At 66.0% G+C, this 55,167-nt stretch carries 58 protein-coding genes, 1 tRNA gene and 1 pseudogene (2 of these 60 running past the window's edge); 33 read left to right on the forward strand and 27 right to left on the reverse strand.

The genetic code is table 11. The features are described from left to right. The 6 genes from NGK62_RS07920 to NGK62_RS07945 all read right to left on the reverse strand — a co-directional run. Positions 1-78: the beginning of a 2-hydroxyacid dehydrogenase gene (locus NGK62_RS07920; protein WP_059373023.1), read on the reverse strand. 852 nt of this gene lie to the left of the window's left edge; only the first 78 of its 930 coding nucleotides appear in the window; it begins with the start codon at positions 76-78; its stop codon lies off the left edge, out of view. A gap of 108 nt (positions 79-186) precedes the next feature. After that, positions 187-1,716, reverse strand: coding sequence for a tripartite tricarboxylate transporter permease (locus NGK62_RS07925; RefSeq protein WP_059373021.1), 1,530 nt, complete (start codon positions 1,714-1,716; stop codon positions 187-189). Positions 1,717-1,722: 6 nt separating this feature from the next. Further along, positions 1,723-2,151: a tripartite tricarboxylate transporter TctB family protein gene (locus NGK62_RS07930; protein ID WP_118932598.1), complete on the reverse strand. Its 429-nt coding sequence runs from the start codon at positions 2,149-2,151 to the stop codon at positions 1,723-1,725. 242 nt (positions 2,152-2,393) lie between these two features. Next, positions 2,394-3,896 (reverse strand): sensor histidine kinase, encoded by a 1,503-nt coding sequence (locus NGK62_RS07935; protein ID WP_118932597.1) that lies wholly within the window; start codon positions 3,894-3,896, stop codon positions 2,394-2,396. A 30-nt stretch (positions 3,897-3,926) separates the two neighbouring features. Further along, entirely contained in the window at positions 3,927-4,613 is a 687-nt protein-coding gene (locus NGK62_RS07940; protein ID WP_008157866.1) for a response regulator, read from the reverse strand. Continuing rightward, entirely contained in the window at positions 4,594-5,166 is a 573-nt protein-coding gene (locus NGK62_RS07945; protein WP_042796390.1) for an RNA pyrophosphohydrolase, read from the reverse strand. The genes NGK62_RS07940 and NGK62_RS07945 overlap by 20 nt, the downstream gene beginning before the upstream one ends. Positions 5,167-5,231: 65 nt before the next feature. Here NGK62_RS07945 and NGK62_RS07950 point away from each other — a divergent pair, with 65 nt between their 5' ends. From NGK62_RS07950 to NGK62_RS07995, 10 genes and pseudogenes are all read left to right on the forward strand, one after another. Next, complete coding sequence (locus NGK62_RS07950; protein WP_054458515.1) at positions 5,232-6,959, forward strand: proline--tRNA ligase; 1,728 nt, start codon at positions 5,232-5,234, stop codon at positions 6,957-6,959. Between the two features lie 53 nt (positions 6,960-7,012). Further along, entirely contained in the window at positions 7,013-7,435 is a 423-nt protein-coding gene (gene ybgC / locus NGK62_RS07955) for a tol-pal system-associated acyl-CoA thioesterase (protein ID WP_059373015.1), read from the forward strand. 2 nt (positions 7,436-7,437) lie between these two features. Next, positions 7,438-8,118 (forward strand): protein TolQ, encoded by a 681-nt coding sequence (tolQ, locus tag NGK62_RS07960; protein ID WP_054458511.1) that lies wholly within the window; start codon positions 7,438-7,440, stop codon positions 8,116-8,118. Beyond that, entirely contained in the window at positions 8,118-8,576 is a 459-nt protein-coding gene (tolR, locus tag NGK62_RS07965) for a protein TolR (RefSeq protein ID WP_059373013.1), read from the forward strand. Before tolQ ends, tolR begins: the two co-directional genes overlap by 1 nt. 39 nt (positions 8,577-8,615) lie before the next feature. Beyond that, positions 8,616-9,726: pseudogene (gene tolA, locus NGK62_RS07970) on the forward strand (cell envelope integrity protein TolA). 16 nt (positions 9,727-9,742) lie between these two features. Continuing rightward, complete coding sequence (gene tolB / locus NGK62_RS07975) at positions 9,743-11,065, forward strand: Tol-Pal system beta propeller repeat protein TolB (RefSeq protein ID WP_059373061.1); 1,323 nt, start codon at positions 9,743-9,745, stop codon at positions 11,063-11,065. Between the two features lie 31 nt (positions 11,066-11,096). After that, complete coding sequence (pal, locus tag NGK62_RS07980) at positions 11,097-11,597, forward strand: peptidoglycan-associated lipoprotein Pal (RefSeq protein ID WP_042796384.1); 501 nt, start codon at positions 11,097-11,099, stop codon at positions 11,595-11,597. Between the two features lie 86 nt (positions 11,598-11,683). After that, on the forward strand, positions 11,684-12,373 hold the full coding sequence (gene ybgF, locus NGK62_RS07985) for a tol-pal system protein YbgF (RefSeq protein ID WP_013391489.1): 690 nt from the start codon (positions 11,684-11,686) through the stop codon (positions 12,371-12,373). After that, a complete protein-coding gene (locus tag NGK62_RS07990; RefSeq protein WP_118932587.1) occupies positions 12,373-13,416 on the forward strand; it encodes a FecCD family ABC transporter permease in 1,044 nt (347 codons plus the stop codon). Before ybgF ends, NGK62_RS07990 begins: the two co-directional genes overlap by 1 nt. After that, a complete protein-coding gene (locus NGK62_RS07995; RefSeq protein ID WP_251877960.1) occupies positions 13,413-14,222 on the forward strand; it encodes an ABC transporter ATP-binding protein in 810 nt (269 codons plus the stop codon). Before NGK62_RS07990 ends, NGK62_RS07995 begins: the two co-directional genes overlap by 4 nt. Positions 14,223-14,240: 18 nt before the next feature. Here NGK62_RS07995 and NGK62_RS08000 read toward each other — a convergent pair whose 3' ends face one another. Then, positions 14,241-14,738 (reverse strand): YbaK/EbsC family protein, encoded by a 498-nt coding sequence (locus tag NGK62_RS08000; RefSeq protein WP_251877962.1) that lies wholly within the window; start codon positions 14,736-14,738, stop codon positions 14,241-14,243. A gap of 128 nt (positions 14,739-14,866) precedes the next feature. Here NGK62_RS08000 and NGK62_RS08005 point away from each other — a divergent pair, with 128 nt between their 5' ends. Continuing rightward, positions 14,867-15,676, forward strand: a complete 810-nt coding sequence (locus NGK62_RS08005) for an alpha/beta fold hydrolase (RefSeq protein ID WP_251877964.1) — start codon at positions 14,867-14,869, stop codon at positions 15,674-15,676. 28 nt (positions 15,677-15,704) lie between these two features. Here the strand turns inward: NGK62_RS08005 and NGK62_RS08010 are convergent, their stop codons facing one another. Beyond that, positions 15,705-16,175 (reverse strand): Lrp/AsnC family transcriptional regulator, encoded by a 471-nt coding sequence (locus NGK62_RS08010; RefSeq protein WP_059372995.1) that lies wholly within the window; start codon positions 16,173-16,175, stop codon positions 15,705-15,707. A gap of 245 nt (positions 16,176-16,420) precedes the next feature. On the opposite strand from NGK62_RS08010, the gene NGK62_RS08015 reads away from it, so the two are divergent. Further along, positions 16,421-17,377, forward strand: a complete 957-nt coding sequence (locus NGK62_RS08015; RefSeq protein ID WP_251877966.1) for a DMT family transporter — start codon at positions 16,421-16,423, stop codon at positions 17,375-17,377. A gap of 10 nt (positions 17,378-17,387) precedes the next feature. On the opposite strand, the gene fusA is transcribed toward NGK62_RS08015, so the two are convergent. The 4 genes from fusA to NGK62_RS08035 form a co-directional block, all read right to left on the reverse strand. Further along, positions 17,388-19,499: an elongation factor G gene (gene fusA, locus NGK62_RS08020; RefSeq protein ID WP_059372992.1), complete on the reverse strand. Its 2,112-nt coding sequence runs from the start codon at positions 19,497-19,499 to the stop codon at positions 17,388-17,390. Between the two features lie 269 nt (positions 19,500-19,768). Next, positions 19,769-20,233, reverse strand: a complete 465-nt coding sequence (locus NGK62_RS08025) for a universal stress protein (protein ID WP_013391481.1) — start codon at positions 20,231-20,233, stop codon at positions 19,769-19,771. A 98-nt stretch (positions 20,234-20,331) separates the two neighbouring features. Then, complete coding sequence (locus NGK62_RS08030) at positions 20,332-20,676, reverse strand: protein tyrosine phosphatase family protein (RefSeq protein ID WP_059372991.1); 345 nt, start codon at positions 20,674-20,676, stop codon at positions 20,332-20,334. 38 nt (positions 20,677-20,714) lie between these two features. After that, positions 20,715-22,130: an aminotransferase-like domain-containing protein gene (locus tag NGK62_RS08035; protein WP_118932596.1), complete on the reverse strand. Its 1,416-nt coding sequence runs from the start codon at positions 22,128-22,130 to the stop codon at positions 20,715-20,717. A gap of 193 nt (positions 22,131-22,323) precedes the next feature. On the opposite strand from NGK62_RS08035, the gene NGK62_RS08040 reads away from it, so the two are divergent. Together NGK62_RS08040 and NGK62_RS08045 are read left to right on the forward strand one after the other, a co-directional pair. Then, positions 22,324-23,247 (forward strand): DMT family transporter, encoded by a 924-nt coding sequence (locus tag NGK62_RS08040; RefSeq protein WP_118932583.1) that lies wholly within the window; start codon positions 22,324-22,326, stop codon positions 23,245-23,247. Further along, positions 23,244-23,888 carry a LysE family translocator gene (locus NGK62_RS08045; RefSeq protein WP_059372984.1) on the forward strand — a complete coding sequence of 215 codons (645 nt, stop codon included), beginning with the start codon at positions 23,244-23,246 and terminating at the stop codon, positions 23,886-23,888. Before NGK62_RS08040 ends, NGK62_RS08045 begins: the two co-directional genes overlap by 4 nt. Before the next feature lie 8 nt (positions 23,889-23,896). Here NGK62_RS08045 and NGK62_RS08050 read toward each other — a convergent pair whose 3' ends face one another. Beyond that, the gene (locus tag NGK62_RS08050; RefSeq protein WP_059372982.1) at positions 23,897-24,589 is read right to left on the reverse strand and encodes an LrgB family protein; all 693 of its coding nucleotides are present in this window, start codon (positions 24,587-24,589) and stop codon (positions 23,897-23,899) included. Then, the gene (locus NGK62_RS08055) at positions 24,579-24,983 is read right to left on the reverse strand and encodes a CidA/LrgA family protein (protein ID WP_059372980.1); all 405 of its coding nucleotides are present in this window, start codon (positions 24,981-24,983) and stop codon (positions 24,579-24,581) included. Before NGK62_RS08055 ends, NGK62_RS08050 begins: the two co-directional genes overlap by 11 nt. A 97-nt stretch (positions 24,984-25,080) precedes the next feature. Between NGK62_RS08055 and NGK62_RS08060 the strand changes: the two genes are divergently transcribed. The 9 genes from NGK62_RS08060 to NGK62_RS08100 all read left to right on the forward strand — a co-directional run bounded on the left by NGK62_RS08060 (position 25,081) and on the right by NGK62_RS08100 (position 33,540). Beyond that, positions 25,081-25,968: a LysR family transcriptional regulator gene (locus tag NGK62_RS08060; protein WP_118932581.1), complete on the forward strand. Its 888-nt coding sequence runs from the start codon at positions 25,081-25,083 to the stop codon at positions 25,966-25,968. Positions 25,969-26,006: 38 nt separating this feature from the next. Then, positions 26,007-26,894 (forward strand): alpha/beta hydrolase, encoded by an 888-nt coding sequence (locus tag NGK62_RS08065; protein ID WP_059372976.1) that lies wholly within the window; start codon positions 26,007-26,009, stop codon positions 26,892-26,894. 285 nt (positions 26,895-27,179) lie between these two features. Beyond that, complete coding sequence (locus NGK62_RS08070; protein ID WP_059372975.1) at positions 27,180-28,091, forward strand: dihydrodipicolinate synthase family protein; 912 nt, start codon at positions 27,180-27,182, stop codon at positions 28,089-28,091. Between the two features lie 89 nt (positions 28,092-28,180). Continuing rightward, positions 28,181-28,936: an ABC transporter ATP-binding protein gene (locus NGK62_RS08075; protein WP_082401334.1), complete on the forward strand. Its 756-nt coding sequence runs from the start codon at positions 28,181-28,183 to the stop codon at positions 28,934-28,936. After that, positions 28,929-29,648 (forward strand): ABC transporter ATP-binding protein, encoded by a 720-nt coding sequence (locus NGK62_RS08080; protein ID WP_118932579.1) that lies wholly within the window; start codon positions 28,929-28,931, stop codon positions 29,646-29,648. Before NGK62_RS08075 ends, NGK62_RS08080 begins: the two co-directional genes overlap by 8 nt. A gap of 57 nt (positions 29,649-29,705) precedes the next feature. Next, complete coding sequence (locus NGK62_RS08085) at positions 29,706-30,911, forward strand: ABC transporter substrate-binding protein (RefSeq protein ID WP_118932578.1); 1,206 nt, start codon at positions 29,706-29,708, stop codon at positions 30,909-30,911. A 109-nt stretch (positions 30,912-31,020) separates the two neighbouring features. Next, positions 31,021-31,923 (forward strand): branched-chain amino acid ABC transporter permease, encoded by a 903-nt coding sequence (locus NGK62_RS08090; RefSeq protein WP_059373059.1) that lies wholly within the window; start codon positions 31,021-31,023, stop codon positions 31,921-31,923. A 1-nt stretch (position 31,924) separates the two neighbouring features. Beyond that, a complete protein-coding gene (locus NGK62_RS08095) occupies positions 31,925-32,890 on the forward strand; it encodes a branched-chain amino acid ABC transporter permease (RefSeq protein ID WP_059372969.1) in 966 nt (321 codons plus the stop codon). After that, positions 32,890-33,540 carry a GntR family transcriptional regulator gene (locus tag NGK62_RS08100; protein ID WP_251877968.1) on the forward strand — a complete coding sequence of 217 codons (651 nt, stop codon included), beginning with the start codon at positions 32,890-32,892 and terminating at the stop codon, positions 33,538-33,540. Before NGK62_RS08095 ends, NGK62_RS08100 begins: the two co-directional genes overlap by 1 nt. On the opposite strand, the gene NGK62_RS08105 is transcribed toward NGK62_RS08100, so the two are convergent. Next, positions 33,515-33,997: a multidrug/biocide efflux PACE transporter gene (locus tag NGK62_RS08105; RefSeq protein WP_059372966.1), complete on the reverse strand. Its 483-nt coding sequence runs from the start codon at positions 33,995-33,997 to the stop codon at positions 33,515-33,517. The two genes, NGK62_RS08100 and NGK62_RS08105, sit on opposite strands and share 26 nt — an antisense overlap. 109 nt (positions 33,998-34,106) lie before the next feature. On the opposite strand from NGK62_RS08105, the gene NGK62_RS08110 reads away from it, so the two are divergent. After that, positions 34,107-34,970 (forward strand): LysR family transcriptional regulator, encoded by an 864-nt coding sequence (locus NGK62_RS08110; RefSeq protein ID WP_059372963.1) that lies wholly within the window; start codon positions 34,107-34,109, stop codon positions 34,968-34,970. A gap of 33 nt (positions 34,971-35,003) precedes the next feature. Here the strand turns inward: NGK62_RS08110 and NGK62_RS08115 are convergent, their stop codons facing one another. Next, positions 35,004-35,819, reverse strand: a complete 816-nt coding sequence (locus NGK62_RS08115) for a ChbG/HpnK family deacetylase (RefSeq protein WP_059372961.1) — start codon at positions 35,817-35,819, stop codon at positions 35,004-35,006. A 36-nt stretch (positions 35,820-35,855) separates the two neighbouring features. Here NGK62_RS08115 and NGK62_RS08120 point away from each other — a divergent pair, with 36 nt between their 5' ends. After that, complete coding sequence (locus NGK62_RS08120) at positions 35,856-36,251, forward strand: GtrA family protein (RefSeq protein ID WP_118932577.1); 396 nt, start codon at positions 35,856-35,858, stop codon at positions 36,249-36,251. Here the strand turns inward: NGK62_RS08120 and NGK62_RS08125 are convergent. Then, complete coding sequence (locus NGK62_RS08125) at positions 36,211-37,791, reverse strand: glycosyltransferase family 39 protein (protein ID WP_251877970.1); 1,581 nt, start codon at positions 37,789-37,791, stop codon at positions 36,211-36,213. The two genes, NGK62_RS08120 and NGK62_RS08125, sit on opposite strands and share 41 nt — an antisense overlap. Before the next feature lies 1 nt (position 37,792). Continuing rightward, a complete protein-coding gene (locus NGK62_RS08130) occupies positions 37,793-38,845 on the reverse strand; it encodes a glycosyltransferase family 2 protein (protein ID WP_059372958.1) in 1,053 nt (350 codons plus the stop codon). 259 nt (positions 38,846-39,104) lie between these two features. On the opposite strand from NGK62_RS08130, the gene NGK62_RS08135 reads away from it, so the two are divergent. The 5 genes from NGK62_RS08135 to NGK62_RS08155 all read left to right on the forward strand — a co-directional run bounded on the left by NGK62_RS08135 (position 39,105) and on the right by NGK62_RS08155 (position 43,290). After that, positions 39,105-39,602, forward strand: coding sequence for a GNAT family N-acetyltransferase (locus tag NGK62_RS08135; RefSeq protein ID WP_059372956.1), 498 nt, complete (start codon positions 39,105-39,107; stop codon positions 39,600-39,602). Between the two features lie 184 nt (positions 39,603-39,786). Next, a complete protein-coding gene (gene gltS, locus NGK62_RS08140) occupies positions 39,787-40,995 on the forward strand; it encodes a sodium/glutamate symporter (protein ID WP_118932575.1) in 1,209 nt (402 codons plus the stop codon). After that, the gene (locus NGK62_RS08145) at positions 40,992-42,497 is read left to right on the forward strand and encodes a TAXI family TRAP transporter solute-binding subunit (protein WP_251877972.1); all 1,506 of its coding nucleotides are present in this window, start codon (positions 40,992-40,994) and stop codon (positions 42,495-42,497) included. Before gltS ends, NGK62_RS08145 begins: the two co-directional genes overlap by 4 nt. Positions 42,498-42,539: 42 nt before the next feature. Beyond that, entirely contained in the window at positions 42,540-42,806 is a 267-nt protein-coding gene (locus tag NGK62_RS08150) for a hypothetical protein (protein ID WP_054458453.1), read from the forward strand. Between the two features lie 4 nt (positions 42,807-42,810). Next, positions 42,811-43,290 (forward strand): YaiI/YqxD family protein, encoded by a 480-nt coding sequence (locus NGK62_RS08155; protein ID WP_059372950.1) that lies wholly within the window; start codon positions 42,811-42,813, stop codon positions 43,288-43,290. Here NGK62_RS08155 and NGK62_RS08160 read toward each other — a convergent pair. The 7 genes from NGK62_RS08160 to NGK62_RS08190 form a co-directional block, all read right to left on the reverse strand. Next, positions 43,284-43,451, reverse strand: coding sequence for a hypothetical protein (locus NGK62_RS08160; protein WP_118932573.1), 168 nt, complete (start codon positions 43,449-43,451; stop codon positions 43,284-43,286). The genes NGK62_RS08155 and NGK62_RS08160 overlap by 7 nt on opposite strands. A gap of 320 nt (positions 43,452-43,771) precedes the next feature. Then, a tRNA-Val gene (locus tag NGK62_RS08165) sits at positions 43,772-43,846 on the reverse strand. A gap of 60 nt (positions 43,847-43,906) precedes the next feature. Further along, the gene (dnaQ, locus tag NGK62_RS08170; RefSeq protein ID WP_118932572.1) at positions 43,907-44,629 is read right to left on the reverse strand and encodes a DNA polymerase III subunit epsilon; all 723 of its coding nucleotides are present in this window, start codon (positions 44,627-44,629) and stop codon (positions 43,907-43,909) included. 3 nt (positions 44,630-44,632) lie between these two features. After that, positions 44,633-47,749: an efflux RND transporter permease subunit gene (locus tag NGK62_RS08175; protein ID WP_118932571.1), complete on the reverse strand. Its 3,117-nt coding sequence runs from the start codon at positions 47,747-47,749 to the stop codon at positions 44,633-44,635. A gap of 33 nt (positions 47,750-47,782) precedes the next feature. After that, on the reverse strand, positions 47,783-48,871 hold the full coding sequence (locus tag NGK62_RS08180; RefSeq protein ID WP_059372944.1) for an efflux RND transporter periplasmic adaptor subunit: 1,089 nt from the start codon (positions 48,869-48,871) through the stop codon (positions 47,783-47,785). Positions 48,872-49,051: 180 nt separating this feature from the next. Next, positions 49,052-49,513 (reverse strand): ribonuclease HI, encoded by a 462-nt coding sequence (gene rnhA, locus NGK62_RS08185; RefSeq protein WP_059372942.1) that lies wholly within the window; start codon positions 49,511-49,513, stop codon positions 49,052-49,054. A 57-nt stretch (positions 49,514-49,570) separates the two neighbouring features. Beyond that, on the reverse strand, positions 49,571-50,344 hold the full coding sequence (locus NGK62_RS08190) for a class I SAM-dependent methyltransferase (protein ID WP_118932570.1): 774 nt from the start codon (positions 50,342-50,344) through the stop codon (positions 49,571-49,573). A gap of 20 nt (positions 50,345-50,364) precedes the next feature. On the opposite strand from NGK62_RS08190, the gene gloB reads away from it, so the two are divergent. The 3 genes from gloB (at position 50,365) to NGK62_RS08205 (ending at position 54,098) form a co-directional block, all read left to right on the forward strand. Next, the gene (gloB, locus tag NGK62_RS08195; protein WP_251877975.1) at positions 50,365-51,186 is read left to right on the forward strand and encodes a hydroxyacylglutathione hydrolase; all 822 of its coding nucleotides are present in this window, start codon (positions 50,365-50,367) and stop codon (positions 51,184-51,186) included. A 7-nt stretch (positions 51,187-51,193) separates the two neighbouring features. Further along, entirely contained in the window at positions 51,194-52,612 is a 1,419-nt protein-coding gene (locus tag NGK62_RS08200; RefSeq protein ID WP_059372931.1) for a transglycosylase SLT domain-containing protein, read from the forward strand. 292 nt (positions 52,613-52,904) lie between these two features. Then, positions 52,905-54,098, forward strand: coding sequence for an ATP-binding protein (locus NGK62_RS08205; RefSeq protein ID WP_251877977.1), 1,194 nt, complete (start codon positions 52,905-52,907; stop codon positions 54,096-54,098). Positions 54,099-54,166: 68 nt separating this feature from the next. Here NGK62_RS08205 and NGK62_RS08210 read toward each other — a convergent pair whose 3' ends face one another. Together NGK62_RS08210 and NGK62_RS08215 are read right to left on the reverse strand one after the other, a co-directional pair. Then, positions 54,167-55,099 (reverse strand): pyridoxal-phosphate dependent enzyme, encoded by a 933-nt coding sequence (locus NGK62_RS08210; RefSeq protein ID WP_251877980.1) that lies wholly within the window; start codon positions 55,097-55,099, stop codon positions 54,167-54,169. A 25-nt stretch (positions 55,100-55,124) separates the two neighbouring features. Next, a protein-coding gene (locus NGK62_RS08215) for a succinylglutamate desuccinylase/aspartoacylase family protein (protein ID WP_251877982.1) crosses the window boundary here: on the reverse strand, positions 55,125-55,167 show its end. 1,031 nt of this gene lie beyond the right edge of the window; only the last 43 of its 1,074 coding nucleotides appear in the window; its start codon lies beyond the right edge, outside the window — the gene reads right to left on this strand; the stop codon is at positions 55,125-55,127.

Raw genomic sequence — 55,167 nt, forward strand, 5'->3', positions numbered from 1 at the left:
GCATCCGGGCATGGCGGCTTCCAGCAGCGGAACCCAGGCGGCGGGATCATGGTGGGGACAGGCAAAGAGTATGTGCATGGTGGCTCTGTGTGCAGGCTCGGGAAGCCTCAAGCATGAGGGATGCCGCCGCACAAATCAAACGGCCCGGCATATGGCCGGGCCGCGTGCAGACAAACGGAAAAGCGCTCAGGCCGCCTGCGGCACCTCGGGCTTGCCTTTGCCCTTGTTCTTGTTGCGGCGCAGGAAGGCCCACACCTGCAGGAACACCAGCAAGGCGCTCGCGCCGATGAACCACGCGCTGATCGGGCGCTCCACGAACACCGCCAGATCGCCGCGGGACAGCAGCAACGCGCGGCGGAAGTTCTCTTCGACCATGGGGCCAAGCACGAAGCCGAGCAGGATGGGCGCGACCGAGAATTCCAGCGTCATGAGGATGGCGCCGATCACACCGAAAGCCAGCACCTCCCAAATCTGGAAGAGACTGTTCTGGGTGCTGAACACCCCCACCGCGATGAAGAACAGCGCCGACGGGAACAGGTAGCGGTACGGCACCTGCAGCAACTTCACCCACACGCCGATCAGCGGCACGTTCAGCACCATGAGCAGCACGTTACCCACCCAGAAGCTGGCGATCAGGCCCCAGAAGATGTCCGGATGCTCGGTGATCAGCTGCGGGCCGGGCTGGATGCCCTGGATCAGCAGCGCGCCCAGGATCAGCGCCATCACGGCGTCGCCGGGGATGCCCAGACTCATCGTGGGGATGAAGTCGACCTGCGTCTTGGAGTGCGAGGACGCTTCCGGCGACGCCACGCCGGCGATCATGCCGGTGCCGAACTTCTCGGGCGTCTTGGAGATCTTGCGCTCCAGCGCATAGGCCACGAAGGTGGTGATGGTGGGGCCGGTGCCGGGCATGGCGCCGAACAGCGTGCCTACCGCCGTGCCGCGCACCATGGGCCAGAACGCGGTCTTGAGTTCCTGCTTGCTGGGCCGCATGTCGCGCAGGCGCAGCTTGGCGCCGCTGCCGATGATGGTCATGCGGTTGACGCTCATGAGGAAGTCGGCCACGCCGAACAGGCCCATGGAAATCGCCACCAGTTCCAGGCCGTCGGACAGGTCCAGCAGCCCGAACGAAAAGCGGATGGTGCCGGTATTCACGTCCGTGCCCACCACGCCGCACATCAGGCCGAACAAGGTCATCGCCACGCCCTTGAGCGGCGAGCCGCGCGACATCGTGGCGCCGGCCAAGAGGCCCAACAGCATGATCGAAAAGATCTCGGTGGGACCGAACTTGAACGCCACTTCAACCAGCAGCGGCGACGCGAAGATCATGACGATGATCCCCACCGACGCGGCGAAGAACGAACAGATCATCGTGATGCCGAGCGCGGTTCCGCCCTTGCCCTGTTTGGTCAGCGGATAGCCGTCCAGGCAGGTGACCGCGTGCGGCGGATGCGAAGGCAGGTTGAGCAGGATCGCGCCGATGGCGCCGCCGTACTGCGAACCGTAGAAGATGCCGGCCAGCATCAGGATGGCGGGCACCGGATGCATTACGTAGGTCAGCGGCAGCAGAATGGAAATGGCCGACAGCGCGCCCATGCCGGGCAGCACGCCGATGAGGTTGCCCACCAGCACGCCGAAGAACGACCACATCAGGTTGTGCCACTGGAAGGCGACGCCGAAGCCGTACCAGAGGTCCATCAAAGATTGAGAAATCATGGCGCTTCAACCCCAGCGAAACAGCGGAAGCTGCAACTGCAACGCCCACCAGAAGACGACGACCGCGATGACGGTCATGGCGATCGACAGCAGCAGAGCCTGCTTGATCGTGTTGTTGCGGTCGCCCAGCGCCGAAATGAACACGATGGCGAACGTGGCGGGCAGCAAGCCGCCGTAGTGGCCCAGCAGCAGGAAGGCCAGGATGCCCAGCAGGATGCAGGCGCCGCCGCGGAAATCGGGCAGGCCGTGGCCATGGCCGTCGCCGGGCGGCGGCGCGGACGACTCGCCCGAACGCGCCGAGATGGCGATCAGCACGCCGGTCAGCGCCAGCAGGCCGCCGAGCGCCGCCGGGAAAAATCCGGGGCCCATGTGGCTCAGGGTGCCGATGTGATAGTCGGTGCCGCCGTAAATCGCCCCCAGCCCAATGAGGACCATCAGCGCTCCGCCGTAATAGTCCTTTCTATTGATTGTCTTTTGCACTTCATCCTCCTTCGTAGTGCGGCCGCACGCCTCGCCGGGACACACGCTCGAACGAGCGCCGCCCGGTGCCTGACGACAGGTCCGGACGCAGATTACGGAAGGAAGCTGCTAATCCGCTTTCTATGCGCTGTCGTGCTCCTGAATCCGGGGGTTATCCCTGAACGGAAGCCGCACATGAATGCGGAAATGCGGAGAAGTTACTGATCGCCCTTGAGCTCGACATCGAGCGGACGAGGATATTGCGAGACGATGGCCGCTAGCGGCAGCCACAGCACGGAAGCCAGGCCGACGCCACCTTGCGCGTTCGGTTCGCCGTCGCGCAATTCGATGTCGCCATCGTTGCGGCGTGCGTAAGCGCGGGCGATCGCCAGCCCCAGGCCCGAGCCCGACGAGGCGACCGGCTTGTCCGTGCCGACCCGCTCGAAACGCGCGAAGGCGCGCTGGCGCAGTATCGGGTCCAGCCCCGGCCCGTTGTCGGAAACGGCAACCTCGGCGCGGTTGTCGCGGCAGCAGACCGACACGGTGATGCGCGCGCCAGCAGGCGCGTAGTGGATGGCGTTGTGCACCAGGTTCGACAAGGCTTCGTGCAGTTCGGCCTCGTTGCCCGACACCGGCGCGGGGGTTTCCTGACCCTCTTCGGAACCCGCCTGCACCCAGCCCAGGTCCTGCTGCTTTTCATGCGCCAGCGGCAGGTACTGCAGCACCACCTCGCGCGACACGGCGTTCATGTCCAGCAGTTGCCTTGGCAACTGGTCGGCCTGGTTGGCGTGAGCCAGCGACAGCAGCTGTTCAGTCAGGCGGCGCGTGCGGCCCAGCTGGTCGACGATGCCGCGCAGGCCCTCCTGCGCCCGGGCCGGATCGCGTTCGCGCAGCGCGTACTGCGCCTGCGTCAGCATGATGGCCAGCGGCGTGCGCAATTGATGCGAAGCATCGGCCAGGAACTGCGACTGCTCGTCGAGGACGCGGCGGTAGCGGGCGATATGGTGATTGACCGCATCGACCAGCGGCGCCACTTCGCTGGGCACGCGCGAGGCGTCCAGCGGCGTCAGGTCATCGGGGCGGCGCGCGCGGATATCGTTGCGCAGCCGGCGCAGCGGCTTCAACGCCCACGACACGCCCCACCACACCAGCAACGCGACCAGCGCCAGCATGCGCGTGTCGCGCAGGATTTCCTGGCGCCGGGCGTTGTTCTCGGCCTCGATGCGCTTGCCTGTGCTTTCGGCCACCACGACCAGCACCTGGCGGTGCTGCCCCTGGTAGTACAGGTCGCGCACCACCGCGACGACGCGCACGGGATCGTTGCGATAGACGCTGTCGTAGAAAACGGGCTGGCTGTTGGAACGCGGCCAGGCAGGCGGACGCGGCATCTCCGGCATGCCGAGCAAGGTCTTGCCTGGCTCGGTGGGCACGGCGGCTCCGTCCGGCAGCGGCGGATCGATCTCTTCGATGCGGAAATACTTGCGCAGGCCCGCGCGGGACTCGAGCATCACCTGCGCGTACAGCGGCGTAGCGACCTGCAGGTTGCCGTCAGGCGTGAATTCCAGGCTGCTTTCCAGCACCCGGGCAGGCTCGACCAGGGCGCTGTCGTAGGCTTCGTTGGTGATCTCGGCCAGCGTGCGGTAGTCGTTCACGCTGTCCACGACCAGCAGCACGATCACGCCCGGCAGCAGCAGAATGATCAGCAGCGCGCGGATGCCCACGCGCGGCAGCTCGGATAGCCGCAGCCTCACTCAGGATTCCGCGGACTCGCTGGCGACGCTTTCCAGCATGTAGCCCAGCCCGCGCACGGTGACGATGCGCACGTCGCTGCCGGCCAGCTTCTTGCGCAGCCGATGCAGCACCACCTCGATGGCGTCGGGATTGGCTTCGCTATCGTGCGTGAACACCTTGCCGAACAGCTGGGACTTGTCCACCGGATAGCCGCTGCGGGTAAGCAAGGCGGCCAGGGCGGCATGCTCGCGCGGCGTCAGGAACAGCAGCGAGCCGTCCAGGGTGAAGGCGCGGCTTTCGCTGTCGTAGGACAGCGAGCCGCATTGCAGGCGCGGATGCTGGCGGCCGCGGCTGCGGCGCACCAGCGCCGTCAGGCGCGCTTCCAGTTCCTCGAGCGCGAAGGGCTTGGTGAGGAAGTCGTCCGCGCCCAGGTTCAGGCCGCGCACGCGGTCCTGCAGAGCGCCTTGGGCAGTCAACAGCAGCACGGGGGTGCGGTCGTCGCGGTTGCGCATTTCGCGCAGCACCACCAGCCCGTGCTTGTCGGGCAGGCGCAGGTCCATGACGATGGCGTCGTATTCGGTACCGGCCATGAAGGCTTCGGCGGTGCGGGCGTCGGCCGCGTGGTCCGGCACGAACCCGCTCTGGGCGAGCGCGCGCATCAACCAGGACGCCATGTCCCGTTCGTCTTCAACCAACAATATGCGCATGACCGTCCGTTCCTTCAGGCAGATTCTCTGCTGCCCGTTGCCCGTGCACCCGCTGGCGCAAGTAGCGGGTTTCGTGATGGCGCCGGAAGAGGATAGCCGACAGCTCGTTCAGCGCCTGGGTGTAGACATCGCGCTTGAACTCGATCACGGCATCCAGGGGCACCCAATACTGGCTCCAGCGCCAGGCATCGAATTCCGGATGCTGCGTCGCGCGCAAGCACACGTCACTGTCACGTCCTACCAGGCGCAACAAGAACCAAATCTGTTTTTGTCCTTTATAGTGGCCACGCCACTCACGCCGGACGAAGTGATCGGGCACGTTATAACGTAACCAATCGCGTGTACGCCCCAAAATACGGACATGCTCGGGCTTCAAGCCCACCTCTTCATGGAGTTCGCGATACATGGCCTGCACCGGGCTTTCGCCATACTTGATGCCGCCTTGGGGGAACTGCCAGGCATGTTCCCTGATACGCTTGCCCCAAAAGACCTCGTTTCTACCGTTGACGAGAATGATGCCGACATTGGGGCGGTAGCCTTCGCGGTCAAGCATGGGCCACCCCCACCGAATTCAATACAATTACGATCGATTATACGTATCTGCAGCCACCTTTAAACATGCGCGCATCCAACTACCACATCAACACCCTCAAAGAAGCCCCTTCCGAAGCCGAAGTCGCCAGCCATCAGCTGATGACCCGGGCAGGGATGATCCGCAAGCTCGCGGGCGGCATCTACACCTACATGCCCCTGGGGCTGAAAGTCATCCGCAAGGTCGAGGCCATCGTCCGCGAAGAAATGAATGCCGCGGGTGCGATCGAGCTGCTGATGCCGGTGGTGCAGCCGGCCGAGCTCTGGCAGGAATCGGGCCGCTGGGAGCAATACGGCGCCGAGCTGCTGCGCATCAAGGACCGGCACCAGCGCGATTTCGTGCTGCAGCCCACGTCCGAGGAAGTCATCACGGACATCGCGCGCAACGAAATCCACAGCTATCGCCAGCTGCCGGTGAACTTCTATCACATCCAGACCAAGTTCCGGGACGAGCGCCGCCCGCGCTTCGGCCTGATGCGCGGCCGCGAATTCACCATGAAGGACGCCTATTCCTTCGACCGCGACGAAGCCGGCGCTCAGGCCAGCTACGACACCATGTTCAACGCCTACATGCGCATTTTCGGCCGCCTGGGTCTGGAATTCCGCGCCGTGGCCGCTGACACGGGCTCGATCGGCGGCACCCGCAGCCACGAATTCCAGGTGATCGCCGACACCGGCGAAGACCTGCTGGTCTACAACGCCGATTCGGACTACGCCGCCAACATGGAGCTGGCCGAGGCCCCCGGCCTGTACCCGACCCGCGCCGAGCCCGCCCAGGCCATGGCCGAAGTGCCCACGCCGGGCGCCGCCAAGTGCGAAGACGTGGCCAAGCTGCTGGGCCTGCCGCTGGAGCGCACGATCAAGTCCATCGTGCTGGCCACCGACGGCGAGAAAGGCGCCGACATCTGGCTGCTGCTGCTGCGCGGCGACCACGAACTCAACGAAATCAAGGCCGGCAAGCTGCCCGGCTTGGCCGGCTTCCGCTTCGCCACGGAAACCGAGATCGTCGAAACCTTCGGCTGCAAGCCCGGCTACCTGGGCCCGGTCAAGACCGTCCGTCCCGTGCACGTCATTGCCGACCGCACCGTGGCCAACATGGCCGATTTCGTCTGCGGCGCGAACAAGGAAGATTTCCACATCCAGGGCGTGAACTGGGGCCGTGACCTGCCCGAGCCCGAGTTGGTGGCGGACCTGCGCAACGTAGTCGCCGGCGACCCCTCGCCGGACGGCAAGGGCACCCTGTCGATCCAGCGCGGCATCGAAGTCGGCCACGTGTTCTACCTGGGCAAGAAGTACTCGGAAGCCCTCAAGGCCACCTTCCTGGACGAAACCGGCAAGCCTGCCGTCCTGGAAATGGGCTGCTACGGTATCGGCGTGACCCGCATCGTGGGCGCGGCCATCGAGCAGAACCACGATGCCCGCGGCATCATCTGGCCGCGCGCGATCGCCCCCTTCGAAGTGGTAATCTGCCCGGTCGGCTGGGGCAAAAGTGAAACCGTGCGTGACACCGCGCAAAAGCTCTACGAATCCCTCCTGGCGCGCGGCGTGGACGTCATCCTGGACGACCGCGATGCCCGCCCGGGCGTGATGTTTGCTGAATGGGAGCTGATCGGCGCGCCGCTGCGTGTAACAGTTGGAGAACGCGGCCTGAACGATGGTGTGGTGGAATTGCAGGCCCGTCGGGAAACCGAAGCGGCCAAGATTCCGGTAGAGTCCGCGCTTGAAGCCGTGCTGACGAAACTCGACACGCTGTAAACCTTATAGTAACTACGGACTTTCCGCGTCCCGACTGCCCTTTTCTATCCATCGTGACCGATCCGAAGTCCGCCGAATCCGTCCTGCAGGTCCGTGTCTACTACGAAGACACGGATGCAGGCGGAGTGGTTTTCTACGCCAACTACTTGAAATTCCTGGAACGCGCACGCACCGAGTGGCTGCGCAATCTGGGGGTCAACCAGTCCAACCTGGCGGCCAGCGAACAACGTCTATTCGTTGTCCGCTCCCTGGACATGTCCTACCGCAAGCCGGCCAGGCTGGACGATTTACTTACCATACGCAGCCGGATCACACGACTCGGCCGCGCTTCGATACACTTCGCGCAACGCGCGGAACGCGACGGGGAACTGCTTGCCGACGGCAACATCCAAGTCTGCTGCGTCGATGCCATTCACATGCGGCCGGCGGAGTTGCCGGCTGACGTTCGCGCCAAACTGGAATTCATTCAGGAATAACCATGCAAGTCACCAACGACATGTCGTTGCTTTCGCTGATTTCGCACGCCAGCGTGCCGGTCCAGCTGATCATGCTGATGCTGTTGGGCATTTCGATCATGTCCTGGACCTACATCTTCGCCAAGCGGCTGGCGATCAAGCGGGCCCATGCCCAGACCCGCCGCTTCGAAGACGATTTCTGGTCGGGCGGCGACCTGTCCATGCTGCAACAGGCCGTGGCCTCGCGCCGCGACGAGCAAGGCGCGCTGGCCCGCATCTTCGATGCCGGCATGACCGAATTCCTGAAGGCCCGCCGCGGCAATGCCTCCGGCGACGCCACCGCCCTGCTGGACGGCCCGCGCCGCGCCATGCGCGCCGCCTACCAGCGCGAGATGGATTCGCTGGAATCGCACCTGAACTTCCTGGCTTCGGCCGGCTCCGTGTCCCCTTACATCGGCCTGCTGGGCACGGTCTGGGGGATCATGCACGCCTTCATCGGCCTGTCGAACATGCAGCAGGCCACCCTGGCCTCGGTGGCTCCCGGCATCGCGGAAGCGCTGATCGCCACCGCCATCGGCCTGTTCGCGGCCATTCCCGCCGTGGTCGCCTACAACCGCTTCACGAACGACATCGATCGCATCTCGATCCGTTTCGACAGCTTCGTCGATGAATTCCTGAACATTCTGCAACGGCAGGTGCGCTAATGCCCTCGGTAAGCTCACGCGGCAGGTCCGGCCGCCGCATGAAGGCCGACATCAACGTGGTGCCGTACATCGACGTGATGCTGGTGCTGCTGGTCATCTTCATGGTGACCGCTCCTCTCATCACGCCCGGCCTGATCCAGCTGCCCTCCGTCGGCGCGGCTTCGGACGTGCCGGTCAAGCCGCTGGAAGTCCAGATTTCGGAAGACGGCAAGATCGCCCTGCGCATGCGCGAACCCGGCGCCACCATGCAGGACATCGCGCGCCCCGAGCTGGTGGCGCAAGTGCGTTCGCGCATTACCGCGGAAACCCCGGTGGTCATCGCCGCCGACGGCAAGGTGCCCTACGAAACGGTCGTGAAGGTCATGGATGAACTTCGCACCAGCGGCATCACCCGCCTGGGTCTGCTGGTGGACCAGTCCGCCGGCGCATCCCAGCCTGCTCCCGCGAAAAAACGCTAACGCGACGCCTTCCGCCGGCGACGCCGGCTTGCAACGCTCATGACGCCACCCATAATCCGACACCGCAGCGGCCCCCCGGCCACCCCGCCCAACCACGACAACCGGAAGGCATTGATCCTGGCCGTGGCCGTGCACGTGCTGCTGCTGATCGTCTTGATCTTTGGCGTGAACTGGCGCTCCGAGAGCCCCGGCCCCGTGCAGGTGCAGCTCTGGGCAGACGGCAATTCGCCCGTCTCGCCGCCGCCCACGCCGCAACCCGAACCCCCGAAGCCTCAGCCCAAGCCGGAACCGAAGCCGGAGCCTGAAAAGGCGCCCGAGCCTCCCCGCCGCCCCCCCTCCTCCCAAGCCTGAGCCCGAAGCCCAGCCCAAGACCGAGGAAGTCGACCCCGAGATCGCGCTGCAGGAAGCCAAGAAAAAGCGCGAACAAGAGGAAAAGGCACGCCAGGCTGCCGAAGCCGCCAAGGAAAAGGCGCGCCTCGACGAAGAACGCAAGCAGGCCGAACTGAAAGAAAAGAAGCGTCTGGAGCAGGAACGCCAGGCTGCTGAGAAGGCTGCTGCCGAAAAGGCCGCCGAGAAAGCCGCCGCCGACAAGGCTGCCGCCGAAAAGAAGGCCAAGGACGACGCTGCCAAGAAGGCCGCGGCGGACAAGGCCGCCGCCGAAAAGGCCGCTGCCGACAAGGCTGCCGAGGAAAAAGCCGCGGCCGAAAAGGCTGCCGCCGAGAAAAAAGCCGCGGCCGAGAAGAAGGCCAAGGAAGAAGCCGCCAAGAAGGCCGCCGCCGACAAGGCGCTGAAGGATGCCTTCCGCAACGACGCCCTGGGCGCCGCCGGCATCCCCGGCGGCACGGCCGACCGCAATCAGGCGGGCGGCGGACGCGACAGCGGCTATGGCGCCAAGGTCCGCGCCTGCGTGCAACCCGGGGTGGCTTATCCGCCCCCGGCCCGCAGCGGATCGGAAAATCCCACGGCACAATACCGGGTACAGTTAGGTTCCGACGGGAAGGTCAATGGCGTCACCTTGACCAGTTCTTCGGGCAATGCCGGCTTCGACCGCGCGGTCGAGACGGGCATCCGCCGTTGCAACCCCTTCCCGAAGCCCTCGACGGGCCGCTACGAACCCATTATTGACGTTGTGTACAGAATGTATGATTGACAGGAGATTGATGAATATGACTCCCGCTTATAGCCGACGAGTACCCCCCCTCGCTCTCTGGCGATCGTATGGACTCGGGCTGCTGATGCTGACCTTGGCCTGCCTGATGGCCATCAAGCCCGCCCATGCGCAGCTGCGCGTCGATATTTCCGGTACCGGCGCCACCCAATACCCCGTCGCCATCGCCGACTTCGCCGTCGACGACACCCATGGCCGCGCCCTGGCCGAAGTCATCCGCGCCGACCTGACCCGCACGGGCCAGTTCCGCCTGATCAACGCCGCCGGTTCCGGCCTGAACGTCGACTCCCCCATCGCCTATGACGACTGGCGCGGCAAGGGCGCCGATTTCATCGCCTACGGCAGCATCACGCGCGGCGCCGACGGCCGCTACGACGTGCGCTACCGCCTGGCTGACACGGTCAAGAAGGGCCAGCTGGACGGCGTGGCGTTCTCGGGCACCGAGCAGGAACTGCGCCGCGTGGCGCACCAGATCGCCGACCGCATTTACGAGAAGATCACCGGCGTTAAGGGCGTCTTCTCGACCCGTATCGCGTACGTGCTGAAGAAGGGCGCCACCTACGAACTGCAGGTGGCGGACGCCGACGGGCAGAACCCGCAAGTCGCCCTGCGTTCGCGCGAGCCCATCATTTCGCCGTCCTGGTCGCCCGATGGCACCAAGCTCGCCTATGTGAGCTTCGAATCCGGCAAACCTGTCGTCTACGTGCACAATCTGGCCACCAGCGCCCGTTCGCCTGTCGCCAACTTCAAGGGCAACAACAGTGCACCGGGCTGGTCGCCCGATGGCAGCAAGCTGGCGGTGGCTTTGACCCGCGATGGTTTGTCGCAAATTTACATCGTTGGCGCGACCGACGGCTCGAATCCGACCCGAGTTACGCGTTCTCCCGGGATTGACACCGAACCGAGCTTTACGCCAGACGGTGCTTCCATTATCTTTACGAGTGACCGCAGCGGCGGGCCGCAGATCTACCAGACCGGCTCGAGTGGTGGCGAAGCACGCCGCCTCACGTTTAATGGTGGTTACAACATATCACCCCGAATTTCCCCCGATGGATCGACGCTACTGTACGTTGCAAGACGCGACGGCGCGTTTCGAATCGCATCGTTGAACCTGTCCTCAGGCTCCGAGACCTTGTTGACTGATGGTCGTGACGATCAGTCCCCGAGTTTTGCGCCGAATGGAATGCAAGTCCTTTACGCCGCCATCCAAAATGGCCGTAGCGTGCTTGCTGGTGTCTCGAGCGATGGCCGCGTACGGCAGACGCTTTCGGTACTGAATGGGGAAATACGTGAACCGACTTGGGGCCCATTTACCCGATAACACGTGTGACTCTCTTTGCAAAGGAACTATCATGAAGTCGCGCATTGCCAAAAGCCTAACCATCGCCGCTCTGGCTGCCGCCCTGGCAGCTTGCAGCTCCGTCCCTCTCGACGATAAAGCGGGTCAGGGCGGAGGCGCTGGCCAAGGATCCTCGGCCTCTGGCCAGATCCTTGATCCCTTCAACCCCCAAAGCATCCTGGCGCAACAGCGCTCGGTGTACTTTGACTTCGACAGCTACACGGTGTCGGACCAGTACCGCAGCTTGGTCGAAACCCACGCCAAGTACCTGGCCTCGCATCAGCAGCAGACCATCAAGATCGAAGGCAACACCGACGAACGCGGCGGCGCTGAATACAACCTGGCCCTGGGCCAGCGCCGTGCCGACGCTGTGCGCCGCATGATGACCCTGCTGGGCGTCAGCGACAACCAGATCGAAACCATCAGCTTCGGTAAAGAAAAGCCGAAGGCGACTGGTACGTCGGAAGCCGACTTCGCGGAAAACCGCCGCGCCGATATCGTTTATCGCCGCTAAGCTTTTTCGTATAGTCTAGAGCCCTACCACGCGTCGGGACGGTCAACCGGCCGTCCCGACGTTTGTTTTTATACCCGGGAATTTTCATGCGCGATAACGTTCTGTCCCTGCGTCCTCTGATTGCGGCCACCGGCTTGGTGCTTGCGGCCCTTGCGGCGCCCGCCCACGCTTTTTCCGACGATGAGGCCCGCCGGGCCATCCTGGATTTGCGCCAACAGGTGCAGCAGCAGAACGAACAAAGCCAGCGCGCCAAGCTGCAATTGGCCGATCAGATCCAGGCCTTGCAGCAGGAAGTCGCCCAACTGCGCGACCAGCTCGAACTGGTGTCGCGCCAGCAGCCCTCGGCCAAGCCGGGCGGCGCGGCGGGCAGCGCCAATCCGCCGGGAGCCTCCGCCGGCGACCCCCAGGAACAGGCCGCCTATGACGGCGCGATCGACCTGTTCCGCAAGGGCCAGTACAAGGAAGCGTCCGAATCGCTGGCCGCCTTCACCGCCCTGTACCCCGCCAGCCAGCTCGCGCCCAGCGCCCAGTTTTACCTGGGCAGCAGCCGCTATGCGCTGAAGGACTTCAAGGGCGCCATCGAGCAATTGAACGCCATGGTCCAGAAGGCCCCGGACAACGCGCGCGCGCCGGATGCTCTGCTGGTCATCGCCGGCAGCCAGATCGAAATGAACAATCGCGCCGGCGCCAAGACGACGCTGCAGCGCATTGTTCGCGACTACCCGACCACGCCGGCCGCCAGCACGGCCAAGAGCCGTCTGCAGCTGCTGCAGTAATGCCGCCTGCCGCGAGCGCGGTTGCCGCATACCGGCACATCCTGCGCCGCCGGGCAGGGCTTATCGCCCTGCTGCTGGCGGCGCTTTTCATTGCGCTGCTGGCCGACTTCACCGTCGGCCCCTCGGGCCTGCCCTGGGGCGAACTGTGGCAGACGCTCACTGCACCCGGCGCGGCTGATCCGACCACCCGAGTCATCGTGTGGGACATCCGCCTGCCGTCGACGTTGATGGCCGCCCTGGTCGGCATGGCGCTGGGGATGGCGGGCGCGGAAATGCAGACCATCCTGAACAACCCCTTGGCCAGCCCATTTACGCTGGGCGTGTCGTCCGCCGCGGCCTTTGGCGCCTCGCTGGCCATCGTGCTGCAGTTGGGCCTGCCCGGCGTTCCCGCTGGCTGGCTGGTGGCCGGCAACGCTTTCCTGTTTGCGCTGCTGGCGGCCTTGATGCTGGACGCCGTGACCCGTTGGGGCGGCATGAATACCTCGGGCGTGGTGCTGTTCGGCATCGCCATGCTGTTCACCTTCAATGCGCTGGTGTCGCTGGTGCAGTTCATGGCCAGCGCCGAGGCGCTGCAGAACCTGGTGTTCTGGACCATGGGCAGCTTGTCGCGTTCCAGCTGGACCACGGTCGGCGTGCTGGCGGCGGCCTTTGCCGTGGCGCTGCCGCTGGCCATGCGCCAATCCTGGAAACTGACCGCGCTGCGCCTGGGCGAGGACCGCGCCGCGAGCTTCGGCGTGGACGTGCGCCGCGTGCGCGTTGCGGCGCTGGCCCGGGTCAGCCTGCTGTCGGCGCTGGCGGTGGCCTTTGTCGGCACGATAGGCTTCATCGGGTTGGTCGCGCCGCACATTGCGCGGCGGCTGTTCGGCGAGGACCACCGCTACTTCCTGCCGGGCAGCGCGTTGGTAGGCGCGGTGATCCTGTCACTGGCGTCGATCGCCTCCAAGAACCTCATGCCGGGCGTGGTCGTGCCGGTGGGTATCGTGACCGCCCTGGTCGGCATACCCTTTTTCGCGTCGGTGGTGCTGCGCCGGCAGATGCCATGACCGCGCCGCGCACCGCTACCGCAACGACGCTATCCGTGCGCGGCCTCACGGCCGGCTACGGACGCTCGGACGTGCTGCATGCGCTGTCGATACCCGAGTTGCCCGCCGGCCAGGTGACCGCTCTGCTCGGCCCCAACGGCAGCGGCAAATCCACCCTGCTCAAGACCCTGGCGGGCCTGGTCCGCGTGCGCGCCGGACAGGTCACGCTGGACGGCCGCGACCTGCTGCGCCAGAGCTTCGGCGAACGCGCGCGCCACGTGGTCTACCTGCCCCAGGGCTTGCCCGCGGCCGTGCACCTGCGGGTGTTCGAATCCGTGCTGGTGGCGGCCAAGGCGGGCGACGGCCTGGGTACGCCGGTGGACATGCAAGCCATAGACCGGCTGCTGGAGCGCCTGGGCATTGCCCATCTGGCCTTGCAGTACCTGGATTCGCTGTCCGGCGGACAGAAGCAGCTGGTGGGACTGGCGCAGGCCTTGATCCGCCACCCGCGCGTGCTGCTGCTGGACGAACCGCTGTCAGCGCTGGACTTGAACTACCAGTTCCACGTCATGCAGCTGCTGCGGCAGGAAACCCTGGAACACGGCCTGATCAGCGTCATCGTGCTGCATGACCTGAACGTGGCGCTACAGCACGCCGACCGGGCCGTCATGATCCATGACGGCCGGCTGCACGCGGCGGGCCTGCCGGCGGACGTGATCACGCCGGCATCGCTGGCGGCGGTCTACGGGGTGGAAGGACGGGTGGAGGCCTGCTCGCGCGGCCTGCGGCAGGTGCTGATCGACGGGCTGCAAGCGCGCCCGCACTGAACGCGGGACGGCGCGATGTCAGGCGCGCAGCGCCACGTCCACGACCGGCGCGCCGGTCATGTCCGCCAGTTGCCGCGGCGTCAGGTTGAACACCGCATGCGGATGCCCCGCGGCAGCCCACAGGCTGTCGTAGTTGAAAAGATCCGCGTCCAGCAGCATCACCGGCTTGACCGCATGGCCGATGGGACACACGCCGCCGATCGCATAGCCGGTCATGTCGCGCACGAACTTCGCGTCCGCCTTGGCCAGCGGCCCCACCTGCGAGGCCACCTTGGCCTCGTCCACTCGGTTCGCGCCGCTGGCGATGACCAGCACCGGCGCGTCATCCGAGGCGCGCCGGAAGATGATGGACTTGGCGATCTGCGCGACCTCGCAGCCTAGCCCCACCGCCGCTTCCGCCGAGGTCTTGCCGGTTTGCGGCAGGACGACCACGGGCTTGTCATGCCCCAGTTCCAGCAGCAGGCGCGCGACGCGCTGGGCGGATTCGGGCAAGGCGGCAAGGGACTCAGGCGACATCGGGACGGCTCCGTTGAGTTGGGAAATAGGCGCGGCCAGCGCGCCGGGACATCGGAAACGAGTTTATCAGCGCGGAGGCGCGGCGCCTGCGGGCTAGAATGCGCTCCTGGCTTTCCCACACGACACCCATGCGTTCCGAACCCGTCCTGCCCCTGCAAACCGCCCTGATCGGCGGCTACGCCATGTCCTACACCGAGTACGGCAGCGGTGCGCCCCTGGTGCTGGTGCACGGCTCCTTGTCCGACTGCCGCTACTGGAAGTCGCAGATGGCGCCGCTGGGCAAGTCGTTCCGCGTGCTGGCGGTCTGCCTGCGCCGCTACTGGCCCGAAACCTGGGACGGCGAAGGCGAGGGTTTTTCAGTCGAACAGCATGCCAGCGACGTGCTGGAGTTCATCGATACGGTGGCAGGCGAACCGGCCCATCTGGTGGGCCACTCCCGCGGCGGCCGCGTGGCGCTGGAGGCCGCATTGCAGCAGCCTGCCGCGCTGCGCAGCCTGACCCTGGCCGATCCGGGCCTGCCGCTGCCCGGCGACGACGACCTGCGCGGGGGCTTTCGCCAGCGCGCGCTGGCGCTCATCCGCGACGGCGAGATCGAAGATGGCCTGGCGCTGTTCGTGGATACCGTCACCGGACCCGACACCTGGCAACGCATGGTGCCGTGGTTCAAGGAAATGGTGCGCGACAACGTCGGCACGCTGTTCGGGCAGGCCGAGGAAAAGCCCGAAGCGCTGACGCCCGGGCAGATCGGCACGCTGAAGCTGCCGACCCTGCTGATTGGCGGCGCGCTCAGCCCCGCGCCCTATCCGGCCGTTTTGGATGCCCTGTCGCAATGGCTGCCGCAAGCGCAGCGCGTGACGATCACCGGATCGTCGCACGGCATGAACCTGGGCAATCCGCGCGCCTTCAACGGCGCGATCGGGGCATTCATCAACGGCTGACGCTGGCGCTGCCCGGCCGTGGCACGCCTCAGGGCTCGACCGAAGGCGTGTGCTTCAGACGCCGCAACACGAAGGTGGAACGGCTGTGCCGCACGCCGCGCAGCTTGTAGAGCCGCTTGCGCAGGAACTCCTCGTAGCCTTCGGTTCCCGCCACCGCCACCTTGATCAGATAGTCATACTCGCCCGTCACGAGAAAGGCCTCGACCACTTCCGGCAGCCGCGTGATCTCTTCGCCGAAGCGCGCCAGCGTGTCGTCATCGTGGTGTTCCAGCGTCACCTCGATCATGACGGTGTCCGGCAAGCCCAGCGCCTTCTGGTTCAAGAGGGCGGCGTAACCCTCGATCACGCCCGCCTCCTCCAGCGCCTTGACCCGGTTCCAGCAAGGCGTGGGCGACAGGCCCACCTGCTCGGCCAGTTTCAGGTTGGTGAGGCGCCCGTCCGCACGCAGCGCGCGCAGGATCTTGCGGTCGGTTTCGTCGATTTTGGGCGATGTGGACATGGGAAGGCCGATAGAAAAGATATTTTCCCTGGAAAAACCAATTTTACAAGACAGATATTTTCCTGAATCAGCAAATACGGCGTGAATCAGGAAACCTATTTTGCCCTCCTGCCCGTAGACTCTCCTGCAAGACGGTCACCTATCCCGCCCGTCCGATTTCGGCGTCCACGCTGCGGCACAACCCGGCGCAGACGCCGGCAGTATCAACGCAGCACGCCGCGCGCCGATCCGCACGGCAGGAAACCATGTCTCTCGCAGCAGCAGCACCCGCAAGAACCGGCCTGGGCCTTTCCGGCACCGCCATGCTTTTGGCCGCTCCGGCGCTCTTCGCCTCCAACATGGTGGCGGCCCGCTGGGCCCATGATGCCAACCTCCCCCCCGTGTTCCTGGCCTTCGGCCGCTGGCTGATCGCCCTGCTGATCCTGCTGCCGCTGGCCGCGCCCGCCCTGCGCGCGCATCGCAAGACCTTGTGGCGCGCCCTGCCGTCGCTGGCGCCGCTGGCGGTGCTGGGCATGGGCGTGGCCGTGGCGCCGCAATACATCGGCGCCCAAAACACCAGCTCGACCAACATCGCCCTGATCTTTTCGTGCAGCCCCATCCTGGTGGCGCTGCTGGAAGCCATCATCTGGCGCAAGCCGCTGTCCGCCCTGCGCGGCGCGGGCCTGGCGCTGGCCTTGGGCGGCGTACTGGTGGTGCTGGCGCGCGGTGACGCGCAGACGCTGGCCCGCCTGGATTTCGGCCAAGGGGATCTCTGGGTGCTGCTGGCCGCCACTGGCTGGGCCTTCTACACCGTGTTGCAGAAGCGGCTGAGTCTGCCCGCGGTGCCGGACAGCGCCCGGCTGGCCGCCATGATGCTGGGCGGCGTGCTGGCCCTGGCGCCCTTTGCCGCGATCGAGGCCGCGGCCGGCGCCACGCCGCCCTGGGGCGATCCGCGACTGGCCGCGGTGCTGCTGTTCCTGGCGGTGGTGCCCAGCCTGGGCGCGTACTACGTGTACGGCCGCCTGATCAGCCAGGCCGGGCCGGCCACCGCGGGGCTGTCGATGTTCCTGGTGCCGGTCTATGCCGCGCTGCTGGCCTGGCCGCTGCTGGGCGAAGCCCCGCAGCTGTTCCATGCCTACGGTTTCGTGATGATCCTGCTGGGCGTGAAGCTGGCCTCGTCGCGCATGCGCGCGGCGGCGGCCACGGCCGCCGCCCCGGCCTGAAGCGGACGGCTCAACGGCCGGTGCCCTGAGCCGCCATCACTTCCTGCGCCACCTGGCGCGGCGCCTCGGCATAGTGCTTGAACTCCATGCTGTAGGTCGCACGCCCCTGGGTCAGCGAGCGCAGCGAGGTGGAGTACCCGAACATCTCGGCCAGCGGCACTTCGGCGCGCACCAGCTTGCCGCCGCCACCCGCGATGTCCTCCATGCCCTGCACCATGCCGCGCCGCGAGGACAAGTCGCCCATGACGTTGCCGGTGAAGTCCTCGGGCGTTTCCACCTCGACCTGCATCATGGGTTCCAGCAGCACCGGATCGGCGCGGCGCATGCCTTCCTTGAAGGCCATCGAGCCCGCCATCTTGAAGGCGTTCTCGTTCGAGTCCACGTCGTGGTACGAGCCGAAGAACAGCGTCGCCTTCACATCCACCACCGGATAGCCCGCCAGCACTCCGGCATTGAGGGCTTCGCGTATGCCCTTGTCGACGGCCGGAATGAACTCGCGCGGCACCACGCCGCCCTTGATGGCATCGACGAATTCATAGCCCTTGCCGGGCTCCTGCGGTTCCAGCTTGAGCACCACATGGCCGTACTGGCCGCGCCCGCCCGATTGCTTGACGAACTTGCCTTCGACCTCGTTGCAGGTCTTGCGTATGGTTTCGCGGTACGCGACCTGGGGCTTGCCCACCGTGGCCTCGACGCCGAACTCGCGCTTCATGCGGTCGACCAGGATTTCCAGGTGCAGCTCGCCCATGCCGGAAATGATGGTCTGGCCGGACTCTTCATCCGTACGCACGCGGAACGACGGATCCTCTTGCGCCAGGCGGCCCAGCGCGATGCCCATTTTTTCCTGGTCGGCCTTGGTCTTGGGCTCCACGGCCTGGGAAATCACGGGCTCCGGAAACACCATGCGTTCCAGGATGATGATGTGGGCGGGATCGGTCAGCGTGTCGCCAGTGGTGACGTCCTTGATGCCCACGGCCGCCGCGATGTCGCCCGCGTAGACCTCGGTGATCTCGCGCCGCTCGTTGGCGTGCATCTGCAGGATGCGGCCCAGCCTTTCCTTCTTTTCCTTGATGGGATTGAAGACCGAGTCGCCCGATTTCACCACGCCCGAATAAACACGGAAGAACACCAGTTGGCCGACAAAGGGGTCGGTCATGATCTTGAAGGCCAAGGCCGAAAACGGCTCGTTGTCGGTGGGATGCCGTTCGATTTCATGATCGCGCACGTCGTGGCCCTTGATCGCGGGCACGTCCACGGGTGAAGGCATATAGTCGATGACCGCGTCCAGCATGGCCTGCACGCCCTTGTTCTTGAACGCGCTGCCACAGAGCATCGGCACGATCTCGTTGGCGACCGTGCGCATGCGCAGGCCCTGCTTGATTTCATCCTCGGTCAAGGGTTCGCCCGACAGGTATTTTTCCAACAGGGTTTCGTTGGCCTCGGCGGCCTTCTCCACCATCTTGTCGTGCCATTCCTGGGCCTGGGCCTGCATCGAGGCGGGAATGTCGCGGTACTCGAAGCGCACGCCCTGGCTGGCCTCATCCCAGATGATGGCCTTCATCTTGACCAGGTCGATCACGCCTTCGAAATGGTCCTCGGCGCCCACCGGCAGCTGGATGGGCACGGCGTCGCCCTTCAGGCGTTCGGCGATCTGGCGCTGCACGCGCAGGAAGTCGGCGCCGACCCGGTCCATCTTGTTGACGAAGGCCAGCCGCGGCACCTTGTACTTGTTGGCTTGGCGCCAGACGGTTTCGGATTGCGGCTGCACGCCGCCCACGGCGTCGTAGACCATGACCGCGCCATCCAGCACGCGCATGGAACGCTCGACCTCGATGGTGAAGTCGACGTGGCCCGGCGTGTCGATGATGTTGATGCGGTGTTCGGGATAGTTGCCCGCCATGCCCTTCCAGAAGGCGGTGGTGGCGGCCGACGTGATGGTGATGCCGCGTTCCTGTTCCTGCTCCATCCAGTCCATCACGGCGGCGCCGTCATGCACCTCGCCGATCTTGTGGGTGATGCCGGTGTAGAAGAGGATGCGCTCGGTGGTCGTCGTCTTGCCCGCGTCGATGTGGGCGCTGATGCCGATATTGCGGTAAAGCTCGATACGCGTCTTGCGAGTCATGGCCTCTTCCCTTGCAGTGAACTACCGGGCGAAGACGGCAAGCCCGACCGGGCCTTGCCGCGGCGGGCGCCATGCCGCGTAGGGTGCTTGAGAATCGCGGAACCGCGCCCGCACTGATGCGTAAATATTACGCGCGGCGCGACAAGAAACAAGCCTAGTCCCTGCAAGGGCCAAGGATAAAAAAAGCCCCTCCAACGGGAGGGGCTCGTTTGCCATGCACCAGCCTGGGGCGAGCCTCAGGGGCTGCCCGCAGCGGCGTACCGTGCAGGCTACTTCTTTTCTTCCTTGACGCGGTACACCAGCACGGCGGTGCTGGCCAGCGACAGAACCTTGGCGGTGACGCTGCCCAGCAGCAGGCGCGACAGGCCGCTGCGGCCGTGGCTGCCGATGAAGATCAGGTCGCAGCCGGCGTCGGCGGCGGCTTGCACGATGCCGTCGGCAACGTTGAAGTTCGACACGGCGCGCGACTCGGACTTCACGCCGGCGGTGTCGGCGCGGTCGGTGATCTGCTTGAGGTACTTGTCGGCCTGCTCGGCGGAGGCCTTTTCGTAGTCTTCGTCGGTGATGGCGTAGGCGGCAGCCATGCCGTCAAAGCCGATCGTGGCTGCGAAAGGCTGGGTCACGTAAAGCGCGACGACTTCAGCGCCCACGGAACGCGCAAAGCAAATGCCGGCATTGGCGGCTTGGGCCGAGAGCGGAGAACCGTCGGTGGGAATCAGGATCTTCTTGAACATCTTGCCTGCTCCTGTTTGTGAGGTACCTCCATGCTACCGGAAACGCGCCAGGTTCACATCAACCGAACCCGGCGCGCCTTGACGCGCGTCAAGCGCGATCAGCCCAGCTGCTGGGCGGCGGCGAACAGATTGGTGCAGCGGGTGCCGGTGCGGCAGTACGCCAGGACCGGGCCCGGCAGCGTGCGCAGCAGCTCGGCGAAACGCACCACGTCGGCGGCGGTCATGGCGCTGCCCACCACGGGCTGGTATTCGATCTGCAGGCCGGCGGCCACGGCGGCCTTGGACACGTCCGCGGCGGTGGGCTGGTCCGGGCCGCCTTCAAAATCGGGACGGTTGATGATCACGCTCTTGTAGCCGGCGGCGGCGACGTCCGCCATGTCGTCCGGGCCGAGCTGGGGCGCGACGGCGAAATTCTGGGTCAGGGGTTTGATGGGTGCGGACATGGCGGTTCCTTCAATGGCTTCAAAGAGACAGCTTTCTATTATTGATTGCTGGAGGCGTTTTGCGCGAAGATTTTTTCCAGATCGGTCCAGACGCCGCGATGATCGGCGATCGTGACCGAAAAGCGCAGCATCGTGGACGGCGCCTGGGACGGGGAAAACAGCGTGCCCGGAGCCAGCAGCATGCCGTGGTCGGCCGCCACGCGCGCCAGCGCCTCGGTATCGCGGCCGTAATCGGCCCAGACGAACATGCCGGCGTGCGGCTCGTGGTGCACCGTCAACCCCAGTTTCAGCAACCCTTTCAGGCAGCGCTGGCGGGCGTCGTCCACCCGCAGGCGCACGCGCTCGATGTGGCGGCGGTACTGCCCTTCCATCAGCACCCGGTGGATCACCCGCTCGCCGAGTTCGGGCGAGGTCAGGCCGGCCAGCATCTTCAGGTCGGCGAGCTTCTGCAGGATGTCCGGATTCGCCGCCAGATAGCCCACGCGCAGGCTGGCCGCCAGCATCTTGGAATAACCGCCCACCAGGATCACCCGTTTCAGGCGGTCCAGCGCGGCCAGCTTCATGGCGCCGCCCGGATGCAGTTCGCCGTAGGTGTCGTCCTCGACCACGAGAAAATCGTGGCGTTCGGCGATGCGCAGGATGTCGTAGGCGGCGCCGGCCGACAACGTGTGGCCGGTGGGGTTGTGCACGGAACTGTTGATGATGAAGAGCTTGGGCTTGTGTTGGGCAGCCAGCTGTTCGAGCAGCGCCGTATCGGGGCCGTCGGGGCCGCGCGGCACGCCGATCAGGCGCGCGCCGAAGGCGGCCAATCGGCCGAAGATGACGAACCAGGCCGGGTCTTCGACCAGCACGGTGTCGCCCGGTTTGACCAGGTGCCGCGCGATCAGGTCCAGGCCGTGCGTGACGCCGTTGGTCGTCAGCAGGTTGAGTTCCGGATGCGCAGGCACGCCATCGTTCTGCAGGAAGGCGGCGATCTGCTGACGCAGCGGCGCGAAGCCCTGCGGGTGGCCATAGCTGACCAGATGGCCGCGCACCGAACGGCCCACGGCGCGCACCGCGCCCGCCACCATCTCGGGGTCGAGCCAGTCCGCCGGCAGCAGCCCTGCGCCGCCCGGCATGCCTGAAGGGTTGGTGTCGCGGAACATGCTGCGCAACAGCCAGGCGACATCGATCCGGGCAGGCGGCGTGAACGCCGCGGGCGCCGCGCTGGCCACGGCGGCCAGGTGGCCGCTGCGCGCCCGCACGAAGAACCCCGCGCCCCGCCGCGACTGCACCAGGCCGCGGGCCACCAGGCGGTCGTAGGCCTCGACCACGGTGAAGCGGCTGACGCCCGACTGTTCGGCCATCTTGCGGATCGACGGCAGCCGGGTGCCGGGCCGCAGACCCTGTTCATCGATGCGGCGCGCCAGCCCATCGGCCAGCTGTGTCACCAAGGTGGCGTCGGCCTGGCGCACGGGTTGCCAGGGCATGGGGGAGGTCGCGGCGGCGGCAACTGTCATGGGGATTTCACCAGGCCAGTAAGTAAAGTGATATGCAAAAGTGTACCGGTACTGTACCGATAACTATGCGTAGAGTGACAGCAATGCCGAAAACCCGCAATAGCGGATGGGCGCGATGCCCGCGGCGTTCCCAACCTTGGTGGCTGTGATGACCCGTCCCGCTTTCTATCCGACCTCCCAGGCTGCGCCTGGCGCGCCCGCTGGGCTGTGGGAGGGGTACGGCTATGGCTTTCTGGGGGTGCTGGTCTTTTCCCTGACGCTGCCCATGACCCGCCTGGCCGTCGGCGAGCTGGCGCCGCTGCTTGTGGGACTGGGCCGGGCACTGCTGGCGGCGGTGCCGGCCATCGCCGTGCTCTGGCTGACGCGCGCGCGCCGCCCGAACCGCGAGGAATGGCCGGGCGTGATCCTGGCCGCGCTGGGCATCGTGGTGGGCTGGCCGCTGGCATCCTCGCTTGCCATGCAGACCGTGCCCGCGTCGCAGGGCGCCGTCTTCAACGGGCTGCTGCCCCTGTCGACCGCGGCCTTTGCCGCGCTGCGCAGCGGCGAGCGCCCCTCGCCCGCCTTCTGGGCCTGGGCCGTGCTGGGCGCCGCGCTGGTGACGGCCTATGCCCTGCGCCAGGGCGAAGGCGCCCTGCAGCCGGGCTATCTGTGGCTGTTGCTGGCCGTGGTCCTGGGCGGCATGGGCTACGCCGAGGGCGCGCGCGCTTCCCGCACGCTGGGCGGCGGGCGCACCATCTGCTGGGCGCTGGTGATCAGCGCGCCCGTGGTGGCCGCGCCGGTCGGCTGGATGGCGGCGCAGCAGGCCAGTTGGCCCAGCGCCCCGGTGATCTACGCCAGCGCCTATCTGGCGCTGGGTTCGATGTTCCTGGGCTTTTTTGCCTGGTATCGCGGCCTGGCCGTGGGCGGCATCGCCCGGGTCGGCCAGGTGCAGTTGCTGCAACCGTTCCTGACGGTGGTGGCGGCCGCATTGTTGTTTGGCGAATCCGTGGAGCCGGCGACGTACGTCTTCGCGGCTGCCGTGATCGCCGTTATCGCCGGCGGACGCCGCGCCATCGTCAGGACCAAAGAATGAATCTGCTCCCCTCCAACTGGGCCGACGTGCCCCTGATGTCCCTGTCCCTGCTGGGCCCGCTGGCCATGTTCGCCCTGGTCAGTTCCATTACCCCCGGACCCAACAACGTGATGCTGGCCTCGTCCGGCCTGAACTTCGGCTTCCGCCGCAGCGTGCCGCATCTGCTGGGGGTGAACCTGGGATTCACCTTCATGATTTTCCTGGTGGGAATCGGGCTGGGCTCTGTGTTCCAGCAGGTGCCGCAGCTTTACACCGTGCTGAAGTACGCGGGCGCGGCCTATCTGCTGTACCTGGCGTGGAAGATCGCGAATTCGGGCGAAATGGACGACGGCGAGGCGCGCGGAAAGCCGTTCACCTTCCTGCAGGCCGCCGCCTTTCAATGGGTCAACCCCAAGGCCTGGGTCATGGCCGTGGGCGTGATCGCCACCTACACGCCGCAGAATGGCTTCTTCGCCAATCTGGTGATCGCCACCGTCGTCTGCGGCATCGTCAACCTGCCCAGCATCGGCATCTGGGTGACCTTCGGCACGGCGCTGCGCCGCGTGCTGCACAAGCCCTGGGCGATCCGCGCCTTCAATGTGGGCATGGCGCTGCTGCTGGTGGCGTCGCTGTATCCGGTAGCGCTGGAAATGCTGCACTGACGCGGCGCTCAGGCCAGCAACCCCACAACCACGGCGGGCGTGACCAGCACATTGAACAGCCCCGCCATCACCATCACCAGGCCCGCGACGGCGCCTTCATCGGCCGCCAGTTCGCGGGCCTTGGCCGTTCCGGCGCCGTGCGCGCCCATCCCGAACAGCGCGCCGCGCGCCAGCGCCGAACGCAGCGGCAGCCAGCGCCGCATCAACTGGCCCAGGGCCGCGCCGAACACGCCCGTGACGATCACGAAGACGGCCGTCAGGTCCGGCACGCCGCCCACGTGCGACGACACGGCCACCGCGAACGGCGTGGCCACCGAACGCGGCAGCAGGCTCAGGCGCAGGTCCGGCGACAGGCCCAGCAGGCTGCCCAGCATCCAGGCGCTGGCGCCTGCGATCAGGCTGCCCACCGCCACGCCCGCCACCAGCACCGGCCAGTAACGGCGGATCAGCGCGCGCTGTTCATACAAGGGCAGCGCGAAGGCCACGATGACCGGGCCCAACATCGCCATCAGCCAGTGCGACCCCGCCATGTAGTCCCGGTAGCCGGTGTGCAGCGCAAGCGCCAGCGCCAGCAGCAGCGCGGGCGCCACCACCAGGGTCGACGTGCACCAGTAGGCATAGCGCCGGTAGAACAGGCGCGCGCAGACATAGGCCAGCACCGTCGCGGCGGGCCAGAACAGCAGATTGAAATCAGCTGGCATGGCGATTCATCCAGCGATAGCAGAGATCAATGGTCAATGCCGTGCCGGCCATCACCAGAACCGTGCCCAGGAGGATGACGGCCAGCAGCTTCAAGCCCAGCACGCCCAGGAATTCGCGGTGGTCCAGCAGCGACATGACGGCGGGCACGAAGAACAGCAGCATCTCGCCCAGCAGCCAGCTGGCGCCGCGATGCACGTTGCGCACCCGCAGGCGGCGCGTGGCCAGCAGCGCCAGCACCAGCGCCATGCCGATGACGCCGCCCGGCACGGGCAGACCCAGCAACTGGGCCAACGCCTGACCCAGCAAGGAGAAGAGGACCAGCAGACAGATTTGCAGCACGCGGCTGCGGCGCAGCGTGCTGCGTAGAAGAAGGGCGAGGCGTGGGCGAGACATGAGACGAAGTTCCTGCGGCATGCAGATGTTTTACGCCTACGGTGCTCATAGATAAAATGAATTCGATGAATTCAAGTTATTCCAGATAGGCATAAACATGGAACTGCGTCCGTTGCGCGCCCTGGTAGAAGTGGTCCGCCAGGGCGGTTTCTCTCAAGCCGCCCGGGCCGTCTTCGCCACCCAGCCCACCGTCAGCAAAGCGGTGCGCCAGCTGGAAGACGAACTGGGCATGCCGTTGCTGGACCGCCACGCCCAGCCGCCGCGGCTGACCGCGGCCGGCGAAATCGTCTACCGCCGCGCCGTGGCCATGCTGGCGCAGCGCGATGATCTGTACGCCGAACTGGACGAACTGAAGGGGCTCAAGCGCGGCGTGCTGCGCCTGGGCCTGCCGCCGCTGGGCAGCAGCACCCTGTTCGCCCCCATGTTTGCGCGCTTTCGCAGCCGCTATCCGCAGATTGAAATCAGCCTGGTGGAACACGGCAGCCGCCGCCTGGAGGAAATGGTGATGGCTGGCGAGATCGAACTGGCCGCCTCGCTCAAACCGGTGCCCGACATCTTCGAATGGCAGCCCGTGGCGCGCGAGCCGCTGGTGGCGCTGATGCCGGCCGACCACCCCAAGGCGCACGCCGCAACGGTCGGATTGAGCGATCTGCGGGACACGCCCTTCATTCTGTTCGAGACCGGCTTCGCCCTGAACCGCATCATCCACGACGCCTGCCAGCGCGCCGGCTTCTCCCCCACCGTGGCCGCGCGCAGCGGCCAGATCGATTTCATCGCGGCGCTGGTGGCGGCCGGCCTGGGCGTGGCGTTCCTGCCGCGCCTGAAGGCCCGCGAAGAGCTGCACGCCGGCGTGGCGCGCGTGCCGCTGCGCGATGCCGGCACGGACTGGGAGATGGTGCAGGTGTGGCGCCGCGGCGGCTACCTGTCGCATGCCGCCCAAGCCTGGCTGGCCTTGACCCGGGAAGTCCATCCCGAAGTATGCTGATGCCGGAACCCAGCCGCCCCGCCCGGGTCAGACTATCCATGCCAGCCCTACCCCGCCTTTCTCCCCGCCGCCTGTTCGCCGTTGCCTTGCTTGCAGGCGCCAGCGTGGTCGGCTGCACCCAGCTCGATTCCTGGCAGCGGCAGACTATTTTCTCCCCCCAGTCCGAACCGCAGACCTGGTGGCGCGAACCCGCCGCCGGCACCCAGGTTTATGACCTGACGCTGGCAGGCGGCGACAAGGTGCGCGCCTGGTACTGGCAAAGCCCTCAAGCCGGCGCGCCCACCGTGCTGTACCTGCATGGCGCACGCTGGAATCTGAACGGCAGCGCCTTCCGCATCGACGGCTGGACGCGCATGGGCTATTCCGTGCTCGCCATCGACTACCGCGGCTTCGGCGCGTCGACCCCGCGTCTGCCGTCCGAGGAAAGCGCGCTGGAAGACGCCGTGGCCGGGCTGAAGGAGCTGGCGCGCATCCAGCCCGATCCGGCGCGCCGCTTCATCTACGGCCATAGCCTGGGCGGCGCAATCGCCATCGACCTGGCCGCGCGCCCCGACCAGCCGGCATTCGCCGGCCTGATCGTGGAATCCAGCTTCACCAGCATCGGCGCGATGCTGGCCACGCTGCGCTGGGGCAAGGTGCCTGGCGCCAGCCTGCTGGTCACGCAACCGTTCGCTTCCGTGGAAAAGCTGGCGCGCATGCGCACCCCCATGCTGTTCATGCACGGCACCGCCGACCGCGTGGTGCCGCACACCATGAGCGACGAGCTCTACGCCGCCGCAGGCAACGTTGCGCCCGAGCTCAAACGCCTGGTCAAGATCGAAGGCGCCTCGCATTCCGGCGCCTTCCGCAGCGGCGCGCAATACGAGACCGCGGTGAAGACCTTCATGCAGGACGCGAGCCGCGCGTATCCGCGCAAGGCCGGCTAGCCTCCGCAGTCCGCCAGCCCGGCCTGGGCTGCCTCTCTCCCTCGCCTCCATCCGGACCTCTCTACGGCCGCCGGCAAGCACGACGCCTGCCTTGCCCGTGCGCGCAAGGCGCACGCTTCCCGCTCATCCCCAGAAATCGCGCATCGGCTTGCCTCCGCCTCCGGGTTGACCCGCCCCGGGAAATCCCCAAATCAAAATATCTTCTAAATATATTTATCAGATATTAGACTTTGCACCTGCTCGCCGCTCCGCCATTGAAGCGACGGCATCTTGAGGAGAAGCCAGTTGAGTAACGTGCATTGGCAGGGCGTCTTCCCTGCCGTAACGAGTAAGTTCCATGCCGACGAGACCCTCGACTTCGAGGCGATGCGCAAGCACTTCGGCTTCCTGATCGACAACGGCGTACACGGCCTGGTCACCTGCGGTTCGCTGGGCGAAGCCAGCACCCTGAGCCTTGAAGAAAAGCTGGAAGTGACGCGCTGCGCCGTGGAAGTCAGCGCCGGCCGCATTCCGGTCCTGGCCAACGTGTCCGAGACCAGCACCCGCGAAGCGCTGCGCTTCATCAAGGCCGCCGTGGAACTGGGCGTGGACGGCTTCATGCTGATGCCCTCGCTGATCTACGTGGCGGACTCGCGCGAAGCGATGCAGAGCATCCGCACCATGGCCGAAGCCGCGCAGAAGCCCTGCATGATCTACAACAATCCCGTCGCCTACCGCGTCGATCTCAAGCCCGAGCACATGGCCGAACTGGCCGACTGCAAATGGCTGGTCGCCATCAAGGAAAGCAGCGACGACGTGCGCCGCCTGACCGACCTGCGCAACGCGCTGGGCACGCGCTATCAGCTGTTCATCGGCGTGGACGACCTGTCGTTCGAGGCGCTGGCGCTGGGCGCGGACGGCCTGCTGGCCGGGCTGGTCACCGCCTTCCCGCGCGAAACCGTGGCCCTGTACGACCTGATGAAGGCGGGCAAGTGGCAGGAAGCGCTTGCGCTGTACCAATGGTTCACGCCGCTCCTGCATCTGGATGTGTCGACCAAGCTGGTGCAGAACATCAAGCTGGCCGAGACCCTGGCCGGCGTCGGCAATGAGCACGTGCGCCGCCCGCGCCTGCCGCTGGCCGGCGCCGAACGCGAACGCTGCGCCGCCATCATCCAGGCGTCGCTGGCCAAGCGCCCCGCGCAGTACCAGTCGAAGTAAGGCCGGGCTCCGGAAGAAGCACGAACCTCCTGGCGCGTGGCGGGACCGCGACGCGCCAGGGCCTGTCCCCAGCAAGCCCAACGGACATCATGCAAAGCGACATCATTCTTCAGACCCGGGGCCTGAGCAAGGAATTCCGCGGCTTCGTCGCCGTCAACAACGTCGACATGAGCGTGCGCCGCGGCGCCATCCACGCGCTCATCGGCCCCAACGGCGCGGGCAAGACCACCTTCTTCAATCTGCTGACCAAGTTCCACATCCCGACGCGCGGCGAGATCCTCTACGACGGCGTGGACATCACGCAGGAACGCCCCGCGCAGACCGCGCGTCGCGGCATCGTGCGCTCGTTCCAGATCTCTGCCGTCTTTCCGCAGCTGTCGGTGCGCGAGAACGTGCGCGTGGCCCTGCAGCGCAAGCTGGGCGTGGACTATTGCTTCTGGCGTTCGGAACGCACGCTGGAAAGCCTGCATCACCGCGTCGAGGAACTGCTGGACCAGGTCGGCCTGCGTACGCATCTGGACGTGGCCGCGGGCGACCTGCCCTATGGCCGCAAGCGCACATTGGAGATCGCCACCACGCTGGCGCTCGAACCCGAGCTGCTGCTGCTGGACGAACCCACGCAAGGCATGGGCCACGAGGACGTGGACCGGGTCAAGCACCTGATCAAGCAGGTCAGCGCCGGCCGCACCATCCTTATGGTCGAACACAACATGAAAGTGGTGGCGGACATCTCCGACACCATCACCGTGCTGCAGCGGGGCGAGATCCTGGCCGAAGGCCCCTACGCGACCGTATCGGAAAACCCGGCGGTGCGCGAAGCCTACATGGGAGCCGAAGATGAATGAAGCCGCCGCAGCCTCCAGCATGCTGGAAATCCGCAACCTGCACGCCTGGTACGGCGAATCGCACATCCTGCACGGCATCGACCTGGACGTGAAGCCGGGCGAATGCGTGACCCTGCTGGGCAGGAATGGCGCGGGCCGCAGCTCCACGCTGAAGTCCATCCTGGGCCTGGTGGGCCGGCGCAGCGGCTCGATCAGGATCCAGGGCCAGGAGACCGTCGGCCTGCCGCCCCACAAGATCGCGCGCCGCGGCATCGGCTATTGCCCTGAAGAGCGCGGCATCTATGCATCCTTGACCGCCGAGGAAAACCTCATGCTGCTGCCCTCGGTGGGGCCGGACGGCATGTCGGTGGCAGAGATCTACGACATGTTCCCCAACCTGAAAGAACGCGCGCACAGCCCCGGCACGCGGCTGTCGGGCGGCGAACAGCAGATGCTGGCGATGGCGCGCATCCTGCGCACCGGCGCCCGCCTGTTGTTGCTGGACGAAATCACCGAAGGCCTGGCCCCCGTCATCGTGCAGTCCCTGGGCCGCGTGATCCGGCAATTGAAAGAGCGCGGCTACACCACCGTGCTGGTCGAGCAGAACTTCCGCTTCGCCCAGCACCTGGCCGACCGCCATTACGTCATCGAGCACGGCCAGGTGGTGGCGGTGATAGACCGCGCCGAAGTCCTGCAATCGCAGGACAGGCTGAACGCCCTGCTCGGCATTTGAGTTTTCCAGACGCATTCCTTCCGACCGCAGTCCCCTTCCTACACGGAGCGTAGTCAGATGAAATTGAATCGAATCTCAGCAGCGCTGTTCGCCGTCGGCATGATCGGCGCCGCCCAGGCCCAGACCAAGATCAGCGATGACGTGGTCAAGATCGGCGTCCTGACCGACCTGTCCGGCGTCTATTCCGACCTGGCCGGCAACGGCTCCGTGATCGCGGCCCGCATGGCCGCCGAGGAAATGGGCAACAAGGTGCTGGGCAAGCCGGTGGAAGTGGTTTCCGCCGACCACCAGAACAAGCCCGACGTCGCCGCCAACCTGGCCCGCGAATGGTTCGACCAGGGCAAGGTCGACATGATCACCGACTTCCCCACCGCGTCCACCGCGCTGGCGGTGATGGAAATCGCCAAGCAGAAGAACCGCGTGACCATGCCGTCGGCCGGTCTGTCCACCGCGATCCTGGGCGAGAAGTGCTCGCCGCTGAATGCGCAGTGGACCACCAACACCTACGCCCTGGCCGCCGGCACCGCGCGCGCGCTGGTCAAGGAAGGCAAGAAGAGCTGGTACTTCATCACCGCCGACTACACCTTCGGCCACTCGCTCGAAAAGGACGGCACCGAAGTCATCCAGGAAAACGGCGGCAATGTGGTGGGCGTGTCGCGCCATCCCTTCCCCGGCAACGACTTCTCTTCGTTCTTGTTGAAGGCGCAGGCCTCCAAGGCCGACGTGATCGCGCTGGCCAACGCCGGCAACGACACGGTCAACGCAGTCAAGCAGGCCAACGAATTCGGCATCAACAAGAAGCAGATCGTGGCGCCGCTGCTCACCTACATCTCGGATGTGCACAGCATGGGCCTGGCCAAGGCGCAGGGCATGTACCTGACCGAAGCCTTCTATTGGGACTATGACGATGCCTCGCGCGCCTGGGCCAAGAAATTCTTCGAGAAAGCCAAAAAGATGCCGACCGCTTCGCAGGCCGGCGTGTATTCGGCCACGCTGTCCTATCTGAAGGCGATCGAAGCCGCCGGCACCGACGATGCGCCGGCCGTGATGGCCAAGCTGCGCGAGATGACCATCAACGACGCCGTGATCCGCAATGGCAAGCTGCGCGCCGACGGCGCGCTGGTGCACGACATGCTGCTGTTGCAGGTCAAGACGCCCAAGGAATCCAAGGCGCCCTGGGACTACTACAACGTGAAGTCGGTGCTCAAGGGCGAGGACGTGTTCCCCAAGCCCCAGGCCGCGTGCTCGTTGAACAAGACCTGATGCCGCCACGCGCCGCACGCATGGCGTGCGGCGCCGGCTGCCATGGCCGCGGCGCATCGCCGCGCGCTTCCCGGAAATCGACGCGACACCTTTCCGCCCGCCGCCTACCATGTTCGACATCTCGCTTTCCGCCTTGCTCGCCCAACTGCTGGTGGGCCTGATCAACGGCTGCTTTTACGCCATCCTCAGCATGGGGCTGGCCATCATCTTCGGCCTGCTCAACATCGTCAATTTCACACACGGCGCCCAGTTCATGATGGCGGCCTTTCTGGCCTGGATCGGCTTTACCCAGCTGCCGCAGCTGCTGGGGCCGGGCGTGCAGATCAACTTCTGGGCCGCGCTGATCCTGGCGCCCCTGCTGGTGGGACTGGTGGGCGTCGTGATCGAGAAGACGCTGCTCAAGCGCCTGTACCACCTGGACCACCTGTACGGCCTGTTGCTGACCTTCGGCATCGCGCTGATGATGGAAGGAGGCTTTCGCTACTTCTACGGCATCTCGGGCGTGGGCTATGAGCCGCCCGAGGTTCTGCAGGGCGGTTTCGACCTGGGCTTCATGTTCCTGCCCGCCTATCGCGCCTTCGTGGTGGTGGCATCGCTGGTGCTGTGCCTTGCCACCTGGTATCTGTTCGAACGCACCCGGCTGGGCGCCATGCTGCGCGCCGGCACCGAGAACCCCAAGCTGCTGCAGGCCTTCGGCGTGAACGTACCGGTGATGATCACCCTGACCTACGGTTTCGGCGTGGCGCTGGCCGGCGTGGCCGGGGTGCTGGCCGCGCCCGTCATGCAGATCAACCCGCTGATGGGCTCGAACCTGTTGAACATCGTGTTCGCCGTGGTCGTGATCGGCGGACTGGGCTCCATCATGGGCGCCATCGTCACCGGGCTGACCCTGGGCCTGCTGGAAGGGCTGACCAAAGTGTTCTATCCCGAAGCCTCGACGGTAGTCGTCTTCATCGTCATGGCCATCGTTCTGCTGACGCGCCCCGCCGGCCTGTTCGGCAAGGAGAAATAAGGTGCAGCGCATACCCTCCTCGATCCGCATCCTGGCGCTGCTGCTGGTGCCGGCCCTGCTGGTGCCGCTTTTCCCGCAGATCGTCTATCCCGTGTTCGTCATGAAGGTGCTGTGCTTTGCGCTGTTCGCGTTGGCCTTCAACCTGCTGACCGGCTTTACCGGCCTGGTGTCGTTCGGCCATGCGGCCTTCTTCGGCTGGGCCGGCTATGCGGCCGGCGAAATGATGATCCTGTTCGGCGCCCGCGGCCTGCCGCCCGAAATCGCCATCGCTTGCGGCGTAGCCATGGCCGCGGCCATCGGCTGGGCGATCGGCTGGCTGGCGATCCGGCGCACCGGCATCTACTTCGCGATGATCACGCTGGCGCTGTCGCAGGTGGCGTACTTCATGGCGGTTCAAGTGGGCTGGACGCGCGGCGAAGACGGCATGCAGGGCATTCCGCGCGGCAAGTTCCTGGGCCTGGTGGACCTGAGCGTGGACGCCAACATGTATTACTTCACGCTGGGGGTCTTCGTGCTGGGCTTTCTGTTCGTCTACCGGGTGATCCATTCGCCCTTCGGCCAGGTGCTCAAGACCATCCGGGACAACGCGCCGCGCGCCATATCGCTAGGTTACGATACAGACCGGTGCAAGCTGCTGGCGTTCGTGCTGTCGGCCTCGGTCGCCGGCCTGGCCGGTTCGCTGAAGGCGCTGGTGCTCCAGCTGGTTGCATTGAACGACGTTTCGCTCGCTACTTCCACCGAAGTGCTGCTGATGACGCTCCTGGGCGGCATCGGCACGGTATGGGGGCCGGTGGTGGGCGCGACGCTGGTCGTCAGCTTGCAGAATTACCTTGCCACCCTGGGCGACATCGTCACCATCGTCATCGGACTGATTTTCGTGTTGTGCGTGTCGTTCTTCCGGCGCGGCTTCGTCGGCGAATGGCTGGCCTACGCGCAGTGGCGCAAAACGAAGGAAAACAATAGTTGATGGCAGCAGCAGAATCCAAACGGCGCGCCGCCGATGTCGCCTACGACCAGATCGAAAGCATGATCGCCACGCTGCAATTGCAGCCGGGCAGCGCGGTCGTGGAAGCGGATCTGGTGGAAATGACCGGCCTGGGACGCACGCCGCTGCGCGAGGCGCTGCTGCGCATGGTGGCCGCCGGGCTGATACGCCAGGAGCCGCGGCGCGGCCTGCGCGTGTCCATGATCCAGCTGGCGGACCACATGGACCTGATCCAGACCCGCCGGGCGCTGGAACAGCTGATCGCCGCCAGCGCCGCGCGCCGCGCCACTGCGGCGCAGCGCAGCCAGATCGTGGACTGCGCGACGCAGATGATCCGGGCGGCGGAAGGCGGCAATCTCGACGACTACATGCATGCCGACCAGATGCTGGACCACGTCTGCCACCAGGCCTGCCGCAACGCCTCGGCCGTGAACGCGGTGGCGCCGCTGATCATCCAGTGCCGCCGCTTCTGGTACGCCTACCAGCACGAGGGCGACATCGCCGAAGGCGCGCGCCGCCACATGCTGATGGCCGAAGGCATCGCCACCGGCAACGAGTCCGCGGCCATCAAGGGCGCGGACTCGCTGATGGACTACCTGGAGATGTTCACGCGCAAGGTGATTGACGCGTGACGGCCGGCGCGGCCTGCCCCTTGCGGCGGGCCAGCCACTGCAGCACCCGCGGCCGCGAGCGGTCGTAGGCCAGGTTGTAGAGGAAGGCGTAGGGCAGATAGAACAGCACCAGCGCGATATCCAGCACAAAGGCCTGCCACAGGCTGATGTTGAGCCACCAGGCCGCCAGCGGGATCACGATCAGGATCAGGCCCAGCTCGAAGCCGAAGGCATGCACCACGCGCAGCCGCAGCGTACGGGTCCAGCCCATGCGGTTCTCGATGCGGTCAAAGCCCGCGTTGTAGATCATGTTCCAGACCAGCGCGATCCAGGCGATCACCGCGGTCAGCACGCCCATTTCGAACAGGGACTTGCCCATGGCCCAGGCAGCCGCCGGGGCGCACAGGCCGATGGCGATGATTTCGAACAGAAAGGCGTGGAGGAAACGTTCTTTAATGGATTTCTTGGCTTGCGTCATGACCCACCTGCGGTCGGTTGATACTCAGTGGCAGGGATTTTCGACGATATTTCCGTTACCATAAAGATGGTTTTCATCGGAAAAACCGATAATCACGGAGCCTCCGTCTATGCGCCACTCCCTGGAATCCCTGGCGGCGTTCGCCCAGGTCGCCTCCGAAGGCACGTTTTCGGCTGCCGCCCGCAAGCTCGGGAAAAGCCAGTCCACCATCAGCGAAACCATCGCCAACCTGGAGGTGGACCTGAACGTGGCGCTATTCGACCGCAGCCAGCGCCAGCCCGTCCTGACCGAGGCGGGCCGCGTGCTGCTGGGCCAGGCCTTGCAGGTGCTGGCCGCCAACGACAGGTTGAATCGCAGCGCCAGCCAACTGTCCGAAGGCCTGGAGCCCCGGCTGACGGTAGTGCTGTCCGACACGTTCCAGTCCGAGACCTTCGAGAACATGCTGAGCCAGATCGACCAGCGCTATCCGGCGCTGCGCTTCGAATGCCTGATCGCGGAATACGAGGATGTGGTGGCGCTGGTGCAGCAGGGCCGCGCGCACCTGGGGCTGATGGCCGCCCAGGAGAGCTATCCGCCCGACGTCGCGCACGCCGCCCTGGCGGAGCTTTCTGAAATCGTCCTGTGCGTGAGCCGCAAGCACCCGCTGGCAAAGCTGCCCCGGGTCACGGAGGACCAGCTGAAATCCGAACGCGCGCTGCGCCTGAGCACGTACGAACTGGGCGACAAGGAGACCGAACCCGCGTACGCGACCTGGTCGGCGCCCGGCTATTTGATGCTGATGGACATGGCGACCCTGGGGTTTGGCTGGACCGAACTGCCGCGCTGGATGTTCCAGCGTTTCGGCCAGGATCAGCTGGTGGAGCTGAAGGCGCCAGGCTGGCCGCGCCACATCCGCGTCGACGCGGTCTGGTCGCGGCGCCGCGCGCTGGGGCCGGCAGGCGCGTGGCTGCTGCAGAGCCTGACGGGCGGCTAGAGCCAGCCCGCGCCGCAACGGCCTTGCAGCCGATCAGCGCGCCGTGGCCGGCAAGCGCGAGATGTGCACGCCGTTGGCGTTGAGCCAGTCGCCCAGCTTCGGGCTGGCCAGCACGTCGAACTCCGCGCGGCGCTGGCGCGACATGGCGCAGTCATCCTGGCTGCCCATGGCCGGATGGCACATGACCAGGTCGCAGTCGCGCGCGTTGAACAGCCAGTTCTGCAGCAGGTCCGCGTAGCGCCGCTTGCCGCCTTCGAAGCCATAGACGCCCAGCAGCCGGCGGTTGGTGCGCATGCCATCCTTTTGCGCCTCGCGCGCCAGCGCGCTCGAACCGAGCGCGCCAATGACGCGCGCCTTGAGGGCTTCTTTCAGGGGAATGCCAACCTGCATGCCCGGCGCCGTCTGGCGCAGCCAAGGCATATGATCGCCATAGCGTTGCTTGAGCAACAGCAGCAGCCGTTCGCGGATGCCCGGCAGCTGATGCACGTGCTGGTGCCCGTCGACATAGTCCGGCGCGCGGCCGAACGCGGCCTCGAAAGCATCGAACTGGCACGCCAGCTGCGCATCGATCCAGGCGGCGTCGAGTCCGCCCGCATAGGCGCTCAGGATCAGCCGGCTCAGCGTGGGCATGGGCTCGGCGCCAGGCGTAAGCGCTTCCGTGAAGTTCACGTGCAGGCCGATATCCACGTTCATCGGAGCCAGGCGCCCGGCGTTCGACGCGAACGACGGACCCAGCGTGAGGCAGCTGACCGCGCTCAGCCGGCCCATGCCGGCCAGCGCAATCATGCCTTCATCGATATCGGCATTCATGCCAAAATCATCACCGCAGACCACGATACGTTTGCTCATTGCTATACCTTTGACTTCATTTCCGCCACGCCCTTCATGCGCGCCCTGCTGCAACAAGTAAGCACCTTCATTGCCGTCGGATGCGCCGCCGCGGCCACCCACTGGGCTGTCGCCGTGGGTTGCGTCGAACTCTTTCGCATGCCGCCCCTGGCCGCCAACCTGATCGGCTGGCTGGTTGCATTCGCGGTTTCCTTCACTGGCCACTACCGGCTTACGTTCCGACATTCCAAAACTCCGTGGACGGTAGCAGCGCGGCGTTTCTTCCTTGTGTCAGCAGCCGGCTTCATCATCAACGAAGCCGCATACGCCTGGCTACTGCATAGCACTACCATCCGTTACGACATCCTGCTTGCCTTGATCCTGCTCGGGCTCGCCGTGGCGACCTTCATCGCTAGCCGGCTTTGGGCGTTCCGCCACAAACCCGCTGCCTGAGGGCCGCGTCCACGTCGACGCGCCACATTACATACTTCACGCTACTGACCACCGGCGCCAGCCCCTGCAACGGCGCATAAACCTGGTTGTCCGCCGCGGTACCCCATACCCAGTAGCGGCTGCCTTCGGCTGCCTGACACAGGCGCGCGTTGAACTCCGCGGGGCTGAGCAGCACCTGTCCGCCGGTTTCGGGGTCGAACTGGGCGGCGTCATACAGCTCCTTGCGCCAGTTGTCCCGCACGGGCACCTCCGGATTGAGCCAGTCGTCCACCACCCAGGCGGGCCGCGGCGCCCGGGCGTACAGCGCCAGGTCGAACGGATAGGTGTGCAACGACACGAAGGTATCGTCCGGCCGCGCCTGCTCCCGCACCACCTTGGCCAGCGGGCCCGCGCTGCCGCGCGCATTGTTGGCGGCGATGCCCACCGCGATGACGCAGATCCCCACCGCCACCGCGGCGCTCAGGCGCAGCAGGCGGGTGGCCGAATCGGCGTCGGCGCGCCTGGCTCCCTGGATCACTTCGGCCAGAAGGAAAGCCAGCGGCGCCAGCGCCGGCAGGACATAGCCCACAAGCTTGGAATTCGGCAGCGAAAAGAACGCCAGCACGACGGCAAACCACAGCACCGCCAGGCGCCGCAAGCTGCGCGAGGGACCGGCTTCCCAGAACGTCTTGCGCAGGATGCCGCCGCCCCAAAGCGACCAGGGCAAGCTCAGCCCGGCCACCACCGGCAGATAGAACCAGAACGGCTGCGCATTGTTAAAACCAGTAGCGGCAAAGCGCTGGAAGTGCTGATAGACAAAGAAGTAGTCGTAGAAACCTGGATAGCGCCACTGCATCAGCACGAACCACGGCGCCGCCACGGCGATGAACACCAGCAGCGCGGGCGGCCAGAACAGCGCAGCCAGGCCGCGCCACCGGCGTTCCCACACCAGCCAGATCAGCAGGATGGCGCCCGGCAGCACCAGGCCGATCAGCCCCTTGGCCAGCACGGCAAGCGCGGCCAGCGCGCCAGCCGCCACGGCCATCGCGTGCCAGGCTTCTCCGCGCTCCTCGCGCAGCACCGTATCCGTTGCCGCCAGCACGCACAGCGTGATCATGCCGGCCACCAGCATGTCCAGATTCGCGAACTGCGCGCCACCATAGAAAAACGGCATGGTGGCGAGGATCAGCACGGTCGTCATGGCGGTCGCGGGATCGCGGTAGCGGCGCACAAAGGCGTACATCGCAGCCGCCGCGGCCCACGCGGCCAGCCAAGAGGGCACCCGCGCCGCCCAGGGATGCACGCCGAACACCGAAAAGGACAGCTCAGTCAGCCAGTAGTAAAGCGGCGGCTTGTGGAAATACGGCATGCCGTCCAACAGGGGCACCGCATGCGAACCGCTGCGCAGCATGTCCCAGGCCACACCGGCATAGCGCCCTTCATCGGGCAGGGTCAGGGGCCTGATCCAGGCCAGGAAAGCAAGCCACGCGCCTATCGCGATCAGGAAGCGTCCCGCTGGCGGGGTCCAATCGGAGCGCCGCCAGAACGTCGTGGCGAACATGTCAGTCCAAGCCTTGGCCCGGCCGGGAAGCCCTGCCCTGGCGCCGGCGCACGACGAACAGCGGCCGGCCCTTCACCTCATCGAAGATCCGCGACACGTATTCGCCCACCACGCCCAGGGAAATCAGATTCACGCCGGCAAAGAACAGCACCGCCGTGACGATGGTCGTCCAACCGGAAACCTCGTTGCCGAAGAACAGGTACTCGCCGACCAGATAGGCGGCATAGGCCAGCGCCAGCATGGCAAAGGCCACGCCGACCAGGCTGACCAGGCGCAGCGGCCAGGTCGTGAAAGCGGTCAGGCCGTCCAGCGCCAGCCGGACCAGGCGCATGCTGCTGAAACGGCTGTCGCCGTGCATGCGCTCCTCGGGGGTATAGGCCAGCGCTTCGCCCTTGAAGCCGACCCAGGCGTACAGGCCTTTCATGAATCGGGTGCGTTCGGGCAGCGCGATCAGCGCGTCCACCACGCTGCGGTCCATCAGGCGAAAATCGCCCGCGTGCGCCGGCACGTCCACGCCGCGCGCGCCGCTCAACAACTTGTAGAACCAGCGCGCGCCAGCGCGCTTGGCCCAGGATTCGTCGGCGCGGGTCTCGCGCACGGCGTAGACCATTTCGGCCCCGGCGGCCCAGCGCGCCAGCATTTGCTCGATCAAGGCGGGAGGATGCTGCAGATCCGCATCCAGGCAGATCACCGCATTGCCCGTGGCGGCTTCCAGGCCGGCGCTGATCGCGGCTTCCTTGCCGAAGTTGCGCGACAGCTGCACGTAGCGAAAACCATCGTGTTCGGTCCATTCGGCCATCAGCGCTTCCGTGCCGTCCGTGCTGCCGTCATCGGCCACGATGATTTCCCAGCTGGTGCACAGCGCCTCCAGGCGGTTGCGCAGCAGAGGCAGCAGCACCTGCAGGTTCTCGCATTCGTTCAGGCACGGAATGACGCAGGTCACGCAAGTGTCGTACGGCACGCGAGCCTCGGCCGCCGGCCAAACCGTTTCCAGCGGATACGATTTGGTCAGCACTTGCGGGACAGCGGATTCGGACCGGAACTGAATGTGCATGGCTCTAGACTCGGAATGCAGGACTATGCCGAGCAGTATGCGTAGGGATCTGTCGAATTTTCATGAAATGCGCAATTGCCTGCAGCGCCCGAGAAATCCAGATGAATTCTAGGGAGCGTCCCCCGGAAAACAATAAAGTGGCGTAAACCTGTGTCCCCAATTTGTGAAGCCCTGTAAAGCCGGACTGCGCCTGCGCATCGGTAAAATGCGCCCGAGTTTTTTGTTTTCGCAGGTTGTCATGCAATATCAAGTCCGGCTCATGCAGGCCAGCGACGTGGACGCCATCCTGGCCCTCCAGACCCTGGCCTACCCCGGTTTCCTGCTGGAAAGCGCGGGTTTCTTCCAGAACCGCCTGGCGCTCGCCCCCTCGCACTGCTGGGTAGCGCAGGCTGGGGCCAGCCCGGATGCGCTGCTGGGCTACCTGATTTCCTATCCCTGGGACGCGGGACTGCCGCCCGCCCTGGATGTGGCGCTCGCGGCGCTGCCGGCCGCGGCCGACCACTGGTTCCTGCACGACTGCGCCGTGGCGCCCTCGGCGCAGGGGTTGGGCGTGGGCCAGGCGCTGCTGCGCGCCGCCGCCGACAGCGCGCATGAAGGCGGCTTGCGCCGCGCCAGCCTGGTGTCCCTGGAATCCGCCGTGGGTTACTGGCAGCGCCACGGCTACCTGCCGGTCAGCGCAGACAGCGCCGACCTGACCGAAAAACTGGCTGGCTACGGGCCGCGCGCGCAATACATGTCGCGCGCATTTCCACTCTAGCCGCCCCGGCCGCGGCGACCTCCGCCGCGGCTTTCCGCCCGCCCGGCCCCGCGCCGCGCGCCGCCTCCCTGCCCCATGTACATCGCCCGCGCGGCGGACGTAACATAAGCCTCAGTCCGTGTGAGGCGGCAGGGTTCAAACAGCCAGAAAGTTCACCGTGCCCGGACAGGGCGCAAAGGCACCTATGATCTCGCTTACGCCCGTTCAATCACTGCTGGCATGCTGCCTCGTCCTGGTCATCGGACGCGTGCTCACCACCAAGATCGGCGTCCTCGCCCGCTACAGCATTCCGGACCCCATCGTCGGCGGCCTCCTGTTCGCCGTACTGGCCTACCTGCTGGCGACCTGGGGCGGCATCTCCGTCTCGCTGGAAACCAGCATCAAGCCGACCTTGCTGCTGCTGTTCTTCGGCAGCATCGGCCTGACCGCCAACCTCAAGCTGCTGGCCAAGGGCGGCCCCAGGCTGATTGCCTTCCTGCTGGCCCTGATCCCGTTCCTGGTGCTGCAGAACGCCGTCGGGCTGGGCATGGCCTGGCTCCTGGACATGCATCCGCTGATGGGCCTCTTGGGCGGCACCATCACGCTGGTGGGCGGTCACGGCACGGGCGCGGCCTACGCCACGCGCTTCGCCGACTTCAACAACATCCAGGACGTGATGGCGCTGGCGATGACCGCCGCCACCCTGGGGCTGGTGCTGGGCGGCGTGGTGGGCGGGCCGGTGGCCGAATGGCTGATGCGGCGCCACAAGCTGGCCGGCAGCCTCGACCACGCGCCCGGCGACGGCCACGAGCCTGCGGACCTGATGGAAAACGCGCCCGCGTCCTCCGCCGGCTCCTACATCGTGTCCCTGACCGCCGCCCTGGTCTGCCTGGTGGTCGGCGGCTACCTGGCGGCCTTGGTTGAGGACGCCCCGGTCAGCCTGCCGAACTTCCTGTGGTGCCTGGCCACGGGCGTACTGATCCGCAACGGCGGCGAAAAGCTGGGCCTGAAGCTGGACGACCGCGCCACCGAAATCATCGGCACCATCTCCCTGTCGCTGTTCCTGGGCATGACGATGATGACGCTGGACCTGTCCAGCGTGGCGCGCCTGGCCGGCCCGCTGGCCCTGATGCTGGCGGTGCAGACCCTGGTATGCGCGCTGTATGCCGCCTGGGTCGTGTTCCGCATGCTCAAGCGCGACTACGAAGCAGCCATCATGTCGGCCGCGTTCTGCGGCTTCGCGCTGGGCGCGACCGCCACCGCCATCGCCAATATGCAGGCGCTGACGCGGCGCCATGGCCCGGCGCCGGAAGCGTTCATCGTCGTGCCGGTCACCGGCGCCTTCCTGGTCGACATCCTGAACGTAATCGTGCTGACCTCGCTGATCTCCTTGCCGTTCGTGGGAGGCATGTGACCATGTTCAAACGCCTTGTCATTCTGAGCTTCTGCCTGCTGCTGGCGGCCTGCGGCCGCGCGCCCGATACCGACGCCCTGCGCGCCGACGTGGAACGCAGCCTGGCCACCGCCTACGGCGCGGACCTGTTCCGTATCGCCGGGATCAAGCGCATGGGATCGGCCTCGGACAGCAGCGCCCCGGCGGGCGAAACCCGCCGCGTGGTCTATTACGACGTCGAACTGGACCTGGCGCGCAACATCACCCTGGGCGCCTGGGACCAGCCCGGCGCCGCCGCGCTGGTCACGCTGCTGGGCGCCGGCCCGCGCAGCATCAGCGGCGTGAAATCCGGCGGCAACCAGGCGGGCGACCGCATCGTCGCGCACGCCAGCGCCATCTACCGCAAGGAAGGCGACGCCTGGAAGCTGGTGACCCCGGCCGGCTTCAAGGCGGCCGAGGCGCCCAACCTGGACACCGGCGCGCCGCCGCCCGTCACGCGCCAGCTGCTGGACACGCTGGACCAGATCACCCATTCGGTTTCCTACAGCGCCTCCAGCACCGCGCAGCACGTAGTGCAACAGGAACTGGAACGCTCCGTGGCGCGCATCAACGGCCGGCTGGCCCGCATGCAACAGGGCTACCCGCTGGCCGGCGGCCCGGACCGCGGCGAGTATGTGGCGTTTGCGCGCGCCCTGAGCGACGTCGCGCGCAAGCAGCAGATCCGGGTCTCGCCGCTGATCACGGGCGGCGGCGCCGAGAACATCGCGCTGCTGCGCAGCGGCGACGCGGTGGTGGGACTGGCCCAGGCCGACACGGCGCGGCTCGCCTATGACGGCAAGGGGCCATTCGCGGGCCAGGGTCCCTTCACCGGCCTGCGCGCCCTGGGCAGCCTGTATCCGGAACTGGTCCATATCGTGGTCCGCGACGACGCCGCCCTGCGCGGCGTACGCGATCTCAAGGGCAAGACCATCGCCCTGGGGCCGGAAGGCTCGGCGGTGCGCGCCACGCTGGAAACCGTGCTCGCCGCCCATGGCCTGCAGGCCGGCCGCGACTACACCGTGGCCGACACGCCCTTCACCGAGTCCTTGCCGGCGCTGAACTCCGGCAAGGTCGACGCCGCCGCCCAGGTCATCGGCGTGCCCGCCACGCCCTTGCGCGATGCGCTGACCCAGGCGCGACTGAAGCTGCTGCCGCTGGACCCCGCCGCCATCAAGGCGCTGACCGGGGCCGAGGACAACGCGCTGATGCCGCTGGACATCGCCGCCGGCACCTACCCCAACCAGGCGGAGCCGATCCCCACGGTGGGCATGGCGGCGCTGCTGCTCACCACCGCGGACCTGACCCGGGACGAGGCCCTGGTGATCGTGCGCGCGGTCTACGTGACCGGGCAGGACCTGCTGGCCGCCGGATCCGCCCAGGGCGCCCAGGTAGGGCTGGCGACCGCCCGCCGCGGACTGACCGTGCCGCTGCACGACGGCGCCCAGGAAGGGCTGGCCAAGCTTGAACAGGCCAAGCCGCAATGAAGCCGGTTGCGCTTATGATTGCGCTCCCTACCAGGAATCCCCATGAATAAATTCGATCTGCAGAAAAACCAGGCCCTGAAGCTGGCCGGCCAGCTCAAGCAAGCCTCCACCCCGGACCGCTTCGGCACCGCTTCGCAAGTGCCCGACCGCCGCGAACAGCGCAAGCTGGACCAGGCCGCCGGCCTGGTGCCGTTCCCCCTGAAGCTGTCGCAGGCCCACGCCGACAAGCTGCGCGCCCTGGCGGCCGAACGCGGCGTGTCGACCAACGACATCGTGGCCGAAGTGCTGCAAAACGCGCTGGACAAGTAAGCGCATGCATATCTGGGTCGATGCGGACGCCTGCCCCGCGGTCATCAAGGACATCCTGTTCCGCGCCGCCCAGCGCTGGCAACTGCCGCTGACGCTGGTGGCCAACCAGATGCTCTACACCCCGCCCTCCCCGCTGATCCGCGCGGTGCAGGTGCCGCGCGGCTTCGACGTCGCCGACGCCCACATCGCCGAACGCGCGTCCGAGGGCGACCTGGTGATCACCGGCGACATCCCGCTGGCCGCGCAAGTCCTGGAAAAAGGCGCGATGGCCCTGAACCCGCGGGGCGAACGCTATACGCCGGAAACGATCCGGGAGCGGCTGGCGTTGCGGGACATGATGGAAGAGCTGCGGGCCAGCGGCGTGGATACCGGCGGCCCGGCAGCATTCAGCCAGGCCGACCGCAAGGCCTTCGCCAATCAGCTGGACACCCTGCTGGCGCGCGCGGCGCGCAAGACGCAGCCGGGCTCGGCAAGCGGTCAATAGAAGGTGATGTAGGCCTTGTAGATGATCGTGCCCAGGGCCGTGATCAGGCCTATGCCCATCAGTCCCATGCCGATATTGCGGTCGCGCAGCCCGAAGCCGACCAACATGAGCGCCACGCCGGCGACGATGATGATCAACATGGTATTGGTGTGCTCGGACATGACCTTCTCCTGTTCGCCTATGCCTGGCCCCACGGGCCAAAGCCTTTGTTATCAATGATAGTCAGGCTCGCATGCGACGCGGCTCAATCGACGTGAGTCCGCTTGCGACAAATCAAGAGAAGGGTAATGAAAGGGACGGTTCAGCGCAATGGCTTGCATGCCATATGCAAAGCGCCCGGATTTAAAGGCGTGCCCAATGTGGCCTGAGCGCAAAACAAAAAAGCCAACCTCGCGGTTGGCTTTCTTTGCTTTGCGTCTTTTTTAACCTTGGTACGCCGACAACGATAAGCCTGAGGCTTACGTCATCTTCCAAGGGTCTTTGGTGGGTAGTACTGGGTTCGAACCAGTGACCCCTGCCGTGTGAAGGCAGTGCTCTACCACTGAGCTAACCACCCCGAAAGAGGCGAAATATTAGCACGTTTTTTTGAACGCGTGCAAGTCGCCTCGAAAAAACTTTATGCGGCCGCCACTGGCGCGTCGATCTTGCGCCAGGTGCACGCCCCGCCCACGGACTTATCCAAGGCCGCGAGATAGTTTTCGTGCTCGGCCAGTTCCGCCTCGCTGGCCTTGATCACGGGCAGGCCCGAAGCGTCGAAGCGGGCCAGTTCGATACCATTGCCGCCGCCGCTGGCGCCGTCGTCCACGTCGATCAGCAGCGCGTCCTGGCCGCGGGTCATGGCCAGCCAGACTTCCGCCAAGAGCTGCGAGTCCAGCAATGCGCCGTGCAGGGTGCGGTGGGCGTTGGAAATGCCGAAGCGGTCGCACAGAGCGTCCAGCGAATTGCGCTTGCCTGGGAACAGCGAGCGCGCATGCAGCAGCGAGTCCGTGACCGTTTCGCAGTACTCGGTGACCGGGCCGCGCCCGGTCTTGGCGAGTTCGGCGTTGAAGAACTTGACGTCGAACGCCGCGTTGTGCGCGATCAGCTCTGCGCCCTGGATGAACTTGACGAATTCGTCCGCGACATCGGCGAAGCGCGGCTTGTCGGACAGGAACTCGGTAGTCAGGCCGTGCACCGCCAGCGCCTCGGGGTCGCTGTCGCGGTCCGGGTTCAGGTAGATGTGCAGGTTGTTGCCGGTGGTCATCCGGTTGACCATCTCCACGCAGCCGATCTCGACGATGCGATGGCCCTGGGCAGGGTCCAGTCCGGTGGTTTCAGTGTCAAAGATGATCTGGCGCATAACTTATTCCGACGCTTGGGCAGGCGCGGCGGGCTGCGCGTGCGGCGCCGGAGCGGGGTCCGGATGATGCGCTGCGCTGCCGGCCTGGCCGGGTTTCTTGCGTGCGGTGGCGATCAAGGTGTAGGCCACCGGCACGACGAACAAGGTCAGTAGTGTACCCAGCATCAGCCCGCCCACCAGAACCCAGCCGATCTGCTGGCGCGATTCCGCCCCCGCGCCCGTGGACAAGGCCAGCGGCACGGTGCCCAGCACCATGGCGCCGGTCGTCATCAGGATGGGGCGCAGGCGCAGCACGCTGGCTTCGACCACCGCCTCGAACAATTCCTTGCCTTCGTCGCGCAGCTGGTTGGTGAATTCGACGATCAAAATGCCGTGCTTGGTGATCAGCCCCACCAGCGTGATCAGGCCGATCTGGCTGTAGATGGACAAGGTGCCGCCGGTCAGCCACAGCGCCAGCAGCGCGCCGGTCATGGACAGCGGTACCGACAGCATGATGATGAAGGGATTGCGCCAGCTTTCGAACTGCGCGGCCAGCACCAGGTAGATGAAGGCCAGCGCCATGGCGAAGACCAGGTAGATGCTGCCGGAGGAATCGCGGAACTCGCGCGACTGGCCGTCCAGGTCGGTGACGATGGTGTTGGGCAGCACCTCGCGCGCCACCTGATGCATGTGCGTCAGGACTTCGCCCAGCGCGTAGCCGGGCGCCACCGCGCCGTCGATCTTCACGGCGCGCAGGCGGTTGAAGTGGTTCAGCGATTGCGGCGACACGCCCTCATGCACGCCCAGCAGGTTGTCCAGCTGCACCATGCTGCCGTCGCGCGCCCGCACGTAGATGCCCGAGATATCGGTGGGGTTGGCGCGGTCGCGTGGCGTCACCTGCACGATCACGTCGTACTGTTCGCCTTCGTCCTTGTAGCGCGTGACCTGGCGGCCGCCCAGCATGGATTCCAGGGTGCGGCCCACGGTGTCCACATTGGCGCCCACGTCGGCCATCTTGTCGCGGTCCACGCGCACCCGCAGCTCGGGCGTATTCAGGCGCAGGTCGGTGTCCAGGTTGATCAGGCCGGGATACTTGCGCAACTCGGTCAGGAACACTTCGGTCAGGCGCGACAGCTCGGCGTAGGACGCCTGGCTCATGATGATGAATTCCACCGGCTTGGAACGCGCTGACTGGCCCAGCGACGGCGGGTTGGTCGGGAATGCGCGCACCCCGGGCAGCGAGGCGAATTGCGGCTGCAGCTGCTGCGTGATGGCCTGCTGCTTGCGGCTGCGCTCTTCCCAGGGTTTCAGGCGCAGGATGGCGGTGCCGTCGGTCACGGTAGGAAAGCCCACGGTCACCTGGCTGCCGCTGGCCTCCGGAATGTCGGAGTAGAACTTTTCGATGCCCAGCATGCTTTCCAGCGTGTAGTTCAGCGTCGCCCCTTCAGGCGAGCTGACGATGCCGAACACCACGCCGCGATCCTCGATGGGCGCCAGCTCGCTCTTGACCACCTTGAACAGCACGCCGCTCGCGGCCGCGACCGCCAGGCCGATGGCCACCACCACCCAGCGGTGGCGCAGGGCCAGCGCCAGCGCGCGCCGGTAGCCGTTGCTCATGCCGTTGAGCCAGCCTTCGATCAGGTTGTACCAGCGGCTGTGGCTGCTCTGGTGGCGCAGCAGCACCGAGCACATCATGGGCGTAAGCGTCAGCGCCACGAAACCGGACACCAGCACGGCGCCGGCCAGCGCCAGCGCGAACTCGATGAACAGCCGCCCGGTGCGGCCCGTGGCGAAGGCCAGCGGCGCGTACACGGTGACCAGCGTCATGGTCATGGCGACCACCGCGAAGCCGATCTCGCGCGAACCGCGCAGCGCGGCCTCCTTGCGCGGCATGCCCTCTTCGATGTGGCGGAAGATGTTCTCCAGCACCACGATCGCGTCGTCCACCACCAGGCCGATGGCCAGCACCATGGCCAGCAGCGTCAGCGTGTTGATGGAAAAGCCGAACAGGTACATCAGCGCGCAGGCGCCCACCAGCGACACCGGAATGGTGACGATGGGGATGATGCTGGCGCGCAGGTTGCGCAGGAAGAAGAAGATCACCAGCACCACCAGCACGATGGCTTCGCCGATGGTGTGGAACACGGAATCGATGGAGCGTTCGATGAACACCGACGAGTCGTACGCGATGTTCAGCTTCATGCCGGCCGGCAGGTTCTCGTTCAGGCGCGCCACTTCCTCGCGCGCCGCCTTGGACAGTTCCAGCGGGTTGGCGGTGGACTGGCGCGTCACGCCGATGTTGATGGCGGGCTTGCCGTTGAAGCGCGACAGCACGCGGTCGCTGGCGGCCGCGATCTCCACGTTGGCCACGTCGCGCATGCGAACCGGATAGCCTTTGACGTTGGCGACGATCACGTTCTCGAACTGCGCGGGCGTCTGCAGGTCGGTAGAGGACACCACCGAGAACTCGCGGGCTCGCGATTCGATGCGGCCTGCCGGAATCTCGACGTTCTGGCTGCGCAGCGCGGCCTCCACGTCCTGCACGGTCAGGCCGTAGGCGGCGAGCTTGTCGCGGTCCACGTAGATGCGCATGGACGGCAGGCGTTCGCCGAAGACGCGCACCTCGGCCGCGCCCGGCAGCACCGACAGGCGGGTCTTGATGTAGCGGTTGATGTAGTCCGAGGTCTGGATCGCGGAATACGATCCGGACTCCACCGCGATATAGATGATGGGTTGGGAGTCCGCTTCGACCTTGCCGATGATGGGCTCGTCGATCTCGTCGGGCAGGAAGCGCCGCGCGCGCGAAACCTTGTCGCGGACTTCCGCGGCCGCGGCGTCCGGGTTGCGGGACAGGTTGAACTTGATGTTGATGAGGCTGCGTTCCGAGCGGCTGCGCGAGGTCATCACGTCCACGCCTTCGATGCCGGCCAGCTGGTCTTCCAGCGGCTTGGTCACCTGCGACTCGATCACCTCGGGCGAAGCGCCCTTGTAGGTGGTGTCCACCGACACGATGGGCTCGTCGATCTTCGGATACTCGCGCACGGTCAGGCGCGAATATGAAATCAGGCCGATCAGCACGATGATCAGCGACAGGACCGATGCGAACACCGGCCGCTTGATGCAGGTTTCCGAGATACGCATTGCGCTACCGCCAAAAATGGAAAAAGGCCGGCGTCACGCGCCGTTGCCCAGAACGGTCACCGCGGCGCCGTCCGTCACCCGCTGCAAGCCCGACACCACCAGTTGGTCGCCCGCCGCCACCCCGGTCAGGATTTCGACGCGGCCCTCGCGGCGCTCGCCGATGGTGACCTCGCGCCGCTCGGCCACGCCGTTCTTGACCCGGTAGACGTACTGCGTCGCGCCCGAGGGCGACAGCGCGGCTTCCGGCGCGACCAGCGCCTTGTCCTGGCTGAACTGCAATTGCACTCGGGCGAACATGCCCGGGCGCAGCACCGCATCCTTGTTGGCGACCGTGGCGCGCAGCAGGATGGAGCGCCCGCCCGCGTCCACCAGCGGGCTCACCGCATAGACCACGCCCTGGCGCTCCTGGCCGGGCAGCGCGTCCATGCGCAGCGTCAGCGGCTGGCCCACGCCCACCTTGCTCAAATACATTTCAGGGACGCGGAAGTCGACCTTGAGCGGATCGATCGCCTCCAGCGGGGCCAGGTCCTGGCCCTGGTTGACGTAGTCGCCCACCGACACGCTGCGCAAGCCCGCAATGCCGCCAAATGGCGCCGAGATCGTCATCTTGTCCAGCCGCGCCTGCGCCAGCGCCACGGCGGCTTCCTGCACCTTGAGCGTGCTGGCGGATTCGTCGCGCGCCTGCTGGCTGACGAAGCCCTTGCCCTGTAGCTCGACCGAGCGCCGGTAGTGGCTTTGCGCCAGCGTCAGGTTGGCGCGGGCCTGGGCCAGCTCGGCGCGCGGCACGGAATCGTCCAGGCGGATCAGCACGTCGCCGCGCTTGACCGGCTGGCCTTCCTTGAAGTCGATCGACTGGATGCGGCCCGCGACCTCCGGCCGCAGCACCACGGACTCGTCGGAACGCAGGCTGCCCACGGCCGAGATGCCGCGCGCGAACGGTATTTCCTGGGCGGCGGCCACCTCGACCCGGACCGGCACGGCGCGCGTGACCAGGGGCGCTTGAACGGCGCCGGGTTGCGGACTGGCGGTTCCGTGGTCGAGCCAGCGCGGCACAAAAATGCCGAGCGCGGCCCCCGCGGCCAACCCTGCCGCTACGGCGGCGAGCAGTACTGCTTTTTTCATGCGCGAATGTGGCGGTATTGCGGCGCGGGCCTGGCATGCCCCCACGCGGACTGCGCCGCAGGAACTGGAATGAGGGTTGGCACTTTAGCACCCGGATTTACATACTGGAACAATCCTGAAGCCGGATGAAAGAACTAAATCCGCCCCAGAGGGCGGATTCGAGGGTATATCCCGATGCCCTCAGCCCCGGCGGGCCGATTCCACGCCCATGTTGGCCAGCTGGTCGGCCCGTTCGTTGCCGGGATCGCCGGCATGGCCGCGAACCCAGCGCCAGGACACGGTATGGCGCTGTACCTGTTCGTCCAGCAGTTGCCACAGCTCGGCGTTCTTGACCGGCTTCTTGTCGGCCGTCATCCAGCCGCGCCGCTTCCAGTTGGCGAGCCATTCGGTCATGCCCTTCATCACATACTGGGAGTCCGTATGGATGGTGACCGTGCACGGACGCTTGAGCGCGCGCAGGCCCTGGATGACCGCCAACAGTTCCATCCGGTTGTTGGTGGTCTGGAGTTCGCCGCCATGCAGGGTCTTTTCGTGGCTGCCGGCGCGCATCAGCACGCCCCAGCCGCCCGGACCGGGATTGCCCTTGCAGGCGCCGTCGGTCCACATTTCCACTTTCTGCTCGTTCGCTTTGTCGTCCTGCATGGTGCTGCTTGGTATTCCTTGCAAAAAAATTGGCCCCGCGGCGCGGGGCTGGGCCCATCAGGAGCCGTCGTCCGCGTGGCGGTTGACCACCACGGACGCGGCGCGGGCGCGTTTGGGCTTGGCCTTCTTCCAGGCCGGGCCAATGATACGCATGCCGGCTACCCGCTTGACGGCCGACACCAGATAGACCGCGCCGCCCACGCTCCACCAGCGGGCGCCCGCCGACTCCAGGAAGGACCAGCGCTGCAGCCACTTTTCGCTGCGGCAGGCCGGCGCGTAGCAGCCGAAGTGGCTGCTCTCGACCTCGAGCGACAGCAGCTTGAACCAGTCCTTCAGGCGCGGCAGGGACACCTGGGATGACGGCGGCTGCGGCAGCCAGGGTTCCATGCCGGGCATGCGCGTGCGCGCGCCCCACATGCTCCAGGGATTGAAGCCCGAGATCACCACCCGCCCTTCGGGCACCAGCACGCGCTCGACCTCGCGCAGCACGTTGTGAGGATCCTCCGCGCACTCGAAGGCATGCGGCAGGATCAGGAGGTCCACGCTCTGGGACTCGAACGGCAAGGCCTCGGGTTCGGCCAGCACTACCCGCGACTGCCAGGCGGCCGTGCTTTCCGCGGACGGGGTCTCGCCGCCCACGTAGCCCTTGAAGGGCATGCGGTTGGCGCGCAGCAGATTCATGTCCGCCAGGCCCACCTGCCAGGCGTAATATCCGAACACGTCCGCGACAGCCGCGTCGAACTGCGCCCGCTCCCAGGCCAGCACGTACTGTCCCGGCGGCGTCTGGAACCATTCGGCCAGTTCTACAATCGGCGGAGTATCTTCTGCCACGTTCTATTCCTTCGAATCCCATGCAAGCCTTGACCGCCCCCACAGGCGGCCGCGATCGCAACGCCGCGGTCTTGCCGCTACCCGCCTTCAATGACAACTACATCTGGGCCATCGTCCGCGGCAATGAAGCCGCCGTGGTGGATCCCGGCGACGCCGGCCCGGTGCTGCACTGGCTGGCCCAGAACGGCTTGAGACTGCGCGCCATTCTACTCACGCACCATCACGGCGACCACGTGGGCGGCGTACCGGAATTGTCCCGCATCGAGGGCATCACCGTATACGGCCCCGCGCATGAGCAACTGCCGCGCTGCGACGTGCGCCTGGCGGAGGGCGACCGCGTGGCGATCCCGGAACTGGACCTGGACCTGGCCGTGCTGGACGTTCCCGGACACACCGCCGGCCACATCGCCTACTACGGCCGCGCGGCCGGTATGGAGCCGGTTCTGTTCTGCGGCGACACCCTGTTTGCGGCGGGCTGCGGCCGTCTTTTCGAAGGCACTCCGGCGCAAATGCATGATTCTTTAGGGAAATTTGCTGTTTTACCGCCAGATACACAGGTTTTTTGCGCACACGAGTACACTCTAGCGAACTTGCGCTGGGCCTTGGCAGTCGATCCGGCCAACCGCAGCCTGCAACAGTGGCACCAGCAGGCCCAGCAATTACGAGCAGAAGGTCTTCCCACGCTTCCGTCCACCATCGGGCAGGAACGCGCGGCCAATCCGTTTTTGCGCACGCAAGAAGTTGAGGTCGTCCACGCCGCAGAGCGCTGGGCCGGCCGCAGCCACGCTACGCCGGTAGAGGTTTTTGCCTCCCTTCGTGAATGGAAGAACGATTTCAAGTGACAACCTGATGAATCTATCCCGACTCCTTCTGCCGCTCATGCTGGCAGTCCTCGCCGGTTGCGCAGGAACCAAAGCCCCCGATAGCAAGAACCTCACCACCAATTCGCAAGGGCGATACATCGCCCGCGACACGTCCCGGACGGTTGACCTGACCAACCCGCCCGCCGACGCCTGGGACCGCATCCGCCGCGGTTTCGCCATTCCCAACCTGAACACCGACCTCTCGCAGCAGTGGACCGACTACTACGCGTCCCACCCCGAGTCGGTGCAGCGCATGGCGGAACGGGCCGGCAAGTACCTGTATTTCATCGTCGACGAGATCAACCGCCGCGGCCTGCCGACCGAGCTGGCGCTGCTGCCCTTCGTCGAAAGCGCCTACAACCCGACCGCGCTGTCGCGCGCCCAGGCGTCCGGCCTGTGGCAGTTCGTGCCGGCCACGGGCCAGCACTTCAACCTGAAGCAGGACTGGTGGCGCGACGAGCGCCGCGACCCCATCGCCTCGACCAACGCGGCGCTGGACTACCTGGAAAAGCTGTTTGAAATGCAGGGCGACTGGTACCTGGCGCTGGCCTCGTACAACTGGGGCGAAGGCTCGGTGCAACGCGCCATGGCCAAGAACGAAGCGGCCGGCCAGGGCACGGACTACCTGTCCCTGAACATGCCCGACGAAACCCGCAACTACGTGCCCAAGCTGCAGGCCATCAAGAACATCATCGCCGATCCGCAGCGCTATGCGGTGGCCCTGCCCCCGGTGGGCAATACGCCCTACTTCGTGACGGTCCAGAAGAACAGCGACATCGACCTGGAAATAGCCGCCAAGCTGGCGGAAATGCCGCTGGACGAATTCAAGGCCCTGAACCCCTCGTTCAACCGCCCCGTGATCCGCGGCGACCACGGCCCCACCCTGCTGCTACCGGCCGACCGTGTCGAAATCTTCAACGCCAACCTGACCAACTACAAGGGCGATCTCAGCGCCTGGAAGATCTACCACTCGCGCCGCGGCGAATCCTACGCCTCGATCGCCAAGCGTTTCGGCGTGAGCGAAGCCACGCTGCGCCAGACCAACGACATCGGTTCGCGCCAGAAATCCGCCTCCGGCCAATCCCTGCTGGTGCCGGGCGAGCCCGGCACGGGCGGCGTGCAACTGGCCTCGCTGGCCACGCCGGTGGGCGCGCTGGACTCGGCGCCGTCTGACAACAAGGCCGCCGCCCCGCGCGGCCGCGCCGCCCAGGCGCCGGCTGCCCGCGTGGCCAGCGCCCGCCCCAATGTCCGCACCCACAAGGTGCGCCAGGGCGACACGCTGTTCTCGCTGGCCAAGCAGTACGGCACCTCGGTCGACGCGCTGCGCGCGCTCAACAACATCAAGGGCAGCGCCCTGAAGGTGGGCTCGCAGCTGCGCGTGCCGGGTACCAACGCCCGCGGCTGATTGGCGCAGAAACAATAAAGACGCACCATGAAACGACCCCAGAAGTTGGACTAGTGTCCGACTTCTGGGGTCGGTCCATTTTCGGCCGGTGATTTCTATGGAAAATTGCTCCCAATCGGCCGAGAAACCATGCGTCGTCAAGCGCAAGCGCAACAAGCTGCATAGGGAACGGCCCGCAGTAGATTGATTGGCAGGTTCGCTTGCCGCATACCTAGCTCTCTTCTCTTAGACTTGTTGATAGCGAAATTAGTGAAATTATCGATTTAGGATAATTTCGCTAATTTCCGTACACATGAACCCTGTCCTGAACCCATACGCGCCAGGCGCAGGCAGTCCCCCTCCCGAACTCGCGGGACGTGACCACATCCGCGAGGACGTGCGCGTGTGCTTGGAACGCCTCAAGCTGGGCAAGCAAGCCAAGAGCGTCTTGTTGCTCGGCCTTCGCGGCGTCGGAAAGACAGTGCTCTTGGACAAGATGCGATCCGATGCGGAAGATAGAGGCGCGCACACCGTTCGCGTCGAGGCCCCTGAGAACAAGTCATTGCCAGCACTACTGGCGCCCCAACTGCGTTTGGCCCTCCTGCGCCTAAGCAGAGTGGAGGCCGCCAAAGATATCGCGATCAGGGGGCTAAGAGGTTTGGCCGGCTTCGCAAGAAGGCTCAAGGTCTCGTTTACGGACATCGAAGTCGGCTTCGATTACGAACCAGAACCCGGTCTTGCCGACAACGGAGACTTGGAAGAGGACCTTGCAGCGCTGCTTGAGCAAGTTGGCCGTGCAGCCCGAGCAGCGGATACCGTGGTCGCCCTCTTCATTGATGAACTCCAATACGTTGAAGAAGCGCAACTGGCGGCACTGATCTCCGCGCTGCACCGGTGTGCTCAACAGCAGTTGCCCGTTACCTTGGTCGGCGCAGGACTACCTCAGCTGCGCGGTCGCATGGGCCAGGCGAAGTCCTATGCGGAACGACTGTTCAAATTTGCCGAGATTGGGGCGTTGAACACGGCTGACGCAACGTTGGCCATCAACGTGCCGGCAAACAACGAGAACGTCGAAGTTGAGCTAGCCGCGATCGATTCGATCATTGCCGTAACGCAGGGGTATCCATACTTCCTGCAAGAGTGGGGAAAATGCGCATGGGATGTCGCAACGGCGAGCCCGATCACTGCCGAAGACGTCGAGAACGCGTCTCGCGAAGCCGTCGCAGCATTGGATGAGGGTTTTTTTCGCGTCCGATTCGATCGGCTTACTCCAGCCGAAAAAAAGTACTTGCGCGCCATGGCGGAATTGGGACCCGGCCCTCACAGATCCGGTGATATTGCGCAACAGCTAGGCCGGCCCGTTGCCTCCTTTGGACCCGTTCGTGGCTCCCTGATTGTCAAAGGCATGCTCTGGAGTCCCACTCATGGCGACACGGCATTTACCGTGCCTATTTTCGACGAATTCATGAAACGCATCATGCCCGGAGACAACTGGCAGACGAACTGAGGTCGATACATGGAGGCACTAGGAAGCGGTCCTCGAGGACGCCCCCTGAAAGCGCCAAAACCAACTCCTTAACCTCTAACACCCGCGAACCGCGCGCTCCATTGCGCCAGTTGGCCCGCCGTGACGCCCACGCCGCCGCACAGGATCACCGCCACCGAGCGGGCATTCTTCAGAAACTCCGAACCGCTGTCCAGCGCCGCCACCGAGGCGCCGCAGGCGGGTTCGACCAGGATGCGGTGCTCCAGCAACACGTCTTCGCAAGCCGCCACCGCGGCGGCGTCCGACACCACCACGCTCTCGATGGGATGTTCCTTGGCCAGGTCCAGCGCGCGGTCGCAGACCTGCCGTGCGCCCAATGAGGTCGCAATGGACCGGATCTCGGGCAACAGCACCGGCGCCCCCGCGCCCAGGGCCTGGGCATAGGAGTCGGCGCCGGCCGTCTCGGCCGCGATCACCGGCACGTCCGCCCAGCCGTTGCGCCGCAGGCCCTCGACCACGCCGCACAGCAGGCCGCCGCCGCCGACCGAGCAGATGACTGCATCCGGTCGGCCGCCTTGCCGGGCCAGCTCGTCGATCATGGTTGCGTGTCCCTCCCACAGCAAGGGGTCATCGAAGGGATGCAGGAACGCGTCCGCCTCGGTCATGAGTTCCAGCGCGCGGGCGTTGGCTTCCATCCAGGAAGCGCCATGCACGACGACCTCAGCCCCTTCGGAACGGATCAGGCTCTTGGCGCGTTCCGAGGTCGTGGCAGGCACCACCACGGTCACCGGCGTGGCCAGCATGCGGCCGGCGTAGGCCACCGCGTACCCGGCGTTGCCGCCGGACGAAGAGATGAAGCGCCGGGCGCCGCGGGATTTGTAGATCTGGCACGCATGGCCTATGCCGCGGGCCTTGAACGAGCCGCTGGGCTGCAGCGCCTCCATCTTCAGGCGCACGTCCTTGCCGCTGCGCAGGGAGAAGGCGCGGGATGCGAGCGCCGGGGTTTCGATATGGATTGCCATGTTCCGTTCTTCAAGAATGAGTAAATCAGACCGCGCTGGCCACGACGCAACAAACGTTGCCGGGCACG

The organism is Achromobacter sp. Marseille-Q4954 (assembly GCF_943737025.1).
Taxonomy (GTDB): domain Bacteria; phylum Pseudomonadota; class Gammaproteobacteria; order Burkholderiales; family Burkholderiaceae_B; genus Achromobacter; species Achromobacter bronchisepticus_A.

Excerpts from the sequence above, each read along its gene's own strand:
- NGK62_RS08105 (WP_059372966.1), bottom strand. The coding sequence starts at position 33,997 with ATGACGCAAGCCAAGAAATCCATTAAAGAACGTTTCCTCCACGCCTTT.
- NGK62_RS08110 (WP_059372963.1), top strand. The coding sequence starts at position 34,107 with ATGCGCCACTCCCTGGAATCCCTGGCGGCGTTCGCCCAGGTCGCCTCC.
- NGK62_RS08040 (WP_118932583.1), top strand. The coding sequence starts at position 22,324 with ATGACCCGTCCCGCTTTCTATCCGACCTCCCAGGCTGCGCCTGGCGCG.
- NGK62_RS08205 (WP_251877977.1), top strand. The coding sequence starts at position 52,905 with ATGAACCCTGTCCTGAACCCATACGCGCCAGGCGCAGGCAGTCCCCCT.
- dnaQ (WP_118932572.1), bottom strand. The coding sequence starts at position 44,629 with ATGCGCCAGATCATCTTTGACACTGAAACCACCGGACTGGACCCTGCC.
- tolB (WP_059373061.1), top strand. The coding sequence starts at position 9,743 with ATGACTCCCGCTTATAGCCGACGAGTACCCCCCCTCGCTCTCTGGCGA.
- NGK62_RS08050 (WP_059372982.1), bottom strand. The coding sequence starts at position 24,589 with ATGCCAGCTGATTTCAATCTGCTGTTCTGGCCCGCCGCGACGGTGCTG.
- NGK62_RS08100 (WP_251877968.1), top strand. The coding sequence starts at position 32,890 with ATGGCAGCAGCAGAATCCAAACGGCGCGCCGCCGATGTCGCCTACGAC.
- gloB (WP_251877975.1), top strand. The coding sequence starts at position 50,365 with ATGCAAGCCTTGACCGCCCCCACAGGCGGCCGCGATCGCAACGCCGCG.
- NGK62_RS07990 (WP_118932587.1), top strand. The coding sequence starts at position 12,373 with ATGCCGCCTGCCGCGAGCGCGGTTGCCGCATACCGGCACATCCTGCGC.
- NGK62_RS08005 (WP_251877964.1), top strand. The coding sequence starts at position 14,867 with ATGCGTTCCGAACCCGTCCTGCCCCTGCAAACCGCCCTGATCGGCGGC.
- NGK62_RS08055 (WP_059372980.1), bottom strand. The coding sequence starts at position 24,983 with ATGTCTCGCCCACGCCTCGCCCTTCTTCTACGCAGCACGCTGCGCCGC.
- NGK62_RS08115 (WP_059372961.1), bottom strand. The coding sequence starts at position 35,819 with ATGAGCAAACGTATCGTGGTCTGCGGTGATGATTTTGGCATGAATGCC.
- NGK62_RS08130 (WP_059372958.1), bottom strand. The coding sequence starts at position 38,845 with ATGCACATTCAGTTCCGGTCCGAATCCGCTGTCCCGCAAGTGCTGACC.
- NGK62_RS08200 (WP_059372931.1), top strand. The coding sequence starts at position 51,194 with ATGAATCTATCCCGACTCCTTCTGCCGCTCATGCTGGCAGTCCTCGCC.
- NGK62_RS08150 (WP_054458453.1), top strand. The coding sequence starts at position 42,540 with ATGAATAAATTCGATCTGCAGAAAAACCAGGCCCTGAAGCTGGCCGGC.
- NGK62_RS08075 (WP_082401334.1), top strand. The coding sequence starts at position 28,181 with ATGCAAAGCGACATCATTCTTCAGACCCGGGGCCTGAGCAAGGAATTC.
- NGK62_RS07925 (WP_059373021.1), bottom strand. The coding sequence starts at position 1,716 with ATGATTTCTCAATCTTTGATGGACCTCTGGTACGGCTTCGGCGTCGCC.
- gltS (WP_118932575.1), top strand. The coding sequence starts at position 39,787 with ATGATCTCGCTTACGCCCGTTCAATCACTGCTGGCATGCTGCCTCGTC.
- NGK62_RS08175 (WP_118932571.1), bottom strand. The coding sequence starts at position 47,749 with ATGCGTATCTCGGAAACCTGCATCAAGCGGCCGGTGTTCGCATCGGTC.
- NGK62_RS08135 (WP_059372956.1), top strand. The coding sequence starts at position 39,105 with ATGCAGGCCAGCGACGTGGACGCCATCCTGGCCCTCCAGACCCTGGCC.
- NGK62_RS08090 (WP_059373059.1), top strand. The coding sequence starts at position 31,021 with ATGTTCGACATCTCGCTTTCCGCCTTGCTCGCCCAACTGCTGGTGGGC.
- NGK62_RS08180 (WP_059372944.1), bottom strand. The coding sequence starts at position 48,871 with ATGAAAAAAGCAGTACTGCTCGCCGCCGTAGCGGCAGGGTTGGCCGCG.
- NGK62_RS08025 (WP_013391481.1), bottom strand. The coding sequence starts at position 20,233 with ATGTTCAAGAAGATCCTGATTCCCACCGACGGTTCTCCGCTCTCGGCC.
- NGK62_RS08030 (WP_059372991.1), bottom strand. The coding sequence starts at position 20,676 with ATGTCCGCACCCATCAAACCCCTGACCCAGAATTTCGCCGTCGCGCCC.
- NGK62_RS07940 (WP_008157866.1), bottom strand. The coding sequence starts at position 4,613 with ATGCGCATATTGTTGGTTGAAGACGAACGGGACATGGCGTCCTGGTTG.
- NGK62_RS08000 (WP_251877962.1), bottom strand. The coding sequence starts at position 14,738 with ATGTCGCCTGAGTCCCTTGCCGCCTTGCCCGAATCCGCCCAGCGCGTC.
- NGK62_RS08155 (WP_059372950.1), top strand. The coding sequence starts at position 42,811 with ATGCATATCTGGGTCGATGCGGACGCCTGCCCCGCGGTCATCAAGGAC.
- NGK62_RS07950 (WP_054458515.1), top strand. The coding sequence starts at position 5,232 with ATGCGCGCATCCAACTACCACATCAACACCCTCAAAGAAGCCCCTTCC.
- NGK62_RS08085 (WP_118932578.1), top strand. The coding sequence starts at position 29,706 with ATGAAATTGAATCGAATCTCAGCAGCGCTGTTCGCCGTCGGCATGATC.
- NGK62_RS08060 (WP_118932581.1), top strand. The coding sequence starts at position 25,081 with ATGGAACTGCGTCCGTTGCGCGCCCTGGTAGAAGTGGTCCGCCAGGGC.
- tolR (WP_059373013.1), top strand. The coding sequence starts at position 8,118 with ATGCCCTCGGTAAGCTCACGCGGCAGGTCCGGCCGCCGCATGAAGGCC.
- NGK62_RS08160 (WP_118932573.1), bottom strand. The coding sequence starts at position 43,451 with ATGTCCGAGCACACCAATACCATGTTGATCATCATCGTCGCCGGCGTG.
- ybgF (WP_013391489.1), top strand. The coding sequence starts at position 11,684 with ATGCGCGATAACGTTCTGTCCCTGCGTCCTCTGATTGCGGCCACCGGC.
- NGK62_RS08210 (WP_251877980.1), bottom strand. The coding sequence starts at position 55,099 with ATGGCAATCCATATCGAAACCCCGGCGCTCGCATCCCGCGCCTTCTCC.
- NGK62_RS07995 (WP_251877960.1), top strand. The coding sequence starts at position 13,413 with ATGACCGCGCCGCGCACCGCTACCGCAACGACGCTATCCGTGCGCGGC.
- NGK62_RS07930 (WP_118932598.1), bottom strand. The coding sequence starts at position 2,151 with ATGGTCCTCATTGGGCTGGGGGCGATTTACGGCGGCACCGACTATCAC.
- pal (WP_042796384.1), top strand. The coding sequence starts at position 11,097 with ATGAAGTCGCGCATTGCCAAAAGCCTAACCATCGCCGCTCTGGCTGCC.
- rnhA (WP_059372942.1), bottom strand. The coding sequence starts at position 49,513 with ATGCAGGACGACAAAGCGAACGAGCAGAAAGTGGAAATGTGGACCGAC.
- NGK62_RS08080 (WP_118932579.1), top strand. The coding sequence starts at position 28,929 with ATGAATGAAGCCGCCGCAGCCTCCAGCATGCTGGAAATCCGCAACCTG.
- NGK62_RS08125 (WP_251877970.1), bottom strand. The coding sequence starts at position 37,791 with ATGTTCGCCACGACGTTCTGGCGGCGCTCCGATTGGACCCCGCCAGCG.
- NGK62_RS08120 (WP_118932577.1), top strand. The coding sequence starts at position 35,856 with ATGCGCGCCCTGCTGCAACAAGTAAGCACCTTCATTGCCGTCGGATGC.
- NGK62_RS08015 (WP_251877966.1), top strand. The coding sequence starts at position 16,421 with ATGTCTCTCGCAGCAGCAGCACCCGCAAGAACCGGCCTGGGCCTTTCC.
- NGK62_RS08065 (WP_059372976.1), top strand. The coding sequence starts at position 26,007 with ATGCCAGCCCTACCCCGCCTTTCTCCCCGCCGCCTGTTCGCCGTTGCC.
- NGK62_RS07945 (WP_042796390.1), bottom strand. The coding sequence starts at position 5,166 with ATGCTTGACCGCGAAGGCTACCGCCCCAATGTCGGCATCATTCTCGTC.
- fusA (WP_059372992.1), bottom strand. The coding sequence starts at position 19,499 with ATGACTCGCAAGACGCGTATCGAGCTTTACCGCAATATCGGCATCAGC.
- NGK62_RS08045 (WP_059372984.1), top strand. The coding sequence starts at position 23,244 with ATGAATCTGCTCCCCTCCAACTGGGCCGACGTGCCCCTGATGTCCCTG.
- tolQ (WP_054458511.1), top strand. The coding sequence starts at position 7,438 with ATGCAAGTCACCAACGACATGTCGTTGCTTTCGCTGATTTCGCACGCC.
- NGK62_RS08010 (WP_059372995.1), bottom strand. The coding sequence starts at position 16,175 with ATGTCCACATCGCCCAAAATCGACGAAACCGACCGCAAGATCCTGCGC.